Annotated in this window: 55 protein-coding genes (1 of these 55 only partly in view); 28 read left to right on the forward strand and 27 right to left on the reverse strand. The window is 69.5% G+C overall.

Annotated elements, in window-relative coordinates; translation table 11 throughout:
• The 6 genes from MKK63_RS20700 to MKK63_RS20725 form a co-directional block, all read left to right on the forward strand.
• Positions 1–1,114, forward strand: a 1,114-nt coding sequence (locus tag MKK63_RS20700; protein ID WP_279574781.1) for a DNA translocase FtsK, incomplete at its 5' end; no start/stop codon positions are given.
• 247 nt (positions 1,115–1,361) lie between these two features.
• Positions 1,362–1,856, forward strand: coding sequence for an Hsp20 family protein (locus tag MKK63_RS20705; protein WP_244005123.1), 495 nt, complete (start codon positions 1,362–1,364; stop codon positions 1,854–1,856).
• A 132-nt stretch (positions 1,857–1,988) separates the two neighbouring features.
• Entirely contained in the window at positions 1,989–2,537 is a 549-nt protein-coding gene (locus tag MKK63_RS20710) for an Hsp20/alpha crystallin family protein (protein WP_244005125.1), read from the forward strand.
• Between the two features lie 156 nt (positions 2,538–2,693).
• Positions 2,694–3,143 (forward strand): hypothetical protein, encoded by a 450-nt coding sequence (locus MKK63_RS20715; protein ID WP_244005127.1) that lies wholly within the window; start codon positions 2,694–2,696, stop codon positions 3,141–3,143.
• On the forward strand, positions 3,140–3,484 hold the full coding sequence (locus MKK63_RS20720) for a hypothetical protein (protein WP_244005129.1): 345 nt from the start codon (positions 3,140–3,142) through the stop codon (positions 3,482–3,484). Before MKK63_RS20715 ends, MKK63_RS20720 begins: the two co-directional genes overlap by 4 nt.
• A gap of 145 nt (positions 3,485–3,629) precedes the next feature.
• Positions 3,630–4,253 carry an NADH dehydrogenase ubiquinone Fe-S protein 4 gene (locus MKK63_RS20725; protein WP_244005131.1) on the forward strand — a complete coding sequence of 208 codons (624 nt, stop codon included), beginning with the start codon at positions 3,630–3,632 and terminating at the stop codon, positions 4,251–4,253.
• 281 nt (positions 4,254–4,534) lie between these two features.
• Here the strand turns inward: MKK63_RS20725 and MKK63_RS20730 are convergent, their stop codons facing one another.
• From MKK63_RS20730 to MKK63_RS20740, 3 genes are all read right to left on the reverse strand, one after another.
• A complete protein-coding gene (locus MKK63_RS20730) occupies positions 4,535–5,575 on the reverse strand; it encodes an aldose epimerase family protein (RefSeq protein WP_244005134.1) in 1,041 nt (346 codons plus the stop codon).
• 3 nt (positions 5,576–5,578) lie between these two features.
• A complete protein-coding gene (locus tag MKK63_RS20735) occupies positions 5,579–6,865 on the reverse strand; it encodes a nuclease (RefSeq protein WP_244005136.1) in 1,287 nt (428 codons plus the stop codon).
• A gap of 131 nt (positions 6,866–6,996) precedes the next feature.
• Positions 6,997–7,911, reverse strand: coding sequence for a hypothetical protein (locus tag MKK63_RS20740; protein ID WP_244005138.1), 915 nt, complete (start codon positions 7,909–7,911; stop codon positions 6,997–6,999).
• A 296-nt stretch (positions 7,912–8,207) separates the two neighbouring features.
• Between MKK63_RS20740 and MKK63_RS20745 the strand changes: the two genes are divergently transcribed.
• Genes MKK63_RS20745 through MKK63_RS20755 form a run of 3 tightly spaced genes read left to right on the forward strand, consistent with a single transcriptional unit; the run spans position 8,208 to position 10,716 of the window.
• Positions 8,208–9,161: a lipid kinase gene (locus MKK63_RS20745; protein ID WP_244005140.1), complete on the forward strand. Its 954-nt coding sequence runs from the start codon at positions 8,208–8,210 to the stop codon at positions 9,159–9,161.
• Entirely contained in the window at positions 9,158–9,916 is a 759-nt protein-coding gene (locus tag MKK63_RS20750) for a TerC family protein (protein WP_244005142.1), read from the forward strand. Before MKK63_RS20745 ends, MKK63_RS20750 begins: the two co-directional genes overlap by 4 nt.
• Positions 9,916–10,716 carry an ABC transporter substrate-binding protein gene (locus MKK63_RS20755; RefSeq protein ID WP_244005144.1) on the forward strand — a complete coding sequence of 267 codons (801 nt, stop codon included), beginning with the start codon at positions 9,916–9,918 and terminating at the stop codon, positions 10,714–10,716. The genes MKK63_RS20750 and MKK63_RS20755 overlap by 1 nt, the downstream gene beginning before the upstream one ends.
• 6 nt (positions 10,717–10,722) lie before the next feature.
• Here the strand turns inward: MKK63_RS20755 and MKK63_RS20760 are convergent, their stop codons facing one another.
• The 3 genes from MKK63_RS20760 to leuS are packed head-to-tail and all read right to left on the reverse strand — an operon-like array spanning position 10,723 to position 13,777.
• Positions 10,723–10,920, reverse strand: a complete 198-nt coding sequence (locus tag MKK63_RS20760; protein WP_244005146.1) for a DUF2283 domain-containing protein — start codon at positions 10,918–10,920, stop codon at positions 10,723–10,725.
• Positions 10,892–11,173, reverse strand: coding sequence for a DUF4258 domain-containing protein (locus MKK63_RS20765; protein WP_244005148.1), 282 nt, complete (start codon positions 11,171–11,173; stop codon positions 10,892–10,894). The genes MKK63_RS20760 and MKK63_RS20765 overlap by 29 nt, the downstream gene beginning before the upstream one ends.
• 18 nt (positions 11,174–11,191) lie before the next feature.
• The gene (gene leuS, locus MKK63_RS20770) at positions 11,192–13,777 is read right to left on the reverse strand and encodes a leucine--tRNA ligase (RefSeq protein ID WP_244005150.1); all 2,586 of its coding nucleotides are present in this window, start codon (positions 13,775–13,777) and stop codon (positions 11,192–11,194) included.
• A gap of 175 nt (positions 13,778–13,952) precedes the next feature.
• Here leuS and MKK63_RS20775 point away from each other — a divergent pair, with 175 nt between their 5' ends.
• Positions 13,953–14,705 (forward strand): YggS family pyridoxal phosphate-dependent enzyme, encoded by a 753-nt coding sequence (locus MKK63_RS20775; RefSeq protein ID WP_244005152.1) that lies wholly within the window; start codon positions 13,953–13,955, stop codon positions 14,703–14,705.
• Positions 14,706–14,867: 162 nt separating this feature from the next.
• Here MKK63_RS20775 and MKK63_RS20780 read toward each other — a convergent pair whose 3' ends face one another.
• From MKK63_RS20780 to MKK63_RS20795, 4 genes are all read right to left on the reverse strand, one after another.
• Positions 14,868–15,815 carry a UDP-glucuronic acid decarboxylase family protein gene (locus MKK63_RS20780; protein ID WP_244005154.1) on the reverse strand — a complete coding sequence of 316 codons (948 nt, stop codon included), beginning with the start codon at positions 15,813–15,815 and terminating at the stop codon, positions 14,868–14,870.
• 67 nt (positions 15,816–15,882) lie between these two features.
• Positions 15,883–17,211: a UDP-glucose dehydrogenase family protein gene (locus MKK63_RS20785; RefSeq protein WP_244005156.1), complete on the reverse strand. Its 1,329-nt coding sequence runs from the start codon at positions 17,209–17,211 to the stop codon at positions 15,883–15,885.
• A 156-nt stretch (positions 17,212–17,367) separates the two neighbouring features.
• The gene (locus MKK63_RS20790; RefSeq protein ID WP_244005158.1) at positions 17,368–18,333 is read right to left on the reverse strand and encodes a glycosyltransferase family 8 protein; all 966 of its coding nucleotides are present in this window, start codon (positions 18,331–18,333) and stop codon (positions 17,368–17,370) included.
• Between the two features lie 335 nt (positions 18,334–18,668).
• Positions 18,669–19,238 (reverse strand): L,D-transpeptidase, encoded by a 570-nt coding sequence (locus MKK63_RS20795; protein WP_244005160.1) that lies wholly within the window; start codon positions 19,236–19,238, stop codon positions 18,669–18,671.
• A gap of 448 nt (positions 19,239–19,686) precedes the next feature.
• Here MKK63_RS20795 and MKK63_RS20800 point away from each other — a divergent pair, with 448 nt between their 5' ends.
• From MKK63_RS20800 to MKK63_RS20815, 4 genes are all read left to right on the forward strand, one after another.
• Entirely contained in the window at positions 19,687–20,373 is a 687-nt protein-coding gene (locus tag MKK63_RS20800) for a response regulator transcription factor (protein ID WP_244005162.1), read from the forward strand.
• A gap of 64 nt (positions 20,374–20,437) precedes the next feature.
• A complete protein-coding gene (locus MKK63_RS20805; protein WP_244005165.1) occupies positions 20,438–20,929 on the forward strand; it encodes a cyclic nucleotide-binding domain-containing protein in 492 nt (163 codons plus the stop codon).
• A 36-nt stretch (positions 20,930–20,965) separates the two neighbouring features.
• The gene (dapD, locus tag MKK63_RS20810) at positions 20,966–21,841 is read left to right on the forward strand and encodes a 2,3,4,5-tetrahydropyridine-2,6-dicarboxylate N-succinyltransferase (RefSeq protein ID WP_244005166.1); all 876 of its coding nucleotides are present in this window, start codon (positions 20,966–20,968) and stop codon (positions 21,839–21,841) included.
• 78 nt (positions 21,842–21,919) lie between these two features.
• Complete coding sequence (locus tag MKK63_RS20815; protein WP_244005168.1) at positions 21,920–22,774, forward strand: alpha/beta fold hydrolase; 855 nt, start codon at positions 21,920–21,922, stop codon at positions 22,772–22,774.
• 65 nt (positions 22,775–22,839) lie between these two features.
• On the opposite strand, the gene MKK63_RS20820 is transcribed toward MKK63_RS20815, so the two are convergent.
• Both MKK63_RS20820 and MKK63_RS20825 read right to left on the reverse strand, forming a co-directional pair.
• On the reverse strand, positions 22,840–23,304 hold the full coding sequence (locus MKK63_RS20820; protein WP_244005170.1) for a hypothetical protein: 465 nt from the start codon (positions 23,302–23,304) through the stop codon (positions 22,840–22,842).
• The gene (locus MKK63_RS20825) at positions 23,301–23,864 is read right to left on the reverse strand and encodes a hypothetical protein (protein ID WP_244005172.1); all 564 of its coding nucleotides are present in this window, start codon (positions 23,862–23,864) and stop codon (positions 23,301–23,303) included. Before MKK63_RS20825 ends, MKK63_RS20820 begins: the two co-directional genes overlap by 4 nt.
• 177 nt (positions 23,865–24,041) lie before the next feature.
• Here MKK63_RS20825 and MKK63_RS20830 point away from each other — a divergent pair, with 177 nt between their 5' ends.
• The 5 genes from MKK63_RS20830 to holA all read left to right on the forward strand — a co-directional run bounded on the left by MKK63_RS20830 (position 24,042) and on the right by holA (position 30,087).
• Positions 24,042–24,962, forward strand: coding sequence for an acid phosphatase (locus MKK63_RS20830; RefSeq protein WP_244005174.1), 921 nt, complete (start codon positions 24,042–24,044; stop codon positions 24,960–24,962).
• A gap of 130 nt (positions 24,963–25,092) precedes the next feature.
• The gene (locus MKK63_RS20835; RefSeq protein WP_244005176.1) at positions 25,093–27,309 is read left to right on the forward strand and encodes a TonB-dependent siderophore receptor; all 2,217 of its coding nucleotides are present in this window, start codon (positions 25,093–25,095) and stop codon (positions 27,307–27,309) included.
• Positions 27,310–27,416: 107 nt separating this feature from the next.
• Complete coding sequence (locus MKK63_RS20840) at positions 27,417–28,385, forward strand: AEC family transporter (protein WP_244005179.1); 969 nt, start codon at positions 27,417–27,419, stop codon at positions 28,383–28,385.
• A 119-nt stretch (positions 28,386–28,504) separates the two neighbouring features.
• Positions 28,505–29,050: an LPS assembly lipoprotein LptE gene (lptE, locus tag MKK63_RS20845; protein WP_244005226.1), complete on the forward strand. Its 546-nt coding sequence runs from the start codon at positions 28,505–28,507 to the stop codon at positions 29,048–29,050.
• Between the two features lie 5 nt (positions 29,051–29,055).
• On the forward strand, positions 29,056–30,087 hold the full coding sequence (gene holA / locus MKK63_RS20850; protein ID WP_244005181.1) for a DNA polymerase III subunit delta: 1,032 nt from the start codon (positions 29,056–29,058) through the stop codon (positions 30,085–30,087).
• A gap of 135 nt (positions 30,088–30,222) precedes the next feature.
• On the opposite strand, the gene MKK63_RS20855 is transcribed toward holA, so the two are convergent.
• The 4 genes from MKK63_RS20855 to mnmG all read right to left on the reverse strand — a co-directional run bounded on the left by MKK63_RS20855 (position 30,223) and on the right by mnmG (position 34,566).
• Complete coding sequence (locus tag MKK63_RS20855) at positions 30,223–31,122, reverse strand: ParB/RepB/Spo0J family partition protein (RefSeq protein ID WP_244005182.1); 900 nt, start codon at positions 31,120–31,122, stop codon at positions 30,223–30,225.
• 62 nt (positions 31,123–31,184) lie between these two features.
• The gene (locus tag MKK63_RS20860) at positions 31,185–32,042 is read right to left on the reverse strand and encodes a ParA family protein (RefSeq protein ID WP_276081665.1); all 858 of its coding nucleotides are present in this window, start codon (positions 32,040–32,042) and stop codon (positions 31,185–31,187) included.
• Positions 32,039–32,677 (reverse strand): 16S rRNA (guanine(527)-N(7))-methyltransferase RsmG, encoded by a 639-nt coding sequence (rsmG, locus tag MKK63_RS20865; RefSeq protein ID WP_244005184.1) that lies wholly within the window; start codon positions 32,675–32,677, stop codon positions 32,039–32,041. The genes MKK63_RS20860 and rsmG overlap by 4 nt, the downstream gene beginning before the upstream one ends.
• Positions 32,674–34,566: a tRNA uridine-5-carboxymethylaminomethyl(34) synthesis enzyme MnmG gene (gene mnmG, locus MKK63_RS20870; RefSeq protein WP_244005186.1), complete on the reverse strand. Its 1,893-nt coding sequence runs from the start codon at positions 34,564–34,566 to the stop codon at positions 32,674–32,676. Before mnmG ends, rsmG begins: the two co-directional genes overlap by 4 nt.
• 388 nt (positions 34,567–34,954) lie before the next feature.
• On the opposite strand from mnmG, the gene MKK63_RS20875 reads away from it, so the two are divergent.
• Positions 34,955–35,104, forward strand: a complete 150-nt coding sequence (locus MKK63_RS20875) for a hypothetical protein (protein WP_244005188.1) — start codon at positions 34,955–34,957, stop codon at positions 35,102–35,104.
• A gap of 153 nt (positions 35,105–35,257) precedes the next feature.
• Here the strand turns inward: MKK63_RS20875 and MKK63_RS20880 are convergent, their stop codons facing one another.
• Positions 35,258–35,479 carry a heavy-metal-associated domain-containing protein gene (locus MKK63_RS20880; RefSeq protein WP_244005190.1) on the reverse strand — a complete coding sequence of 74 codons (222 nt, stop codon included), beginning with the start codon at positions 35,477–35,479 and terminating at the stop codon, positions 35,258–35,260.
• Between the two features lie 64 nt (positions 35,480–35,543).
• Positions 35,544–36,416 carry a MipA/OmpV family protein gene (locus tag MKK63_RS20885; protein ID WP_244005192.1) on the reverse strand — a complete coding sequence of 291 codons (873 nt, stop codon included), beginning with the start codon at positions 36,414–36,416 and terminating at the stop codon, positions 35,544–35,546.
• A gap of 287 nt (positions 36,417–36,703) precedes the next feature.
• Here MKK63_RS20885 and MKK63_RS20890 point away from each other — a divergent pair, with 287 nt between their 5' ends.
• Complete coding sequence (locus MKK63_RS20890; protein WP_244005194.1) at positions 36,704–38,164, forward strand: EAL domain-containing protein; 1,461 nt, start codon at positions 36,704–36,706, stop codon at positions 38,162–38,164.
• A 181-nt stretch (positions 38,165–38,345) separates the two neighbouring features.
• On the opposite strand, the gene MKK63_RS20895 is transcribed toward MKK63_RS20890, so the two are convergent.
• The 5 genes from MKK63_RS20895 to bla form a co-directional block, all read right to left on the reverse strand.
• Entirely contained in the window at positions 38,346–39,629 is a 1,284-nt protein-coding gene (locus tag MKK63_RS20895) for an OprO/OprP family phosphate-selective porin (RefSeq protein WP_244005195.1), read from the reverse strand.
• A gap of 259 nt (positions 39,630–39,888) precedes the next feature.
• Positions 39,889–40,737 (reverse strand): pantoate--beta-alanine ligase, encoded by an 849-nt coding sequence (gene panC / locus MKK63_RS20900; protein WP_244005197.1) that lies wholly within the window; start codon positions 40,735–40,737, stop codon positions 39,889–39,891.
• A 160-nt stretch (positions 40,738–40,897) separates the two neighbouring features.
• On the reverse strand, positions 40,898–41,257 hold the full coding sequence (locus tag MKK63_RS20905; RefSeq protein ID WP_244005200.1) for a hypothetical protein: 360 nt from the start codon (positions 41,255–41,257) through the stop codon (positions 40,898–40,900).
• Positions 41,258–41,331: 74 nt separating this feature from the next.
• A complete protein-coding gene (locus MKK63_RS20910; RefSeq protein ID WP_244005202.1) occupies positions 41,332–41,820 on the reverse strand; it encodes an aminoacyl-tRNA deacylase in 489 nt (162 codons plus the stop codon).
• 21 nt (positions 41,821–41,841) lie between these two features.
• Positions 41,842–42,711, reverse strand: a complete 870-nt coding sequence (gene bla, locus MKK63_RS20915; protein ID WP_244005204.1) for a class A beta-lactamase — start codon at positions 42,709–42,711, stop codon at positions 41,842–41,844.
• Positions 42,712–42,852: 141 nt separating this feature from the next.
• Here bla and mnmE point away from each other — a divergent pair, with 141 nt between their 5' ends.
• Positions 42,853–44,178, forward strand: coding sequence for a tRNA uridine-5-carboxymethylaminomethyl(34) synthesis GTPase MnmE (gene mnmE / locus MKK63_RS20920; RefSeq protein WP_244005206.1), 1,326 nt, complete (start codon positions 42,853–42,855; stop codon positions 44,176–44,178).
• 14 nt (positions 44,179–44,192) lie between these two features.
• On the opposite strand, the gene MKK63_RS20925 is transcribed toward mnmE, so the two are convergent.
• A complete protein-coding gene (locus MKK63_RS20925; protein ID WP_244005208.1) occupies positions 44,193–44,672 on the reverse strand; it encodes a hypothetical protein in 480 nt (159 codons plus the stop codon).
• Between the two features lie 84 nt (positions 44,673–44,756).
• Complete coding sequence (locus MKK63_RS20930; protein WP_244005211.1) at positions 44,757–46,379, reverse strand: ABC-F family ATP-binding cassette domain-containing protein; 1,623 nt, start codon at positions 46,377–46,379, stop codon at positions 44,757–44,759.
• Positions 46,380–46,564: 185 nt separating this feature from the next.
• Here MKK63_RS20930 and MKK63_RS20935 point away from each other — a divergent pair, with 185 nt between their 5' ends.
• Positions 46,565–46,828 (forward strand): hypothetical protein, encoded by a 264-nt coding sequence (locus MKK63_RS20935; protein ID WP_244005213.1) that lies wholly within the window; start codon positions 46,565–46,567, stop codon positions 46,826–46,828.
• A 114-nt stretch (positions 46,829–46,942) separates the two neighbouring features.
• On the opposite strand, the gene MKK63_RS20940 is transcribed toward MKK63_RS20935, so the two are convergent.
• The gene (locus MKK63_RS20940) at positions 46,943–47,857 is read right to left on the reverse strand and encodes a neutral zinc metallopeptidase (RefSeq protein ID WP_243922977.1); all 915 of its coding nucleotides are present in this window, start codon (positions 47,855–47,857) and stop codon (positions 46,943–46,945) included.
• A 143-nt stretch (positions 47,858–48,000) separates the two neighbouring features.
• Positions 48,001–48,882, reverse strand: a complete 882-nt coding sequence (locus tag MKK63_RS20945; protein WP_244005215.1) for a uracil-DNA glycosylase family protein — start codon at positions 48,880–48,882, stop codon at positions 48,001–48,003.
• Positions 48,883–49,147: 265 nt separating this feature from the next.
• Between MKK63_RS20945 and MKK63_RS20950 the strand changes: the two genes are divergently transcribed.
• From MKK63_RS20950 to MKK63_RS20970, 5 genes are all read left to right on the forward strand, one after another.
• Complete coding sequence (locus tag MKK63_RS20950; protein ID WP_244005216.1) at positions 49,148–50,821, forward strand: electron transfer flavoprotein-ubiquinone oxidoreductase; 1,674 nt, start codon at positions 49,148–49,150, stop codon at positions 50,819–50,821.
• 182 nt (positions 50,822–51,003) lie between these two features.
• Complete coding sequence (locus MKK63_RS20955) at positions 51,004–51,465, forward strand: hypothetical protein (RefSeq protein WP_244005218.1); 462 nt, start codon at positions 51,004–51,006, stop codon at positions 51,463–51,465.
• Entirely contained in the window at positions 51,462–51,845 is a 384-nt protein-coding gene (locus MKK63_RS20960; RefSeq protein ID WP_244005220.1) for a hypothetical protein, read from the forward strand. The genes MKK63_RS20955 and MKK63_RS20960 overlap by 4 nt, the downstream gene beginning before the upstream one ends.
• 140 nt (positions 51,846–51,985) lie before the next feature.
• Positions 51,986–53,854, forward strand: coding sequence for a tetratricopeptide repeat protein (locus MKK63_RS20965; RefSeq protein ID WP_244005222.1), 1,869 nt, complete (start codon positions 51,986–51,988; stop codon positions 53,852–53,854).
• 348 nt (positions 53,855–54,202) lie between these two features.
• Positions 54,203–55,473 carry the 5' portion of a formate--tetrahydrofolate ligase gene (locus tag MKK63_RS20970; RefSeq protein WP_244005224.1) on the forward strand. It continues 403 nt past the right edge of the window, so only the first 1,271 of its 1,674 coding nucleotides appear in the window; its start codon is at positions 54,203–54,205; the stop codon falls past the right edge of the window.

The raw sequence follows: 55,473 nt of genomic DNA on the forward strand, positions 1-55,473 counted from the left end.
CATGCCGCACCTGCTGGTGGCCGGTACCACCGGCTCGGGCAAGTCGGTGGCGATCAACACCATGATCCTGTCGCTGCTCTACCGGCTGAAGCCGGAGGAGTGCCGCCTGATCATGGTCGATCCCAAGATGCTGGAACTGTCCGTGTACGACGGCATCCCGCACCTGCTCTCCCCGGTCGTGATCGACCCCAAGAAGGCGGTGATCGCCCTCAAATGGGCCGTGCGCGAGATGGAGGAGCGCTACAAGAAGATGTCCAAGATCGCCGTCCGGAACATCGACGGCTACAACGCCCGCATGAAGGAGGCCCGCGAGAAGGGCGAGACCATCACGCGCACGATCCAGACGGGCTTCGACCGCCATACCGGCGAGGCGGTGTTCGTGGACGAGGCGATGGACCTGTCGCCGCTGCCCTACATCGTGATCGTGGTCGACGAGATGGCCGACCTGATGATGGTGGCCGGCAAGGACATCGAGGGCGCGATCCAGCGTCTGGCCCAAATGGCACGCGCGGCCGGCATCCACCTGATCATGGCGACGCAGCGCCCGTCGGTGGACGTGATCACCGGCACGATCAAAGCGAACTTCCCGACCCGGATCAGCTTCCAGGTGACCAGCAAGATCGACTCGCGCACGATCCTGGGCGAGATGGGCGCCGAGCAGTTGCTCGGTCAGGGCGACATGCTGTTCATGGCCGGCGGCGGGCGCACGACCCGGGTGCACGGGCCGTTCTGCTCGGACAGCGAGGTCGAGACCGTCGTGGCGCATCTCAAGCGCCAGGGCCGCCCGAGCTATCTCGACGCCATCACGGCCGATGACGAGGAGGGTGCCCCGGAGAAGGGCGCGAAGGGCAAGGCCGGCGCGGCGGAGTTGGAACTCGACGGCGCGGTGTTCGACCAGGGCTCCTTCGGCGAGACCGGCGGCGACCTCTACGACCAGGCCGTGCAGGTGGTGTTGCGCGACCAGAAGGCCTCAACCAGCTACATCCAGCGCCGCCTGCAGATCGGCTACAACCGCGCCGCCTCGCTGATGGAGCGGATGGAGGTCGAAGGCATCGTCGGCCCGGCCAACCATGCCGGCAAGCGCGAGATCCTGGTGGAGGACGCGGTCGGCTGAGGATCGTGGGGCGAGGCTTCGCGTCGGCAGCTCCCCCTCCCCCTTTGCGGGGGAGGGAGCCACGGGGGACCAATCGCCCCCCTCGAACACCCCGCGGCGAAAACACAAAAATACTCGTCCTCTTGAGGAACCCGCGCGCAGCTCACACGTTACGCGCGTGCGAGGCCTGGAAACGGGCTCGCGGGAGGGCGCCGGACCCGGTGTCTGGCGTCGCTTGTAGTCACGTTGCTCACAGGAGGATGTGGTTATGAGGACTTACGACGTTTCGCCCCTGTTCCGGTCGTCCATCGGGTTCGACCGCCTGTTCGAGTTGCTCAACCAAGCCGAGCGCGTCGAACCGTCCACGGCTTGGCCGCCCTACAACATCGAGAAGGTCGCCGAGGATCAGTACCGCATCACCATGGCGGTGGCAGGCTTCACGGCCGACGAAATCGCGCTGACCCAGCAGGACACCACGCTCCTCGTCGCCGGCCAGAAGGCCGCTCAGGAGGGCGAGACGCAGTATCTGCACCGCGGCATCGCGGCCCGAACCTTCCGGCAGACGTTCAATCTCGCCGAGCACGTGAAGGTGGTCGACGCGAGCCTGGAGAACGGCCTGCTCACCGTCGCGCTGAAGCGCGAGGTGCCGGAGGCCCTGAAGCCGCGCCGCATCGCCATCGGCGGCGTCACGGCGACGGCCGGCCAGGACAACGCGCCGGCGCCGGCGCAGATCAGCCGCGGGCGCGAGGCCCAGGCAGCCTGATCCCGCGTCCGCCGGCCCGGGCCCCTCCGGGGCCGGACGGACGTCCCCGGACGCAGAACGACACTCTCTTGCGGATCCCCGGACCCGGGGCCCGCTCCCGCAACTGGCAACATCTGCGATGGAGAGAGCATCATGAGCGTGAGAGATCTGATTCCCTGGAACCGCAGCACCGGCACCCCTGCCCCGGCCCGCCTGCCGAGCGAGCCGACGAGCCCGTTCCTGACGCTGCACCGCGAGGTGAACCGCCTGTTTGACGACGTGTTCAACGGGTTCGGCGTGCCAAGCCTGGTGAACTCAAGTCTGGCGAACTCAAGTCTGGCGGGCCGGAGCTTCGGCTGGCCGAACGTCGAGGTGGCGGAGGCGGACGGCGCCCTGCGCGTTTCCGCCGAGTTGCCCGGGCTCGACGAGACGGATGTCGAACTCCTGGTCGAGGATGGCGTGCTCACCCTGAAGAGCGAGAAGCGCGCCGAGACCACCGACACGGAGCGCGGCTATTCCGAGCGGAGCTACGGCCGCTTCGAGCGGTCGATCGCGCTGCCCTTCGCGGTGCAGGAGGACAAGGCCGAGGCGACCTTCCGCAACGGCGTCCTCAGCGTGACGCTGCCGCGCTCGGCCGAGGCGCCGGAGCGTCGGCGCCGCATCGTGATCAACGGCGGTGGCGCTTCGGCAGCCAAGCACTGACAGGCGCCGCGTTGGTCGAGACCGAACGCATGACGCAGCGGCCGGCGCGTCCCCCAAGGGGGCACCTGAAGGGGGCACCTGAAGGGGGTACCTGAAGGGGGCGTGCCGGCCCATTCCAGCCTTTGCCCGCACGTGGCGGGTTCCGAGGAGGGTTCCATGCAGCAGATCGAGATCCATCCCATCCAGGCCGGCCCGGCCAGGGACGGTATCGAACGTCTGGGCCCGGTGGCGGCGGCCAATCTGCGTCCGCCGGCCGTCGACCCGTTCGAGGCCTTCGTGGCGCCGGGCGACGTCTTCCGGCAGCCCCGCGAGGTGCTGACCTATCCGGGCCTGTCGGGCGCCGAGAAGCGGGCGATCCTGGCCTCCTGGGCCTCCGACGCCCGGGCGGTCGAGTCCAACCCGACCCTGCGCTGCCTGCCGGGCTGCCGGGCCGAGCCCGTCCCGATCGACGAGATTCTGGAAGCGCTCCAGGCCCTCGACGAGGGGTCCCCCGCGCCGGCTGCGTCGCGCCGACCGCTCTTCCCGGCAGCCTTCACCCGGCGCTGGGACGGAGGCCGGAGCGCGCCCGGATCCGCCCTGAACGGAACCGGGAGGGCCGTTCCATGACGACGTTCCACCTGAACAATCCGCATCGCGACCTCTGGCGCCGGCGGCGGCACCGCGCCCGCGACCAAGCGGGCGTGACCGATGAATCCATCCTGGTCAGCTGGCTGCTGACCGCCGTGATGTGCCTCGCTCTGGCGGCGCCCTGCCCGCCCGCGGCCCTGCCCTGGGTGGCGGCCGGGCTGCTGAGCCTGTTGGGCTTCACGTGGCTCGGCCTCGCCTTGACCCGGGGCGTCCCGCCGGGCGCGTCCCCCACCTTGACGACCTGGGACGCCGCGTTGCTGTCCTTCGCGGCGAGCTTCGGCGTCCAGACGGCCGCGCGGCTCGGACTCCTTGGAGCCTGACGCGTATGACGGACCCACGCGCCGCATCCCGGAGGATGCACCGGCTCCGGGATGCGATGGGATCGGAGCTCCCCGCGGCGTTCCGGTCCCGATTTCCGGTCAAGATGCCAAGAGTCAAGATGCCAAGACATGTCGGGAGGTCACCATGGAGGAACGAACGATCGGAAGCGGCCACAACGACCCGCCCGTGGCTGTGCCGCCGGGTTGGCTCGCCAGCCGCACGGCCCGCATCCGGCGCCGCGAGCGGCCGGTCGACACCGCGGACCGGGCCCGGGCGGGAACGTGGCTCCTCACCGTCGAGCGCGAAACGCCACCCGAGATCGCGCCCCTGATGGGCTGGACGGCCGGTGACGATCCCCTCGCCACGCGGGTCCAGCTCAGCTTCCCCACCCGGGCGCAGGCGATCGCCTATGCCGAGCGCCAGGGGCTGGCCTACGCGGTCGAGCCCGAGACCGGCGTCACCGGGCCCACGCCGGTCGCGCCGACGATCCCGTCCTGGCGGCCTGGCCCACGGCCGCGGCCTCCACACCCACCTGTTCGACGCGCCGCGGAGCGCCGCCGGGCCGCACCGGAGCTTCCGGATCTGGAGCGGGCGCTGATCAACCCGGCGGCGGTGTTCGCCACGCCCACGCAGGTGCTCGACCATCCCCGGCTGCTGCCCGGCTGCAAACGGGAGATCTTGCGGCGCTGGGCCTGGGATGAGTACCTGAAGGAGGTGGCGGCCGCCGAAGGCAGGCCGAGGGCGAGCCGTCGCAGCTCGACGCCGTGAAGGCCGCCCTCCTGGCGCTCGGCGAGACTTGGCATCCCCACCCGGCCGCGCCGGCCGCCGCAATGCCCGTGTCAGGGGACTTCGCGCGCGCCGCATGAGGCCGACACACGTCGGGAGTTGAAGCCCGCGACACTCCTCTCATCCTCGGCGGCCGCCTCATCGCGCTCCCGACAAGAGGTGTGGCGCCCCTCCCTCTCCCCGCAGGCGGGGCGAGGGGGAAACTGCGTCCAAGCCTCGGCGCAGCCGGCCACGTGAGAAGCCGCAAGCCTGCGCGGTGTCGCCTACACCACCGAGAACCGGAACTCGGTGGCGGCGGCAAACGTCTCGCCGGGCCGCAGCACCGCCGAGGGGAAGTTCGGGTGGTTCGGGGCGTCGGGGAAGCCTTGCGTCTCGAAGCAGACCCCGTCGCCGGAGCGGTAGATCCGCCCGGACGGCCCGATCAGCGTGCCGTCGAGGTTGTTGCCGCTGTAGAGCTGCAGTGCCGGTTGCGTGGTCCAGACATCGAGCCGACGCCCGCTGACGGGATCGATGCAGGTCGCAGCCGGCCGAAGGGTGCCGGCGGAGCCGCGCAGCGCGAAGGTGTGGTCGTAGCCCTTGGCGTAGGCGAGCTGCGGATCCCCGGTCCGGATCCGCTCCTCAAGGGTCCGCGGGGCGCGGAAATCGAACGGCGTCCCGGAGACCGATTGGAGGATGCCGGTCGGGATCTGGGTCGAATCCGTCGGCGCGAAGGCATCGGCCTCGACCTGCACGCGATGGCCGAGGACGCCGCTGGCCCCCTCCCCGGCGAGGTTGAAGTAGCTGTGGTTGGTAAGGTTCAGGATCGTGGGCCGGTCGGTCACGGCGGTGGTGTCGATGCGCAGCACCCCGTCCGCCGGCAGGCTGTAGGTGACGTGGACGTCGAGATTGCCCGGAAATCCCTCCTCCCCATCCGGCGAGCGGCGGCTCAGGACGAGGCGCGTCGCGTCGGAACCTTCCACCCGCCACAGGCGCTTGCCGAAGTTCTGCGGGCCGCCGTGCAGGGTGTTGGGCCCCTCGTTCACCGGCAACTGGTAGCTGTGTCCGTCGAGGCTGAAGCGCCCGCGCGCGATGCGGTTGGCGTAGCGGCCGACGATCGCGCCGAAGCTCGGGCTCACGGTCTCGTAGCCCGCCAGGGTGTCGAGGCCGAGAACGACGTTGGCGGTGCGGCCGTCCCGGTCGGGCACCGTGATCGCCGTGACGGCGGCGCCGAACGCGATGACGGCCACACTGATCGAGTCCCGGCTCAGGCTATGGCGGGTGACCGGGCGGCCATCCGCGGTGTCACCGAAATGCTCGGCCGGCACGCCCTAGCGCTTCCACACGCCGAGCCGCTCGCTCCGAGCGTGATCCTCGGCCGCGACCAGTTCGGGACTCGCCTCCGGTGAGGCGCGGCCGCCGCCGTTGAACAGCACCACCTCGGAGATGTCGCGCCCGTCCACGAGGCAGTTCATGGTGGCGCTGCCGGGGGCAGGCTGGCAGGTCACTTGCCGGCTGCCGATGTAGCGGGCCAGCTCCTCCGCCTGTCCGCCCCGCACCCACTCGACGCCGAACAGGTGCATCACCTTGCCGCCGACCTTGAGGGTCGCGGTGTCGATCACTTGCGCCTGTCCCGCGATGGCGTTCGGCGGCAACGGCGTGTCGGGCTCGGCATCGCCCGCGGTTTCGGGGGGCGGGGTGACCGTATCGGGAGTGGCGGACGGCGCACTCGGGGTGTTGCCACTCTGGGCCGCACTGTTCGGGGCCGTGCCGTTCGGGGCCGTACTGTTCGGAGCCTCCCCAGGGGACGCCGCCGGAGCGGCGGGGCGTGGCGCGATCGGCCCACTTCTCTCCAGGACGAGACCGGCGGCGATCACCGCCACCAGCGTGCCGGCGACCGCACCGAGAAGCAGGCGGCGCTGCCGGTGGGTCCCGTCGTCCACGCCGCCGAAGCCGAACCGGTCGCGCAGACGATCCCGGCCGTCGCGGAGCGTCTCGCCGAACCGGCCGGGCCCGCTGTTCCAGGCCGCCGCCGGATCCGTCCCCGCGGCTGCTTCGCCCGCCCCCTCGGCCGGACTTGCGAGCCGGCCGCGCAGGCGCGTCCGCAGGGTCGCGAACCGGCCGGCGGCGTTCTGGGCCAGGACGCGGCCCTGCTCGGAGGAGCGCTCCGCCAGGGAGCGGGCTCGTTCGGACTGCACCCCGACGAAGCGTGCAGTGGCGGCCTTCATCTCGTAGGCGCCGGTCAGCAGGGCCGAATCCCGGGGCTCCTCGATGGCGGGCGCGGCCGGTTCGATCTCCTCCGGCTCGGGGGGGAGGAACAGGGCGGGGTGGCGGGTGCGAAGTTCCGCGACGAGATCCGCCAGGGTCATCGGTGCGTCGGACCCGTCCCGGTGGCGCACGGCGCCGTGCCGGTCGAGCACCCGGATGCCGGTCCCGGCCTCATCGGGGATACAGGCGGCCTCGGCCAGGAGTTCGAGAGTCCGCACCGCCACGGGGCGTGGGCGGGCGCGGGCAACCGCGTCCCGGATCGCCGCGCGCAGGGCATGGCGGCTGGGACCGTCGAGGGCCGGACGGGCCGGTTCCGCCTCCTGTTGCTCCACCAGAGTCGACGACGTCATTCACCCGATCCCGGCACCACCCCGGCGCGGCCCGAAATCGATCGGCCGGGCCCGCGCGGGAGCGCCTTACAAAACATCGCATCGCCGGGATTCGTCCCCTCGGCCATCCGTCGCACGCGGCGACAGGCTCCTTACGCCTTGCCGGGCGAGGCGGCCAGGGTCCCGGCCTGGATGCTCCGCCGCAGGACACGGCCGGTCTCGCCCAGAATGTAGGGCCGCGCGCCGGCAAAGCCCACCTCCAGGATCAGCTCGGCCTCGCCGATGGAGACGGCGCCGCGCCCCGGATTGGCGGTACGGAACTCGACCAGCGTGCGGATCGTGCAGGTTTCGGCGTCGCAGGCGGTGCGCATGGCTCGCGGCTCGTAGCGCCGCTCGGGCCAGCGCTGAACGAAGCTGCGCTTCTCGGCGACGAGCCCCGCCGTGGTGACCGGGCGGCCGTAGAAGCGCACGCGCGACGCGTAGTACCGGGTCGCCGCGCCCACCATGGTGTCGTCGGACCCCGAGACGGTGGCGAGGTAGCTCGCCGTCAGCGCCCGGGCGGCGGCGACGCGCTCGGCCGACACGCCCGGCGCCGGGCCGATCGCGGCCGGCGTCTCGGCGAGGCGGTGCGGACGATAAGTCTCCTGACGCGCTTCCTGGCGCGCGTCGTAGTGTTCCCGGCGGCGCAGGCTCTCCCGGACCGGTGGACGCTCCAGGGCAGCCGCCCGCTTCGGGCCCGGCGCCCGCGTCGCCGCAGCCTTCGGCAGGGCATCCTCGCCGGGTTCCGGCTTGGCGGCCTGACGGACCGGTGCGGCGTCGCGCGGCGTCTCGGGCTGGGCCTTCGCGACATTCGTCTCCAGGTTCTTGGGCACCGCCGGATTCATCGACTCCCTCGTGGCGCCAGCGGCCGGCGCGGCGGCCCGCGGCGGGGGGTCGACCCAGCCCCCCTGGCTCGCCGCGCCCTGCTGCTGGGCCGCGGCCGTGCCCGCGAGGGCGAGCGGCAGGAGCATGCCGAGGACGAGCGATTGGGTGCGTGCCTGGAGTCGGGCGGGGCGGGTGGCGGACATCGGTGCCTTCCTGGCGGCCGGGGCGGACAGTGACGAGAACGCGCCCGCGGGGGTGGGGAGTTCCACGCAGGTCTCGGGCGCGATTGACATCCTGCCTGATCGTACGGCGGCGGGCAGCCTTGGATTGCGGGGATGATGGGGTTGCGTTCGTCCGTTTGGGTACCAAGTCGGGGACAGTCTTGGCTTTGGCCGTTCCCGGTCTCCGTTCCGTCCGCTTTCCCGCCGCTGCGCATCGAGGTTCCCGTGGCCCGACCTGACGCCAAGGCCTGCCCGACCCCACGATCCGGGAGTCCCCGATGAGTGCCGCGCCGCGCCGGGCCTTGCTGATCTGCAACGCCAAGGCCCGCAACGGTGGGTTCGACCTGGACGAGGTCCGCCGGATCCTGCGCGCGGGTGGGATCGAGCCGGTGGAGCCGCCGCCGGACGCCGATTGCCGCGCCGAGATCCGCAAACAAGCCGGGTCGGTCGATCTCGTGATCCTCGGGGGCGGCGACGGCACCATGAACTTCGCCGCCCCGGCCCTGGTGAAGGCCGGCCTGCCGCTTGCGATCCTGCCGCTCGGCACGGCCAACGACCTCGCTCGCTCCCTCAACCTGCCGCCCGATCCCCTGGAAGCCGCCCGCTTGATCCCGACCGCGGAGGCGCGGCCCGTCGATCTCGGCTGGGTCAACGGCCACTATTATTTCAACGTGGCGAGCATCGGCTTCTCGGCGGAGCTCGCGGGTGAGCTGACGGCGGAGTCGAAGAAGACCTTCGGCGTGCTGGGCTACGCGGTGGCGGCGATCCGGGTGCTGCGCCGGGTCCGGCCCTTCACGGTGACCATCGAGCACGATGGCACGGTCGAGACGATCACCACCATCCAGGTTTCGGTCGGCAACGGCCGGCACTACGGCGGCGGCATGACGGTCGCGGAGAGCGCCGCGGTGGATGACGGCAAGCTCGATTTCTACAGCCTTGAGATCGACCATTGGTGGCGGCTGATCGCGCTGCTGCCTGCGCTCCGGCGGGGCACCCACGGCCGGGCGGCCGACGTGCGGGCCTTCCACGCCCAGGAGATCCGGATCACGACCCGCCGGCCCCGGCCGGTGAACACCGATGGCGAGCTGACCACGCACACCCCGGCCCATTTCAAGGTTGTCCCGAAGATCCTGCGGGTCTTCTCCCCCGAGCCCGTGCGCGGTCCCGCCCCCTTCGATCTCGCCACCCTCGGCAACCGCCTGTTCCCGACCAGCGAGGCCCCTCACCCGTGACCGGCCTGATCCACCTTGCCAGCCAGCCCGCCGTCTGGGCCGCGCTCGCCACCCTCGTGGTGATGGAGGTGGTGCTCGGCATCGACAACCTGATCTTCATATCGATCCTGACCAACAAGCTGCCGGCCGAGCAGCAGACCCGGGCCCGGCGGATCGGCATCGGGCTGGCCCTGATCCTGCGCCTGGGATTGCTGGGAACGGTGGCGTTCATCGTGCACCTGACCGAGCCGGTTTTCTCGGTGTTCGGCCAGGACTTCTCCTGGCGCGACCTGATCCTGATCGGCGGCGGCCTGTTCCTGCTCTGGAAGGCCACCAAGGAGATCCACCACTCTGTGGACCCGGAGCCGAATTCGGAAGAATCCGGCGGCAGCCTGGGCTTCAGCGCGGCGATCGGCCAGATCCTGCTGCTCGACCTCGTGTTCTCGATCGACTCGATCATCACGGCGGTCGGCATGACCGAGCACGTGCCGGTGATGATGGTGGCGGTGATCGTCGCCGTCGCGGTGATGCTGCTCGCCGCTGAGCCGCTTTCGGCCTTCATCGCCCGCAACCCCACCGTGGTGATGCTGGCGCTCGGCTTCCTGATCATGATCGGCATGGTGCTGATCGCCGAAGGGTTCGGGGCGCACGTGCCGAAGGGCTACATCTACACCGCCATGGCGTTCTCGGCGGGCGTGGAGGGCCTCAACATGCTGGCCCGGCGGCGACGGCGTGGCGCCAAGGCTGCCCTGCCCGGTCGGGTCGAGCGAGCCTGATGCGGATCCTCGCGGCGCTCGGCCTGCTTCTCGTTCCGGTCCTCGCCTGCGCGGAGACGAAGCCCATGACGCTCGAGCCTATGACGCCCGATCCCGCCATCCTGCACGACCTCGCCCCCACCGGCACGCTCCGGGCGGCGATCAACCTCGGCAACCCGGTGCTGGCGCAGGCCGGACCGGACGGGCCCGCGGGGGTGTCGGTGGATCTCGCCCGGGCGCTCGCGGCGCGGCTCGGCGTCACGGTGACATTCGTGACCTTCCCGGGGGCGGGGGCGGTCTCGGGCTCGGCGGGGTCGGGCACCTGGGACATCTGCTTCCTGGCGATCGACCCGAAGCGGGCCGAGGGCATCGCCTTCACGGCGCCCTACGTGCTGATCGCCGGCAGCTACCTCGTGCCGGACTCCTCCCCGATCCGGACCCAGGAGGCGGTCGACCGCGACGGCGTGCGGGTCTCGGTGGGCCGCGGCAGCGCCTACGACCTGTTCCTGAGCCGGAGCCTGACCCACGCGACCCTGGTGCGGGCCCCGACATCGGCCGAGGCGGTCACGGCCTTCGCGCGGGATGGGCTGGAGGTGGCGGCCGGGGTGGCGCAGCCGCTGGCCGCCTACGCGGCGGCGCATCCGGAGGTGCGGTTGCTGCCGGGGCACTTCATGGAGATCCCGCAGGCGATGGGCCTGCCGGTCGGACGCCCGGCGGGGGCGGCCTACCTCGCCAACTTCATCGCGTGGGCGAAGCGGGAGGGGCTCGTGCGTCGCGGCCTGGAAGCCAGCGGGCAGGATCCGGGGCTGGCGGCGCCTTGACCGGCCTTACGCCGCACTGAGATGCACGAGATCCACGCCGGCCGAGAGACGCGCCTTGGTATCCAGGATCTCAATGGCGACGACGCGACCCTCCGCATCGAAATCGAAGATGATGCCGGGGCGCACCTCCTCACTCTCGCTGACCGATGTATCGGCCAGGCGCAGGTAGAGGGCGTCAGCCTCCGGATCGTATCTGACTTTCATGTCTGCGCCTCCGGCCACGATCGAGGAAAAGCGTGATGATGCGGTAAGTCAACGCCGGCTCCTCGACATAAACCACGCGCAGGATACGACCGCCGAATTCCGGCACTGCGCAATAGGCCCGCACGCGTTCGGGATACTGCGGATCCGGCTCGGTCGCCTCCGGGGCCAGGACGGTGCGCTCGACGAGCGCACGGTCGATCCCACGGTCAGCCATGTTGTTCATCGCGTGGCGCGTATAGACGAAGGCCGGCATCGGCGGTTGCCGGACGCCTCACACCACCAGATTCACAATCCGCCCCGGCACCACGATCACCTTGCGGGGCGCCCGCCCCTCCAGGATCGTCTGGACCGCCGCCAGCGCCAGGGTCGCGGCTTCCACCGCGTTCGCGTCGGCGTCCCGCTTCACGGTGACGTCCGCGCGCTTCTTGCCGTTGATCTGGACCGGCAGGGTGATCTCGTCCTCGACGAGGAGCCCGGCCTCGGTCTCCGGCCAGGACGCCTGCGCGACGAGCCCGGAGCGTCCGAGCACCGTCCAGCACTCCTCCGCCAGATGCGGCATCATCGGGGCGATCAGCTGGACCAGGATCCCGGCCGCCTCCTTGGCAACAGCCGGCGTGACCGGGCCGCGCAACCCGTCCTCCAGGGCGTTGGCCAGCGTGTAGATGTGGGCCACGCAGCGGTTGAAGCGCAGCCGCTCGATATCGTCCTGCACCGATGCCAAAGCCCGGTGGGCGGCCTTGCGCAGGGGTAGGTCCGCGTCGCCGTCGCCGGTCGCCGCGCGCGCGGCGTTCACGAGCCGCCAGACCTTCTGGACGAACCGGGCCGCGCCCTGCACGCCCTCCTCGGTCCAGATCACGTCGCGCTCGGGCGGCGAGTCGGACAGCATGAACCAGCGCGCCGTGTCGGCCCCGTAGCTCGCGATGATGTCGTCGGGATCGACCACGTTCTTCTTGGACTTCGACATCTTCTCGATCGGGCCGATCGCGATCGGCGCCTGAGTTTTCACGTGAAACGCGCGGCGCTCCCCCTCCTCCGTGGAGAAGCGGATCTCGGCCGGGGGCACCCAGGCGCCGGCCGCATCCTTGTAGGTCTCGTGCACCACCATGCCCTGCGTGAACAGGCCGGCGAAGGGTTCGGCGACGCCCGCCCAACCGGTCTCGCGCATCGCCCGCATGAAGAACCGGGCGTAGAGCAGGTGCAGGATCGCGTGCTCGATGCCGCCGATATACTGGTCCACCGCCAGCCAACGATCGACCACGGCGCGGTCCGTGGGGGCGTCGGTGAGCCAGGGGGCGGTGAAGCGGGCGTAGTACCAGGACGAATCGACGAACGTGTCCATCGTGTCGGTCTCGCGCCGGGCCGGCGCGCCGCAATGCGGGCAGGGGACGTTCCGCCACGCGGTGTCGCGCTCCAGCGGGTTGCCGGGCTGGTCGAACGACACCTCCTCGGGCAGCTTGACCGGCAGGTCGGCCACCGGCACGGGGACCGGCCCGCAGGATTCGCAGTGGATGATCGGGATCGGGCAGCCCCAGTAGCGCTGGCGCGAGACACCCCAGTCGCGCAGGCGGAACTGTACCTTGCGGGTGGCGACCCCCTCCCCTTCGAGGCGCCGGGCCACCGCCTCGAACGCCGCGTCGGTGCTCAGCCCGTCGAGGAAGCGCGAATTGATCATCCGCCCGTCCTCGACATAGGCGGTGTCGGTGATCACGAAGCTCGCCGGGTCCTGCCCCTCCGGACAGACCACCGGCGTGTTGCCGAGCCGGTACTTGTTCGCGAAATCGAGGTCGCGCTGGTCGTGCGCCGGGCAGCCGAACACGGCGCCGGTGCCGTATTCCATCAGCACGAAGTTCGCCACGTAGACCGGCAGCGCCCAGGACGGGTCGAGGGGATGGCGCACGGTCAGGCCGGTGTCGAAGCCGTGCTTCTCGGCGGTGTCGATCGCGGCCTGCGCGGTGCCGGTGCGGCGGCACTCCTCGATGAAGGCCTGGAGCTCAGGCTTATCGGCGGCGAGCGCGGCGGCGATCGGATGATCGGCGGCGATCGCCAGGAATTTTGCGCCGAACAGCGTGTCGGGCCGGGTCGTGTAGACGGTCACCGATTCGGGCACGCCGGCCGGTGGATGGGCCAGGGCGAACCGGACCTCCAGCCCCTCCGAGCGGCCGATCCAGTTCTTCTGCATCAGCCGGACTTTCTCCGGCCAGCGGTCCAGACCATCGAGGGCGGTCAGCAGATCCTCGGCGAAGTCGGTGATCTTGAAGAACCATTGGGTCAGCTCGCGCTGCTCGACCAGCGCGCCCGAGCGCCAGCCGCGCCCGTCGATCACCTGCTCGTTGGCCAGCACCGTGTGGTCCACCGGGTCCCAGTTCACCTTGGCGGTGCGGCGGGTGACGAGGCCCTTGTCGAGAAAGTCCAGGAACATGCGCTGCTGGTGCTTATAGTAGTCGGGATCGCATGTCGCGATCTCCCGGCTCCAGTCGAGCGACAGGCCCATGGCCTTCAGCTGGTCGCGCATCGACGCGATGTTGGCGTAGGTCCAGTCCCGCGGGTTGACCTTGCGCTCCATGGCGGCGTTCTCGGCCGGCAATCCGAAGGCGTCCCAACCCATCGGGTGCAGCACGTTGAAGCCGCGGGCGCGCTTGTAGCGCGCCACCACGTCGCCCATCGCGTAGTTGCGGACGTGGCCCATGTGGATCCGCCCCGACGGGTAGGGGAACATCTCCAGCACGTAGTATTTCGGGCGGCTGTCGGCATTGTCGGTCTCGAACAGGCGCCGCTCGGCCCAGGCCTCCTGCCAGCGCGGCTCGGCATCCTTGGCGTTGTAGCGCTCGACGGGTTGGGGAACGGCGGTGCTGGTCATGGATCCGGCGGGGTCAGGGGCTCGTCGGTCGTTTTGCGGAATGACGACGGCACGGTCGCGCCGCGATAGCATATCTGCGCGGGAGCCGGTCAACGCAGCGTGCGATTCGGGCTTGCGCGGGGCGCGCGAGCGCATAGGTCGGAACCGGCGCCCGGCAGCGACAGGACAGTCAGGTATGGACGACGCGATCACCGATTCGAACTCCCCGGCGGCGGACGGGATGGGGCACCCGACCGCGAAGCTGCCGGTCGGACAGGCCGACGTCGCCGCCGGGCTCGCCGAGGTGCGGGCGGCGATCGCCCGGGCGGCCGAGGATTCGGAGCGTGACCCGTCCGAGGTTCAGCTGGTCGCCGTCTCCAAGACCGTGCCGGCCGAAGGCATCCTGCCGGCGCTCGAGGCGGGGCAGCGGGTGTTCGGCGAGAACTACGTGCAGGAGTCGACGGCGAAGTGGCCGGACCTGCGCGCCCGCTACCCGGATGTGGAACTGCACCTCGTCGGGCCGCTACAATCCAACAAGGCCCGGGAGGCGGTGGCGCTGTTCGACGTGATCCACGCCCTGGACCGGCCGTCGCTGGCCGCCGCGCTCGCCAAGGAGATCGCCCGGTCGGGCCGGACTCCGAAGCTGCTGATCCAGGTCAACACCGGCGCGGAACCCCAGAAGGGCGGCGTGTTGCCGGACCAGCTGGCCACCCTGCTCGCCGAGTGCCGCGACACGCACGGGCTGGCGATCCAGGGGTTGATGTGCATCCCCCCCGCGGAGGATCCGCCCTCGGCGCATTTCGCCCTGCTAGCCCGGCTGGCTCAGGAGCACGACCTGCCGATCCTCTCCATGGGCATGAGCGCCGACTTTCCGGCGGCGATCCAGCTCGGCGCCACCCATGTCCGGGTCGGGACAGCCATCTTCGGGGCACGCAAGCCGAAAACGTAGCGACGCCTGGCTCATGTCCCGGTTTCGAAAGCTCGAGACCTTTCGCGGGTCCAGGGCAGAGCCCTGGTGCCGGGCTTCGCCCGTATCTCGGGGGGCTCTGCCCCCGAACCCCTGCCCAAGGGCTCGCCCTTGGGGAACCCGCTATTTGCCGTCCGACACGACCTAAAGCGTCGCGCGGAAATACGCGATCGTCCGCTCCAACCCCTCGCGGAGTTGCACGGTCGGCTCCCAATCCAGAATGGCCTTCGCCTTCCCGATATCGGGCCGACGCTGCCGCGGGTCGTCCGGCGGCAGGGGACGGTGGGTGATCCGCGAGCGCGAATCCGTTAGCTCGATCACCATGTGGGCGAGGTCCCGGATCGTGAACTCGTTCGGATTGCCGATGTTGATCGGTCCGGTCACCTCAGGCCCGCTGTCCATCAGGCGGACGAAGCCCTCGATCAGGTCGCTCACGTAGCAGAACGAGCGCGTCTGCTCCCCGTCGCCGTAAAGCGTGATCTCGTCGCCCCGGAGCGCCTGCATGATCAGGTTCGAGACGACGCGGCCGTCGTTCGGGTGCATGCGCGGGCCGTAGGTGTTGAAGATGCGCACGACCTTGATCGGCAGATTGTGCTGGCGCCGGTAGTCGAAGAACAGGGTCTCGGCACAGCGCTTGCCCTCGTCGTAGCAGGAGCGGAAGCCGATCGGGTTGACGTGGCCGACGTATTCTTCGACCTGCGGATGCACTTCCGGGTCGCCGTAGACCTCCGACGTGGAGGCCTGGAACACCTTGATCCGCAGGCGCTTGGCCAAGCCCAGCATGTTGATCGCGCCGATGACGCTCGTCTTCGTCGTCTGGACCGGATCGAACTGGTAATGCACCGGCGAGGCCGGGCAGGCGAGATTGTAGATCTCATCGACTTCGACGTAGAGCGGGAATGTCACGTCGTGACGCAGGATCTCGAAGCGCGGATTGCCCAGCAGATGCGCGATATTGCGCCGCGTGCCGGTGTAGAAGTTGTCGACGCACAGGACTTCATGTCCGTCGTTGAGCAGACGCTCGCAGAGATGCGAACCGAGGAAACCGGCACCGCCCGTCACCAGGATCTTCTTCGTATCGTCGTAGCGCACGCTCGAACCCTCCTTCCACCCAACGCTCCGGGCCCCGCCCGGGTGCGGCCGCCGCTACGCCGATCCCTCACGCGTCGAGGGCGGGCCCGTCCCCGCGCCGACCGACGCTCGTGTAGGAAAATCCGTGACGGCGGGCCGTTTCCGGTTCGTAGATATTGCGCAGATCGATCAAGACCGGTGTTGCCATGATCGCCCGCAGCCGGGCGAGGTCGAGGGCGCGGAAAGCGTTCCACTCGGTCACGATCACCACCGCGTCGGCCCCCTCCGCGCAGGCATAGGCGTCGTCGGCGAAGTCCACGCCGGGCATCAGCGGGCGGGCCTGCTCCAGGCCCTCGGGATCGTAGGCGCGGACACGGCAGCCCGCATCCTGCAGACCGGTGGCGATCGCCAGGGACGGGGCCTCGCGCATGTCGTCGGTGTCCGGCTTGAAGGTGAGGCCGAGCATGGCCACCGTCTTGCCCCGCACCGATCCGCCGCAGGCCCGGATCACCTTGCGGGCCATCGCGCGCTTGCGGCTGTCGTTGACCGCCACGACGGTCTCGACGATCCGCAACGGCACCTCGTGGTCCTGCGCGGTCTTCACCAGCGCCAGGGTGTCCTTCGGGAAGCAGGATCCCCCGTAGCCCGGACCTGCATGGAGGAATTTCGGCCCGATCCGTCCGTCGAGGCCGATCCCGCGCGCCACGGCCTGAACGTCCGCGCCGACGACCTCGCACAGTTCGGCAATTTCGTTGATGAACGTGATCTTGGTCGCCAGGAACGCGTTGGCGGCGTATTTCGTGAGTTCGGCCGTCCGCCGGCCCATCACGAGGATCGGGGCCGCGTTGAGATACAGGGGGCGATAGATCTCGCGCATCACCGCCTCGGCGCGCGGATCGTCCACGCCGATGACGATCCGATCGGGCCGCTTGAAGTCGGAGATCGCGGCGCCTTCCCGGAGGAATTCCGGGTTCGAGACGACCGAGACATCCGCCTCGGGGGCGACCTCACGCACGATCCGCTCGACCACGTCGCCCTCCCCCACCGGAACGGTCGACTTGGTCACAATGACCGTGAAACCCCTGACGGACCGGGCGATTTCCTGCGCAGCCTCGCGGACATAGGTCATGTCAGCAAAGCCGTCCCCGCGGCGCGACGGCGTACCGACCGCGATGAAGACGGCCTCCGCCTGGGCGACCGCGGGGCCGAGATCCGTCACGAAGGCCAGCCGGCCTTGGGCGACGTTGTCGGCGACGAGGTCGCCGAGGCCCGGCTCGTAGATCGGCATCCGCCCCGCATTCAAGGCCGCAATCTTCGCGGGATCCTTGTCGATGCAGACGACCGAATGGCCGAAATCCGCCAGGCAGACCCCGGTGACCAGCCCGACATAGCCCGATCCGACCACGGCCAGACGCATACGTTCCTCCTCGGACCCCGGTCCGCAAGATCAGATCGTTTCCGCATTGGGGGCGATGCCGTTCCATCGAGAGCGCGCTCCGACGAAGCGGACACCGGTTCGGTGCACGAGAGCGCGTCAAAACACGGCTCTCGGAGGAGTACAGGACGATCCCGTTCAGATGATCGTATCCAACTCCTGCACGATCCTCCTGCGGCGAGAATAGACATTGTCCCAGATATACGGCTCGACGATACTCTTGTACCGGGTCTGGAGGATGTATTTGACCTTCTTCAGACCTTTGAGAGGCTGGGTCTTCTGATTGGTGTTCGGAAAGGACTTCGCAAACTCGGTATAGACCTGAAAGTATGCGTCTCCCCAGGGGGCGAAAGGGCCGTGCCAGGGGCGTGGGTTCGAGCAGAAATGCAGCAGGTTGGCGGGCACCTCTCGAAAATGGCTATAGTTCATGAGGAAGGTGGGGAAATTCCACTTCATGGACATCAAATTCTTGTTGCCAGACAATATAATATTCAGAGCGTCCTGATCAAAAAAAGTGAAAGCATTCTTATTCCGGGCGAGCAGATTTTTGATCTCCGATCGCAAGTCACCGATGATACTCCTCTTGAGTTTCATGACGCCCGAATTGAAATACCGCTCGTGTTTATCTTCACCGATATTTAGAGATCGGAAATATTGTTTGATGCGCTTCGCCATCCGAGTGTTGTCGTTGACGATCAAGGTCATGGCATCGCGGGCCGCCACGAAATCGTGGTGTGCTAGGCCGGGCGCGAACAGGCCCTCGAGGGAGTTGGGCACCTGTGTATCGCCGTCGATATACACCAGGTTCCTGTATTGTGCCGGAAGCGCTTTGTCGAGAAACAGCCGCGCGTAGGCGAGAGGGACGCCCTCAAGTTCAGATTGGGGCATCAGGATGAATTTGATCCCGGAGGCCTCGGAAAGTGTCGCCGCTAGCCTTGTGTTGTCATTCGGCTCATCGAAACACACGATGGCGACATCGGCGCGCGCATGCGGCGTGTTTTTTCTGACCTGCAGGGCACTCAATGTTGCAGGAAACAAATAATTCGAATCGACAGCATAGCAAACGCAATTTTCCTGCATTGCCGCCTCGGCTGATGAACTCAATTATTGGTCAATAATGGCTTATCATGCAGCATTGACGAAATCAAATTAAATATTGAGAATTTTTATAGATACGAATTCTTGCCGCTTCCGAAATACAACTAGGTTCATTACTAAATATTTCAAAAATCAAAGAGCCCTGCCGTAGAGCAAAAAGTCGATTTTTTGATCCTTGGCCAAAATCAATCTCAATAAAAGTGAATTCATATTTACGATGATTTTTCTATGATGAAGACGGCTCTACACAGCTGTTTTAACGATTCGAAATCAGAATTCATGAAATGCGGATGTCTTTTCGAACCCCGTGTTCACGCGCGTGTGAACACGGGGAGGCGCCTTCACCCGATCCGCAGGTAGGTCCGCGGCCCGAGCCGCCGCAGCAGCCGCAACAGATCGGCCCGGGCGAGTGCGACGCAGCCCTCCGTGGGGCGGTAGCCATCCCGGGCGAGGTGCAGGAAGATCGCAGACCCCCGCCCCCTGCGGATCGGCCCGCGATTGTAGTCGAGGTCGATCACCACGTCGTAGAGCCCGTCGTCCCGCCACATCGATTCGGCGCTGACGCCCGGGGCCGGCAGGCGGATCGGGCGGTTGTAGCGGCGGTCCCGGATTTCGTCGCACCAGCCGTCGCCGGGCCGGGTCGCCCGGAGCGGCAGGGTCGTGCGTGGGCGAAGCCCGAGATGGTCGGGGCGGTAGGCACCGCCGCGCACCCGGAACCGTCCGCGGGGCGAGCCGCCATCACCCTCGCGCTTGTCGACGACGATGCCGCCGGCGCCGAGCGCACAGGGAATCACCATGGGTCCGACCAAGAGCTGGCCCCGGGACCGGTTGCCGATCACCGCGCGCACGCGGATCTCGCGCACCGTCACGGGGACGCCGTCCTCGGCCCGTCCGCCCGGCCGTCGCCGCATATCCGCCCTCCACCAAGCCGCCCTCCACCAAGCCGCCCTGCCCCAAGCCGCCCTGCCCCAAGCCGGCTGGCCGGCCTCGATCGGCGCGCCTTATGCCCGATATTCGCGCCCGGACGGATGAAAATTGCGCACAAGGCAATTTCCGGCCACAAAGTGTGCTCTATCCTTGCTCGCAACCCGGGACGTCAGCCGGGACTTCGGAGGAGACCGGTCCCGCGCCAGCGCGGGCGGGGCACCTTCGGAGTCCGGCACGGCGGCCCGGCCACCGCAGCAGACCCGCTCGCCGGGGCGTCCTCCGCCTCGACGGCGCAATGATGCGGACACGAAAGCCTCCGCAGAATCGCTGCGATCGCGTATCGCCACGATCCTGCCGAGAACCGCTAGTCTTGCGTGCTGCCCCCGGGAGGATCGCCCTCCCCAACCGGCGGCCTGTCCTGGGACCCGGACGATGTCGAATGCCTACCGCCTGCTGATCTGCGACGATGACGCGATCCTGCGCGACACCCTAACCGAACAGCTCGATCTCTGCGACGAGTTCACGGTCTTCACCGAGGCGAATGCCGCGGACGCGATCCGGCGGACCGCCACGGAGCGCATCGACCTCGCCGTGATGGATGTCGGCCTGCCCGATCTCGACGGGCGTGAGGCCGTGCGCCGGATGCGCACCGGCGGCTTCCGCGGACCGGTGATCATGCTCACCGCCCAGGATTCCGAGGCCGATCACGTCGAGGGGCTGGAGGCCGGCGCCAACGACTACGTCACCAAGCCGTTCAAGTTCGGCATCCTGCTGGCCCGGATCCGTGCCCACCTGCGCAGCCACGAGGCCTCCGAGGACGCGGTGTTCCAGATCGGCCCCTACACGTTCCGGCCCGGCGCCAAGCTGCTGGTCGGCGAGCGCGGCTCGAAGCTCAAGCTCACCGAGAAGGAGACCGCGATCCTGCGCTTCCTCTATCGGGCGGGCCGGGCCGTGGTGAACCGCGACACGTTGCTGGCAGAGGTCTGGGGCTACAACGCCCACGTCACCACCCACACGCTGGAGACGCATATCTACCGGCTGCGCCAGAAGATCGAGCCCAACCCGGCCACCGCCGCGATCTTGGTGACGGAGGGCGGTGGATACAAGTTGCTGCCCTGACGAAAAGACGTTTACCGTATATGCGACCAATCGGTACGCGTATGCGCAGGGTGGTGAGGCGTTCTTGGGGCTCGACGACGATATCGCGATCCTCGCCGGTGCGCCGCTGTTCGGCTTCCTCGATCGGGATGCCCTGCGCCTGCTGACCTTCGCGGCCGAGCGCCGCGATCTCGCGGATGGCGACCTGCTGTTTGCCCGCGGCGACCCGGCCGATGGCGGCTTCGTGGTGATGTCGGGCACGATCCGGCTCGAGCCCCGGGACGCCCGCGCCGAGCCGGTCCGGGCCGGCCGCTCCGCGCTGATCGGGCAGCTCGCCCTGTTCGTGCGCGGGACGCGCCCGACCGTGGCCCGGGCCGAGAGCGCCACCGCGGTCATGCGCATCACCCCGACGCTGATGCGCCGCGTGCTTGAGGAATTTCCGGAGGCCGCGCAGGCCGTCCACGCGACGCTGGCGGACGACCTCGCGGACTTGGCGGCCGACCTCGATCGGGTGCGCGCGCTCCTCGACGTGATCGACGGCATCTCCTCAGGTGACAGCCCCGGTGCCCGCTTGTAAGCACGGACTCCCCGCCACGAGAGTGTTTCGACCTCCATGTCCCAGGCCGGCAAGCCCATTTCTGATCTCGCCCATTCCGATCTCGCCCAGACCATCGAAGCCGCCTGGGAGGACCGCGCCAATATCTCGACCGCCACCAAGGGCGCGGTGCGCGAGGCCGTGGAGGCGGCGCTCGATCTGCTCGATTCCGGCAAGGCCCGGGTCGCCGAGAAGAGCGGCAACCACGATTGGGTGGTCAACCAGTGGCTGAAGAAGGCGGTGCTGCTCTCCTTCCGTCTCAACGACATGGCGACGATCGAGGGCGGCCCCGGCGGCGCGCCCTGGTGGGACAAGGTCGCCTCCAAGTTCGCCGGCTGGGGCGAGGCCGAGTTCCGCGCTGCAGGCTTGCGGGCGGTGCCGGGCTGCTTCGTGCGTCGCGGCTCCTACATCGCGCCCGGCGCCGTGCTGATGCCGAGCTTCGTCAATCTCGGCGCCCATGTCGGCGAGGGCACGATGGTCGACACCTGGGTGACGATCGGCTCCTGCGCGCAGGTGGGGAAGAACTGCCACATCTCCGGCGGCGCCGGCATCGCGGGCGTGCTGGAGCCGCTCCAGGCCAACCCGGTGATCATCGAGGACGATTGCTTCATCGGCGCCCGCGCCGAGGTGGCCGAGGGCGTGATCGTCGGCCAGGGCAGCGTCCTGTCGATGGGCGTCTATATCGGCGCCTCCACCAAGATCGTGGACCGCGCCACCGGTGAGGTGATGTACGGGCGCGTACCGCCCTACTCGGTGGTGGTCTCGGGCACGATGCCCGGCAAGGCCCTGCCGGATGGCTCGCCGGGCCCCGGCCTGTACTGCGCGGTGATCGTCAAGCGCGTCGATGCGGGCACCCGGTCCAAGACCGCCATCAACGAGTTGCTGCGCACCTAAACTGCGCGCCAGGGCTTTGCCCTGGCAACCCACCGAAGGGCGCAGCCCTTTGGGATCCCCGATCGGGTGGATTGCCGGATGGACACGCAGGCGCTGAACCTCACGGTGGTGGGCTGGCCGGTGCCGACGCCCTGCGACGTGATCGGGCAGGGGAAGGCGGCGCTGCTGCTGCCGGCCCTGTCGACCATCTCGGCGCGAGCCGAGATGGAAGGCCTCGCCCGCGCCCTCGGGTCCGACTATCGCTGCCGCATCCCCGACTGGCCGGGCTTCGGCGCCCGGGCGCGGGCGCGGGTGCCCCTGGCTCCCGAAACCTTCCACACCTTCCTGGATGCGCTGCTCGAAGCCGCCCCGGGGCCCTACGCCCTCGGGGTCGCGGCCGGTCACGCCGCCGGCTATCTGGTCGCGACGGCGCGCCGCCATCCGAAAGCCTTCGACCGGCTGGTGCTGGTGGCGCCGACCTGGCGCGGGCCGCTGCCCACCGCGATGCCGGGCCGCGCCCACTGGTTCCCGCGGATCCGCCGGGCCGTGGAGGCGCCGCTCCTCGGCGAGGCACTCTACCGGATCAACATCAGCCCGCCGATCATCGGCCGGATGCTGCGCGCCCACGTCTACGCCGACGCCGCCCGGGTGACCCCGGCCCTGATCCGCGAGAAGCACGCCATCACCCGCCAGCGCAACGGCCGGTTCGGCACCGCCGCCTTCGTCACCGGCGGGCTCGACCCGGTGGGCAGCCGCACGGATTTCCTCGACCTGTTCGCGGGCGATCTGCCGCCGACCCTGGTGCTGCGCTCTGAGGGCGCGCCGCGCCGCTCGGGGGCCGAGATGGACGCGCTGATCGCCTCCGGCCGCGTGACCGGCGCCGCGATCCCCGGGGCGCTCAGCCCGCACGAGGAATACCCGGAGGCGGTCGCGGCCGCGATCCGGGCGGCATGAGGGTTATCGTCGAGGGATTCCAAAGGACGTAAGCCCTTTGGTGGGTCGCCAGGGCAAAGCCCTGGTCATCGGGCTTCGCCCGATGGCAGGGTTCCACCCTGCCCCCGGGGATGCTCGGGCGGCAGCGTGATCACGCCGCGATGATAGGGGAACCGGGCGCGCTGGAGCGGGTCGGGCCCCGTGAAGATCAGCCGCGTCCGGAACGCCACCGGGCTGACGCAGATCAGGTAGCTCCGCAAAGCCCGCTCATCAGGGACGAACAGGGCCTTGGTCAGATAGCGATCCCCGGCGCGGACCCAGCTGGGGATCGGCAAGCCCCAGCGCCGGGCCAGATGCTCCCCGACCCCGCCCAGGAAGGCGTCGGCCTCCGGCAGCCCGATCCGGCCGGGCTCCTCCGCGATGAAGGTCGCCTGCCGGGCCGTGTCGCCATCGGCCGCGTAGAAGGCGTCGAGGAAGTCGCGCAGGTGGTGCTCCCAGTCGCCGTCGTCGTGCGCGCGCGCGACCAATGCGGTGAGGTTATGCGGCCTCACGGGTTCGCCCCCACGACGGTTCGGAAGCGGGCGCGCGCCTCCGGCGGCGGTGCCTCGCCGTAGATCGAGCGGTAGAGATGATCGAGGGTCTCGACATCGCCGATGTTCAGGTGGGCCGCCAAGGCCCGCGCGTCGTTCAGATCCCGGTCGCCGCGGTCGAGGCTTTCGAGCGCATGGAGTTTCATCGCCAGCAGATAGGACGGTGTCGCCAGGACCGTCCGGAGACCGGGTGTGCCGCCCGTCGGATAGGTGCCGGCCAGCGCGAACAGGGACTCGTCCTCGTCGAGGGGCGTGAACATGCCGACCGCATCGTTGAGCCAATCCGGCTCGAAGCCCAACCGCTCGGCGACGCGCTGCACCGAAGGGGCGAGGGCGGCTTCGTCGTAGCCGGCCCGGACCACGGCATCGACATCCTCCGTGGACCGGCGCCACGCGAATTGCAGCATCAGAGCCCCGCCGCCGTAGACGGCGAGTTCGACGAACTGCCCATGATCGGCCAAGTCGGAGCCCAGGGCCTCGAAGGCTTCGAGGAGACGGGCGCGGTCGAGCGGTTGAGCCATCGTGCCGGATACCGGTGTCGTTTCAAGAGGGTTCGCGCCTCCCGGTGCCGGGGTCAACACCGGGACGCCCGCCCTGGACAGGCGCCGGCACCTGTGCAGGGACTGAACCGGCCGGGCGAGCCGTTCGTTTGGCAGCGGGAGCGGCCCGCCGATTCATCCGAGCCCGCCACGGATCCGATGCCCCGCACCTTGACCCTGCCGACCGCCACCCTGTCGCTTCTGGCCCTGCTCGCCGCCGCGATCCCGGCCTGGGCCGAAGAGGCGCCCCGCCCGGCCCCATCGTCTGCCCCATCGTCTGCCCCATCACCTGCGCCTTCGGCTCCGCCCTCCCTCGGCGCCGACACGCTCAAGCCCGGCAAGCCGGCGGTGAAGCCCTACCTCGCCGATACGGCGCTGCCGGACGCGGTCCAGATCCTGCCGCCGCCGCCGGCTCACGACGCGCCCCTCGACAAGGCCGACCGGGCGGCCTTTGCCACCACCCGCGCCCTCAAGGGCAGCCCCCGCTGGGAGATCGCCGCCAACGACGTGGCCGAGGGTGCGGCCGCGGTGCTGGAGAACTTCGCCTGCGTGCTCGGGACGCGGATCGACCAGGCCCGGGTGCCGGCGGTGATCAACCTGCTGGAGCGCACCCGCCTCGACCTCGCCCATGCCACCCGGGCCCCGAAGGTGCATTACCGGCGCCTGCGCCCGTTCGTGGGCAACGAGGCGCCGATCTGTGTGCAGCGGACCGAGAAACTCGCCGACAGCTTCAGCTACCCGTCCGGTCACGCCACCCAGGGCTGGGCCTACGCGCTGATCCTGGCCGCCCTAGTACCCGAGAAGGCGACCGCGATCCTGGTGCGCGGGCGGGCCTACGGCGAGAGCCGCGTCGTGTGCGGCGTGCACTGGCTCAGCGACGTGGTGGCGGGGCGCCTCACCGGCACGTCGGTCTTCGCCGCCTTGATGGGCGATCCGAGCTTTCGGGCCGACATGGAGAAGGCCCGCGCCGAACTCCGCACGGCCATGACGAGTGCCGGGACGGGCGCCGGGGCAGCCCCCGATCAGGCCATCTGCACCCGGGAGACAGATGCTCTACGCGAGCCGCCACTGGAGTTCTAGGCTCGAACGATTCCAGTTTTTAAGTCTTCTAAGTGTGTGATTTACAACACGTATTTGGCTTGATCAACAACCCGTGATCGATCAATCGTGAGCCCAGTGCCGATCCAAAGGCGCTCCAACAGGGTTCTCGATGTCCATGCGTACCGCCCGCCTCGGGCTGCTCCTCGCCTCCACCGCCCTCGCGGGGCCCGCCCTGGCGCAGGACCGGAGCGTGCAGCTCAACGAGATCTCCGTGGAGGCCGTCGGCCCCGGCCCCGCGGTCGCAGCCGGTGCGGGGCTGGGCGGCAACGTGAGCGGCGGCGACGGCGGCACGGCGGCGACCAGCGGCGGGGGCGGAGGCCCGTCCGGCATCACCGGCTACGTCGCCCGGATCAGCCCCACCGCGACCAAGACCAACACGCCGCTGATCGAGACCCCGCAATCGGTCTCGGTCGTCACCCGCGAGCAGCTCAACGACCGCAACGTCCAGAGCTTCAGCGACGCGCTGGCCTACGTGCCGGGGGCGAGCGTCAACGTCTCGGGCTTCGATCCGCGCTTCGATCAGGTCTTCATCCGCGGCTTTGACGTGCTGTCTAACCAGGGCACCTACCGCGACGGCCTGCGCCAGATCGGCAGCGGCTTCATCTTTCCGCGCATCGAGCCCTACGGGCTGGAGGCCGTGACCGTCCTGCGCGGGCCGGCCTCGGGCCTCTACGGGCTGGGTTCACCCGGCGGCATCCTTGACGCGACCTCGAAGCGCCCGGTCTTCGCGCCCTTCGGCGAGGTCTGGTTCCAGAGCGGCAGCTTCGACCGCTTCCAGGGCAACTTCGATATCGGCGGCCCGGTGGAGGGCTCGGATGGCACCATGGCGTACCGGTTGACCGGCGTACGGCGGGAAGCCGGCACCTTCATCGGCCGCGGCACCAACGACGACCAGCTCAACATCGCCCCGGCCTTCACGTGGAAGCCCTCGGCCGACACCACCTTCACCTTCCTGAGCGAGTTCCAGGTCCGGAACACGCCCGCGACCGTGTTCTACTACAACGATCCCGGTTTCCGGGTGACCAAGTACTACAGCGGCGACCCACGCTTCGCGGGTCTCGACCAGACCCAGTACCGGGTCGGCTACGCCTTCGAGCACCGGTTCTCGGAGGATCTGATCTTTCGCCAGAACTTTCGCCACTACGGCGTCTTCCTCAGCGCCAAGTACACCGGGATCGATTCCATCAACGCGGCGCGCACGCTGGGCTCCCGCTCGACCGGCTACATCCGCGAGGGGCTGGTGCAGCAGACGCTGGACAATCAGCTCGAGGCGCACCTCGTCACCGGCCCGGTTACCCACACCCTGGTGGCCGGTGTGGACTACGCCCATTACGGGCTGAGCAACCGCTTTGGGGCCGGCCCGGCGCCCGACCTCGACCTGCTCACCCAGAATTACGGCCGGCAGTTCATCCCGACCCCGACGCTGGGGAGCCCGACCCGGCAGGCGCAGGATCAGATCGGCGTCTACCTGCAGGATCAGGCGCGGTTCGGCGACTTCATCCTGACCCTGAACGGACGCCACGATTGGATCTCCCAGGACAACCGCGCGACGCCGGTCAGCGCGGTCACGCGCCAGGACAACACCGCCTTCACGGGCCGCGTCGGCCTGGGCTACATCCTGGCGCCCGGCCTCGTGCCCTATGCTAGCTACGCTACGACTTTCACGCCGCAGGTGGGCACCGACGTGCGCGGGCAGGCCTTCAAGCCAGCGACCGGCGACCAGATCGAGGCCGGCGTGAAGTACCTGATCCCCGGCACCAACATCCAGACGGCGTTCGCGGGCTTCGACATCGAGCAGTCGAGCATTCTGCGGACCGACCCGACCAACATCGCCTTCCAATCCGCCACCGGCGCCGTGCGCTCCCGTGGCTTCGAGGCCGAGGCGACCGCCAACCTCGCGCCGGGCACGAACCTGACCATCGCGTACACGCACCTCGACTTCCGCTTCGTGAACCAGACCTCGTTCACGGGCGCGACGCAGGACGGGAACCGCGTCTCCGGCATCCCGAGCGACACCTACGCGTCGTTCCTCACCTACGCGTTCCCGACCTCCTCGCCCCTGCGCGGCCTGACGATCGGCGGCGGCATCCGCTACATCGGCACGAGCTTTGCGGATGACGACAACACGGTGCGCAACCCCACCGTGACGCTCTACGACGCGCTCGTCGCCTACGATTTCGCGGCGATCGACCCGAAATACCAGGGCCTGCGCGCGCAGATCAACGCCTACAACGTGTTCGACCGGACCTATAACACCTGTGCATTCGGCAACTGCTACCGCGGTGCCCCCGCCACGGTGATCGGCAGCCTGATCTACCGCTGGTAGCGGGCGGGGCAGGGGACACGGGCATGGCAGGCCCCCGCCCCCGGCACTGGAGATCGGCGCGCATTTCGTCCTAAGGCCGGAGCCTCGTCCTCCGGTCTGGACCCGCCATGCTGTCGACTCTTCCGGTCGTCCTGCCGATCTTCGCGCTCGTCTTCGCCGGGTGGCTCGCCCGGCGGATCGGCGTGCTCGGCGCCGCCGCCACCACGGAACTCAACCGCTTCGTGGTCTTCCTGGCCCTGCCGGCGCTGCTGTTCGACGTCACCGCCCACGCCCATTGGGCCGACCTCTGGAAACCCGGCTTCATCGGCGCCTTCGGGCTGAGCAGCCTCGCGGTCTTCGCCTTCACCGTCCTGATCCGGTGCGGGGCCGGGCGGCCGCTCGCCGATTCCGCCCTGGACGGGCTCAATGCCGGCTACGCCAATACCGGCTTCATGGGCTTTCCCCTGGCGCTCGTGGCCTTCGGGCCGGAGGCGCTCGCCCCCACCACGGTGGCGGTGATCCTGACGGTCTGCGCCGTGTTCGCGGTGGCGATCGTGCTGATCGAGATCGGGCTGCGTCGGGCGGATCCGGGGGGCGGGCAGGGGAGTCCCCGCGTTCCGATCTGGCTGGCGGTCGGCCGCTCCCTGGTGCGCAACCCGCTGCTGGTCGCCCCGGCGCTGGGCGCCCTGGTTCCGAACCTCGGCCTCGCCGTGCCGGCGCCGGTGGAGACGTTCTTGAAACTCCTCGGGGGCGCAGCCTCGCCCTGCGCCCTGGTGGCGCTCGGCCTGTTCCTGGCCCAGAGGCGCCGAAGCCGCGGCGGGGCAGGGCGGGACGGGCATGCGCGGATCGCCGCCTTGCTGGTCGGGCTGAAGCTCGCCGTCCATCCGTTGCTGACCTACGGGCTCGGCCGCACCGTGTTCGACCTGCCGCCGCTCCTGCTGCACACCGCCGTGCTGATGGCGGCGCTGCCCACCGGCACAGGGCCGTTCATGCTGGCGGAGTTCTACCGGCGCGAGGCCGACCTGACCGCCACCGTGGTGCTGGTCTCGACCGTGCTGGCAGTGGCGACGGTCTCCGGCTATCTGGCGACACTCTGAAACCGAGCGACCACGGTCCTGCCGCAGTGGAATCGTAATCCGCGCCGCGTAGCTTGGTGGCGCGGCACGCCGTGTCCGCGCTAGAACGATCCGGCGAAGCGGGGCGGAACGACGGCGTGATGGTGGGTTCGGGTGTATCACTCGCGGGGCGGATCGCCCGCTTGACCTGCGTGGCCGGCTTGGGCTTGAGCCTGTCGGCCTGCTTCCGTCCGCTCTATGGACCGACCGCCTCGGGTGAATCGGTCCCGGCGCTGCTGGCCTCCGTGCAGGTCGACGACGTCGCGATGGCGCAGGGCCAGGAGCGGCTCGGCCACTACCTGCGCAGCGAACTGGTGTTCGACCTCGACGGGTCGGGCCAGCCCGCGACAAAGCGCTACCGGCTCAAGCTCTCGGGTTCCGAGATCGTGCAGACCCCGATCGTGTCCTCGACCACCGGCCGCGCCGAGGCCGGCACCCTGGTGGCCAACATCAAGTACAGCCTGGAGGACATGGCGGGCACCAAGGTCTACAGCGAGGGCGTGGCCACCTCGACCGCGACCTATGACCGCTCGGTCCAGCGCTTCGCCAGCCAGCGGGCGGCGCGCGATGCCGAGATCCGGCTCGCCAGCGTGTTGTCCGACCAGATCAAGAGCCGGCTGGCCGCTGTCCTCTCCACCAAGCCGTAACCGGCATGACAGCCGTCAAGGCCGGTGAGATCGAGGGGCTCCTCCGGCGCGGGCCCGATCCGCGCATCCCGGTGATCCTCGTCTACGGGCCCGATACCGGCCTCGTGACCGAACGTGCCCGCAAGCTCGCCGAGGATTTCGTCCCCGATCCGGCCGATCCCTTCGCGCTGGTGCGGATCGACGGCGATGCGCTGGCCTCCGATCCAGGCCGTCTGTGCGACGAGGCCGGCACGATGGGCCTGTTCGGCGGCCGCCGGTCGATCTGGATCCGGCCGGGGAGCCGCAACTACGCGCCAGCCGTCGAAGCGGTGCTGGGGGCGCCGGTGGCCGAAGCCCGCATCGTCGTGGAGGCGGGCGACCTCGCCAAGAACAATCCGCTGCGCACCCTGTGCGAGCGCTCCCCCCGGGCGCTGGCGATCCCCTGCTACGCGGATGACGAGCGCACGCTGGCCGACCTGATCGACCGGACCCTTCAGGAGCGCGGCCTGCGGATCGACCGGGCCGCCCGGGAGGTCCTGGCCCGCAGCCTCGGCGGCGACCGCCGGGCGAGCCTGATGGAGATCGAGAAGCTCGCCCTCTACGCCGCCGGGGAGGGCACCGTGACGCTGGATCACGTCGAGGCCATCACCAGCGACGTGGCGGCGAGCGTGCTCAACACGCTGATCGACGCCGCCTTCGACGGGCGCCACGCGGCCGTGGAGCGCGATTACCGGCGGTTCCGGCACGAGGGCCTGGATCCGGGCGTGGTGCTGGGCTCGGCCCTGCGGCACGCCCTGACGCTTCTGACGACCCGGCTGGACAACCCCGACAAGACGCCCGCCATGATGGTGGCGACGTGGCGGGGCCTGCATTTCAAACGCAAGGCCAGCCTGGAGGGGCAGCTCGGCACCTGGGGGCCCAGCACCCTGCGTCAGGCCGCAGTGGCCCTGCAGGGGGCGGTCCTCGCCTGCCGGCGGGCCGAGCCTGAGCTGGCGCATGCGCTCGCCTCCGCGGCGCTGCTGCGGGTCGCGGAAGCAGGGGCGCGGCGGCGGCGGTAGACGTCCAGGTTTCAAAAGGCCGAGGCCTTTTGCGGGTGCAGGGCGGAGCCCTGATGGGTTCGGGCGAAGCCCGATGTCGGGGCTCCGCCCCGACACCCCGCCAAAGGGCTCGCCCTTTGGGATCCCCGACTACGCTCAGCCGTCCGAGACCTTGAACCTGTTCAGCAGCGCCTGCAGCTCATCCTGGGTCTCGTAGCGGATCCGGATCTCCCCCGAGGTCTCGTCCTTCGGGCGGTACGACACCTCGACGCCCAGTGCCCGCCGGATCCGCAGCTCCAGATCGCGCACCGGCGCGGCGCGCTCGGCCGAGAGACGCGGGCGGCCGGGGCGGGGGGTCTCGGACGGCGCGGCCTCGGCCTCGGCCGACGCCAGGGCCTCCACCTGCCGCACCGACAGGCCCTCGGCCACGACCCGGCGGGCCAGACCCTCCGGGTCCTTCACCGACAGCAGGGCGCGGGCATGGCCGGCGGTCAGCTCGCCGGCGGAGAGGCGGTCCTGCACGGCGGGCGGCAGGTTGAGCAACCGCAGGGTGTTGGCGAGATGGCTGCGGCTCTTGCCCAGGATCTCCGCAAGATCCCGCTGCGTGTACGAGAAGTCCTGCATCAGGCGCTCGTAGCCCGAGGCCTCCTCGATCGGGTTGAGGTCGCTGCGCTGGACGTTCTCCAGAATGGCGAATTCCAGCGAGGCGCGGTCGTCGATCTCGACCACCACCACCGGCACCTCGTCGAGCCCGGCCCGCTGGGCCGCCCGCCAGCGCCGCTCGCCGGCCACGATCTCGAACGTGCCCGGCACGTCGCCGATCGGGCGGACCACGATCGGCTGGATCAGGCCGCGCTGGGTGATCGAGGTCGCAAGTTCGGCGAGTTCAACCTCACCGAAGCTGCGCCGCGGGTTGCGCGGGTTGGGCCGCAGGAACTCGATGGCAACCTTGCGCTGCCCCTCGATCTTCGCGGGCGTCGGCGCGGCATCGCTGAAATCGCCGATCAGTGCGGCGAGACCGCGCCCCAGCCGGGGTCTTGCCCCCTCCTCCGCCATGCTTGCCACCCGTCTCACGCTCCACACGCACCCCCGGTTTGGTGGGGGCTCTCTCGTCGCCGTCAGGCCGCCGCCGGAACCCGGCCCTCGCGCTGGATCACCTCCGAGGCGAGGCGCAGATAGGCTTGGCTGCCGGCGCATTTCAGGTCGTACAGCAAGGCCGGCTTGCCGTGCGACGGCGCCTCCGAGATCCGCACGTTGCGCGGGATCACGGTCTCGTAGACCTTGTCGCCCATGAAGCCGCGCACATCTGCCACCACCTGGGCGGAGAGGTTGTTGCGCGGGTCGAACATCGTCAGCACGATGCCTTGAATCGTCAACTTCGGATTGAGGGCGCCGCGCACCTGCTCGACAGTCCGCAGCAGCTGGCTCAGGCCCTCAAGGGCGAAGAACTCGCATTGCAGCGGCACCAGCACGGCATCGGCCGCCGCCAGGGCGTTGATGGTCAGCAGGTTGAGGGAGGGCGGGCAGTCGATCAGCACGTAGCTGATCCGGCTCAGGCTCGGCGCCTGGGTCAGGCTCTTGAGCGTGCCGCGTAAGCGATGCGCCCGGTCGGGCAAGGTGGCGAGTTCCAGCTCCAGCCCCAGGAGATCCATGGTCGAGGGCGCGATCGACAGGCGCGGCACCGCCGTGGGGATCACCGCCTGGGCGAGCGACGCCTCGCCGGCCATGACCTCGTAGGTCGAGACCCGCCGGCTCGCCCGGTCGATCCCGAGGCCCGTGGAGGCGTTGCCCTGGGGGTCGAGATCGATCACCAGCACGTCTTCGCCGATCGCCGCGAGCGCGGTACCGAGGTTGATCGCCGTCGTGGTCTTCCCGACGCCGCCCTTCTGGTTGGCAAGCGCCAGGACGCGCAGAGGTCGACGCACGGAAGACTCCATGGACCGGTCGGCGGGCTCGCCGAGGATGGCTTCGCTCATCGATGACTCGGGGCGGCGAGGGCGGTGACGCGCACGATCCGGGCTTCGGAATCGGTCCGGCTCGGCACGAGGTCGTTAACGACTGTCCACTGCGCGGCAGCCTGGGTCAATTCGGCTTGCGCATCCCGGCCCTTCGGAAACAGACCGGTGGTACCCGTTTTCAACAATGGCTCCGTCCAGGCGAGGAGTTGGGACAGGGGCGCGAGGGCCCGGGCGCAGACGATTTCGGTGGTTCCGACATAGTCGCCGATCACCGCCTCGATCCGCGCGTTGCGCACCCGGACCGGAGCCCCGGTGAGACGGGCCGTCTCGGTCAGGAAGGCGCATTTGCGGGCGTTGCTCTCGACAAGATCCACGCGGATCCCGCGCTCCGCCCCCGCGATGGCGAGGATCAGCCCCGGGATGCCGGCGCCGGAGCCGAGATCGATCCAGGTTTTCGCCTCTGGGGCCAGATCGAGGAGCTGGAGCGCGTCGTCGATATGCCGGCTCCAGACCTCCGTCAGGGTGGCGGGGCCGACGAGATTCTTGATCGGCTGCCAGCGGCGGAGCTGCGCCACGTAGATGTCCAGACGCTCGGCTGTTTCACGTGAAACATCGGAGGCGGCGAGGATGCGGGCGCGGTCGGGATCCGTCATGCCGACGGACGACCCAAACCCACCCAATCGCCCCGGCGGGCATGGGCGGCCAGCAGCGTCAGGGCGGCAGGCGTCACGCCCTCGATCCGGGCCGCCTGCCCCAGCGTGCCGGGCCGCACGGTCTCGAGCTTCGTGCGCATCTCGTTGGAGAGTCCGCTGATCGCCGCGTAGTCCAGACTCGCCGGAAGCCGCACCGCCTCGTCCCGGCGGAAGGCGGCGATGTCGGCGTTCTGCCGGTCGAGATAAACCGCGTAGGTCGCGTCGGTCTTCAGACGGTCGGCGACCAGGGGCGGCACCGTGGCGAGGTCCGGCCAGATCCCCGCAAGATCCCGCCATTCGATCTCCGGATAGGCGAGGAGCTGGAAGGCCGTGCGCCGGATCCCGTCGCGGTTCAGGCTGAGGCCGTGGCCGGCGGCTTGGCTCGGCGTCAACGTCAGGGCGTCGAGCCGGGTCCGGGCCGCGTCGAGCGTCTGCTGGGAGGCCGTGAAATGCGCTGCACGCCGGGAGCCGACACAGCCAAGCTCGATTCCGCGGGGCGTCAGACGCGCATCGGCATTGTCGACCCGCAGGGACAGCCGGTACTCCGAGCGCGAGGTGAACATCCGGTAGGGCTCGCTGACCCCGTGGGTCACGAGGTCGTCGATCATGACGCCGAGGTAGGATTCGGCCCGGTCGAAGGTCGCAGCCTCGAGGCCGCCCACGCGGAGCGCGGCGTTCAGGCCGGCCACCAGACCCTGCCCCGCTGCCTCCTCGTAGCCGGTGGTGCCGTTGATCTGACCAGCCAGGAACAGGCCGGGACACCGCTTCACCTGCAGCCCCGTATCGAGTTCGCGGGGATCGACGTAATCGTACTCGATCGCGTAGCCGGGCCGCAGGATCTCGACGCGCTCCAGGCCCGGGATCAGCCGGACGAGGTCATGCTGTACCGCCTCGGGCAGGGCCGTGGAGATGCCGTTCGGGTAGATCGTCGGATCGTCGAGTCCTTCAGGCTCCAGGAAAATCTGGTGGCCCGCGCGGTCACCGAAGCGCACCACCTTGTCCTCGATCGACGGGCAGTAGCGTGGGCCCCGGCTGGCGATGCCGCCGGAATACATCGGCGAGCGGTGCAGGTTGGCGCGGATCAGATCGTGGACGGCCTGCGTCGTCCGGGTGATGCCGCAGCGGATCTGCGGATTGGTGATGCGTTCGGTGAGCGTCGAGAACGGCACAGGATCAGCATCGGCCTCCTGCATCTCCAAGGCGGCCCAGTCGATGGTCCGGCCGTCGAGGCGGGGAGGCGTCCCCGTCTTAAGGCGGCCAAGGCGCAGGCCGAGGCGGTCGAGGGTCTGGGCCAGCCCGATGGCAGGCGCCTCGCCGACCCGGCCGGCCGGGATCTGGCGCTCGCCAATATGGATCAGGCCCCGCAGGAAGGTGCCGGTGGTCAGCACCACCGCGCCGCAGGCGAGGCTGCGCCCGTCCGCCAGGACAAGGCCGCGGATCTGGCCCGCCGCATCCAGGACCAGATCCTCGCAGGCGCCCGCCACCACGGTCAGGCCCGGGGTCTCGGCGATCGCGGCCTGCATGGCGGCGGCATAGAGCTTCCGGTCGGCCTGGGTCCGGGGCCCGCGCACGGCCGGCCCCTTGCGGCGGTTGAGCAGGCGGAACTGGATGCCGGCCGCGTCGGCGACCCGGCCCATCAGCCCGTCGAGGGCGTCGACCTCGCGCACGAGGTGGCCCTTGCCGAGCCCCCCGATGGCGGGGTTGCACGACATCGCGCCGATCGTGGCCGGATCGTGCGTGACCAGGGCGGTGCGCGCCCCGCAGCGCGCCGCGGCGGCCGCCGCCTCGACGCCGGCATGGCCGCCACCGACGACCGCGACGTCGAACCGGTCGAAGGAGGGGAGGGGCATCGAATCTCGAACTGCGTCTGCGGACGTATCGCCGGATCGTCCCAACGGGAACGATGGCGCCGGGCGTGGTGTCATCCGGTCTAAAGGCGGGCGGGCGCAACGGTCAACGGGCCGGCGCCGGGTGGCTCCGGCCCACCCAGGCGCCAAACTCCTCGGTGCGGCGCCCGAATACAGTATTTTTGATACTGGCGGGATGCTCTGAAAATGATCAGTATTGATTTACTTTTCATCGGCCGATGAAGAACTGATGAACGCGTCTTGCCAGCCGGATGTCCGCGTGCAAACCTGCCCTGTCCCCGATTCCTAGCTGGGCGTCGGTGTCCGGCAGGCACCCGGGAGACCTCGCTTCGCAGCGTCGCCGTGGTGACGCGCGGTGGGGGAGACAACGATGTCCTCGCTTACGATCGGTCTTGGCGCTGCCTGCTGCGCGGCCGGTGCCGCCGCCCACTTCCTCGACACCAGCCATCGCAAGGAGGGTGCGTTCGGGCTCGCGGCCTTCGCCCTGCTGTTGACCGGGATGTACCTGAGCCGCGCTTAGCGGTTGATCGCTTCGCAATCCCGGGTTTCAAAAGGGCGTGCCCTTTGGCGGGTGCTCAGGGCGGAGCCCTGAGATCTCCGTCCCTAAGGGGGTTTCCAGGGCTCTGCCCTGGACCCGCGAAAGGTCTCGACCTTTCGAAACCAAGACGGAGGCTCAGCCCGTCATGGCCGTGGCCGTGTAGCCGGCCTTGGTGAGGGCCTCGGCGATCGACAGCGCCTGCGCGTCGGTGCGGATCGCCACCCGTCCCGCCGCCCGGTCCACCTGAACTTCGGCCGCGGGGTCGAGGCGCTTCACCGTGCGGGTCACCGCAGCGGCAAAGCCGTCGCAGGTCATGCCCTCGACCCGCATCAGCAGGTCGGCGTGCGTCGCATCCATGTGAGCCTCCGTGATCCGTATCGCCGGAATGTCGGAGCCCGGAGCGACCGGCGCAAGCGCAGGCTCAGAACAGCGCCGGCATCCGGAACGCGTAATCGATCCGCAGGCCGAACTGGTACTGGTTCGGGTTGCCGAAGGGCCGGCGCACCAGCGGGCTCGCGCCGGAGGCCCCGAGGATGCGGGTGTAGCCGGCAAAGGCCGAGTAGGCCCACGTCTCGCTCTGCGTGTAGGTCACGCCGCCGAGCACGCCGGCCGAGTAGAAGCTGGCCGGATCGTACGGGGTGACACGGCCGTTGAGCGCGGCCTCGACCGGCGACACCCCAAAATACTTCCGGGCGTAGCTGGCATCGCCCATGTTGAAGCGCGGCCCGATCGAAAACAGGAACTCGTCCACCGGGATCAGGTAGTCGGCCGCCAGGGAGCCCACCGTACCGTGATGCCCGTAGACGCCCTGCCGGGCCTCGACTCGGGTGCGGATGAAGGAGACCGGGTAGAACTCGGCGAACACGCCCGGCTCGACCGCGAAGCGCGCGTCACGGAAGCCGAACAGGTGCCGCCTGTCGTCGCCGTAGTAGCGCCCGGGCACGAATCGCGCAGTCGGACCGATCCGGAAGGTCCCGTTGTCGAAGAGCGACAGGCTGAAGCCGTCGTCCGGCGTCGAGAAGCGGCGCGGCTCGCCGACCTTCCGGATGTCGATCGAGGGATAGAACACCGCCGCGTAGTCGCTGGCCCCGGGGTAGCGCGGGATCGCCTGGATCGAGCCGCTCAGGGTCACGATCCACGTGCTGGGATCGACCATGGTGAAGGTCGGCGTCTGCCGCGGAACATCGGCGGCGAGATCGGCCGCGCGGGACGCGGTCGTGCCGCACGCGGCGAGGAGCGCGCCAACGCCGAGAAGGGCGCGGAGTCGGGATTTACGCGGGGGCACAGACGTCATGGCCACGCTTTATGGCGCGTTTTGCTGACCTGTGCATTTGCAAGGCGCGCAACCCATCCCGGATCGCCACGCAATCAGGCGCGCCGTGACGATTCCGCAACGTTCCAGCGGGCGCGGGCGTCACACCCCACGGAATTAACAGGCTTCCGATCGATGGGCGCCGGCCCACGGCCTTGCCGCGCCGGTCCCTCCGGGCCATTGATCGACGGATTCGATTCGCGCCCGGCGGGGCTTCGCCTGGGACCTTCCCCGGCGACCGGTGCGCGAATCCGGCAGGTGTTCAGACGATGGTCCCGGTCCTCGGCCGGTACGCGGGGCTGTTGACGGCTACCCTTCTCGGGCTCGTCGTGTTCGGGCCGCTCGCCGTGTTCCTGCCGCTCTGGAGTGCCCTGACGCTCGGCGCCGTGTCGGCCGCGGCGTCCGGCCTCGCCCTCACCCGCATCAAGGCCCTGACGGCACGCTGCGAGAAACTGTCGGGCGAAGTCGATCTCCTGTCCCGGCGCCTGCTCAAGGTCGAGACCACCGCGGTCAAGCCGGCGCCTGACTCCGGCGAGGCGGCACTGCGGGCCCAGATCGAGGAGCTGACCGTCGAGTTCGGCCTCCTCTCGGGCATCGTGCGCGACCTCACCACGGTGGTCAGCACGCAGGACGTCGAGATCGCGGGTCTCAATGCCCGGCCCGCACCGGCGCCTCCTGCGCCACCCCTTCCCGCGCCGGCTCCGCGGGAGCCCATCCCCGCGGCCGCTCCGCCCCCCGCGGCCGCTCCGCCCCAGGCGGTGGCCACAGCACGGCGGCCAGCGGTCTTCGAGCCGCCTGCCGTCCAGCCGCCTGCTCCCGAACCGCCGGCCTCGGTTCAGGTCCCGCCGCGACCGATCCCGCCCCGTCCGATCCCGCCCCGGCCGGTGCGGGACCCGGCGAGCGAGGCCGAGATCATCCGGGCCTTCGAGCAGGACGGGTTGGAAATCCACCTGCAGCCGGTGGTCAGTCTGCCCCAGCGCAAGGTCGTGGCCTACGAGGCGCTGGCGCGCCTGCGGATCGGCGATCCAGGCGCCGCGGCTCCGGCCGAGCCGGAGACCTTCCTGCCGGTGCTGGAGCGCTATGGCCGCACCACCGAACTCGACCGCCGCATGCTGCAGCGGGCCGCCCTGGTGGTGCGGCACCTCGCCCGCCGCGGCAGCGACACCCTGCTGACCTACGCGCTTTCGCCGCTCTCGCTGTTCGAGCCCGGCCTGCTGCGCGAACTGGGCCGCGCGGTGGCGGAGGATCCGTCCCTGGCCGGTCTGGTGATCGCCCTGCCGCAGGCGAGCTGGCGGGGCCTCGATGCCGGCCAGCGCGGCCTCCTGATGCCGCTCCGCGGACGGATCGGCTTCAGCCTCGACCGGCCGGACGACCTGCGCTTCGACGCGGTGGATCTCGCCGCCCTCGGCATCGGCCAGGTCCGGGTGCCGGCCGCGATGCTGCTGCGGCCGCAGGCGATTCCGGGCAGCCTGTCGGACCTCGCGGTCGAGGATACGGGGCCGGCCCTGGCGCGGGTCGGGATCCGTCTCGTCGCCACGGGCATCACCGACGAGGCCGACATCCCCGACCTGATCGACCTCGACGTGCCCTTCGCGCAGGGTACGGCCTTCGCGGCGCCGCGCCCGGTGCGGACCGAGGTCCTGACCGCGCCACCCGAGACCCCGGAGCCGCCCACCGAGCCAGGCCCCGAGCGCCGGCCCTTCCGCTCGGTCCTGCGCCGGGCCGTCTGAGCGCGTTCTCCATCGCAACGTCAGGGTTTCGAAAGGGCAAGCCCTTTCGCGGCACCAGGGCAGAGCCCTGGTGCCGGACGTGGTCTGGTGCCGGACTTGGTCCGGTGCCGGGCGAAGCCCGAGCGTCAGGGGCTCCGCGCCCGAACCCCGCCAAAGGGCGGAGCCCTTTGGAAACCTGGACTTACCACGAGATCTGCAGGCGCCCGACCACGGTGTCGACCGAGAACGGCGCGCGCCCGAACGTGTCCGCCTTGGCCTCGCCCGGTCGCACGCGTCCGCGGACGTAGTTGGCGATCAGACGGAGATTGGGCTCGGGATACCAGCTCAGGCCGAGGGTCACGTCCTGCTCCAGCCCGCCCCGGAAGCCCCGGGCGTCGAAGTCGATGGCACTGTAGCGCGCCGCCAGCTCAAACACGCCGATCCCGCCCCGGGAGACCCGCTGGCCGTCCGCCACGGTGACACCCTTGAAGGTCGCGTAGGTGGTGCCCCCCTGGGGCGTGAGCGCGTAGCCGCGCCCCTCGCCGTTCAGCACCCAGGCGGCCTCCACGTAGCCACCCTGGAAGCCAAGACCAGCGGCGGGCCTCCCGGGGCCGCTGAACGGCTGAAGCTCCGCCCGGATGTACTCGGCCTGGAGCAGGACCGGGCCCCGGCGATAGGCGAACTCGGCCCCCGACCGGGTGACACGCGCGGCATCCGGAAGGTCACCGGTATCCACCAGCTGGCGCTCGAACAGGGCCGCGCCCGCCGGGGCCGAGAAGCCGAAGGCGCCGTCGCTCCGGGACCGGCTGCGGTAGCTCGCCGCCAGCCCGAGATGCAGGGTCTCGCGCTCCTCCAGGATCGGCGCGTAAGTGGCGCGGGCCGCCACCGCCACCCCGTCGCCGGAGATGCCATTGCTGGCGGCGTTGCCGAACACGCCGGCCACCGCGGTCCAGGCCTGCCCGTTCCGCCCGACCGCGACGCCGAACCGGCGCTCCGGCACCAGGGCGTTGGCCCCGGAGCGCTCGACGAACAGGGTGTCGTTGTTGCTCTGCAGCCATTCCAGGCTGAGCGGCACCTTCATGTTGCCGAGCGTTACGATCGTGTCCGGCAGCCCCTTCCAGGCCACGAAGGCGTCGTTGATCGGCACCACCGGGTCGCTGAAATCGTACTGGAAGGCGATCACCCAATCCCGGCCGATCGTGAGCGTCGGCTCGATCCACGAACGGCGCACCACGAAATTGTCGGGGAAGGCCTCGGGCCCCTCGGGCCGGCTGAAGCGCGCCCCACCGGCATCGAGATGGAGCCGTCCGCCGATCTGCAGGGTGATGTCCGGCTCGGGAAAGGTGAGGCTCAGGCCCTTCTCGTCGTAGCGCAGGCGCTCGCCGTAGGGTCCCGCCATGCCCTCGATGGCATCACCGGCGCAGGCAGGGGCCGCGCAGGCAAGGGTGGTGGCCAGGAAGGTCGAGGCCGGGCGTGCTCTGATCACGCCACGAGCAGAGAGCAGGTCAGCTTGGCGCCGCCAATATCATGGGGTTGGATGGCGCGAGAAATCCAACCGGGGTGTCTCGGCGGCCACGGGGTGCGGCGGCGGAGCTCATCTTGGCCGAGCAGCGAAACCCGGTCGACTCTAAAGGAATCATCCGTTTGACGGGTGCTTAGGGCAGAGCCCCGAGAGGGTTTTCTGGGCTCCGCCCTGGACTCGCAAAAGGTCTCGACCTTTCGAAACCATGACGCGATGACGAGGCTCAGACCGCGAGATTATCGATCAGCCGCGTCCGTCCCAGGTAGGCCGCCGCGAGGACGCGGGCCGGCCCCTCGACCCGCTCGACCGGCACCAGGGTCCGGGCATCGCAGATTGTGAGATACTGGACCCGGAAGCCTGCTACCTCCAGGGCCGCCCGTCCGGCGGCGATCCGCCCGGCGACCCCGGTGCCGTTGCGGGAGGCGAAGGCGATGTCGGACAGCACGGCGTGGAGTTTCGGGGCGATGGCGCGCTCCTCGGGCGACAGGTAGCGGTTGCGCGACGACAGGGCGAGGCCGTCGGGCTCACGCAGGGTCGGGACGCCACGGATCTTGACCCCCATGTCCAGATCGGACACCGCCTGCTGGATCACCCGGAGCTGCTGAAAATCCTTCTCGCCGAACAGGGCCGTGTCGGGCCGGACCTGATTCAGAAGCTTGGTCACCACCGTGGCGACCCCGGCGAAGTGGCCGGGCCGGAACGGGCCGCACAGCCCCTCGGACAGACCCGCGACCTCGATCCGCGTGGCGAAGCCCGGCGGGTACATGGTCTCGACCGCGGGCGTCCAGGCCGCGTCGGCCCCCGCCTCGCCCAGCAGGGCGAGATCGGCCTCGAGGTCGCGCGGATAGCGCGAGAAATCCTCGCTGGGGCCGAACTGGGTCGGATTCACGAAGATGCTGACCACCGCGCGGTCACCGGCCCGCCGGGCCTCCGCCACCAGGGCGAGGTGTCCCCGGTGCAGGGCACCCATGGTCGGGACCAGGACGATCCGCTCGCCCGCCGCACGCCATCGGGCCACGCACTGGCGCAGGGCTGCCGGATCGCTGAAGCGCTGGGGAACCGAATCGGGCACGGCACGGGCTCCAGAGGGGCGGGACCGCCCGTCTCAGAAGGTTTCGCAAGAGTGGCCGCCGGTCTTGCGATGAAAACCTGCGACCGGCCAAGGACCTGAGCGGAAGATGCGTCGGCGTGCCAACGCAGCTCTGCTTAGAGCATGATGTCGGGGAGGGGAATTAGCGACAGTAGGGCAGCAGGGAGCGGCCGAAGGGATCATCGACGCCGAGCGGTGGCGTGAACCCGTAATAGCTCGGATGGGCCAGCCCATATTCGGAGCCGACATAGCTCGGATCGTCCGGGGCGTTGGTGGGGACAGGCGCCCGCCGCGGCGTGCAGCCGACCGGCACCGCACGGGTGCGCAGGGCATAAACCGGCGGACGGTCGATCCCATCGCTGCGTGGGAAGAAGCGGAGGCGGGCGGTGACCTCCGCCGCCCCGTAGGCGCCTCGGACGTCGAGATCCGCGGCTGCGCCGGGGCCGGCGAGCAACAAGGCGAATCCAAGCGCCATCGTCCCCCTGCGCCCGATCATCCGCATTCAATCCCCAACGCCATCGCGAGCCGGCAGCGTGGTGAAGCAAGGTAAACGGTCGATTACCCGATGGGCAGACATCAGGTCAGCGGCACGACCAGCGCCTGCAGCACCACGACGAGATCCCCCTCGGTCAGCCGGATCTGCAGGCCCCGTCCGCCCCCGTTGACGTGGATCTCGGCACCCGGATCCCCGAGGGAACCGGAATCGATCGCGGTCGGGAATGCGCGCTTCTGGCCGAGCGGGCTGATGCCACCGACATGATACCCGGTCAGCCGCTCGGCATCAGCGGGCTTGAGCATCCCGGCGACCTTGCCCGAGAAAGCGGTCGCCACCCGCTTCATCGAGACCTCCCGGTCGGAGGCAACCAGCAGGCAGACCGGGCGCCGATCGACCGCTGCCATCAGGGTCTTCAGCACGCGGCCGGGCGGGACGCCCAGCGCTTCCGCGGCCTGGAGGCCGATGCGCGTTGCATCGGGATCGTAGTCGTAGGCGTGGAGGCTGTAGCGCAGGCCGGCCTTATCGAGGGCCTGGGTCGCCCGGGTGGTCTTCGGGGCTGATTTGGCCATGACGGTTTCGTGGACTTGGCCTCACGCGGCGACGATCCGCGCAGCGATGAGCTGGCCGATCTCGGCATGGACCGAATCGACCGCTTCGGCGGGCAGGGTGGAGCCGGTGATGTACACGGCCACGGTCACGGGCGCACGGCCCGGCGGCCGCAGGATCGCCACGTCGTTGAACGTGCCGTTGTCGCCGGTGCCGGTCTTGTCGCCGACAGTCCAGTCCTTCGGCAGCCCCGCCCGGAGCCGCTTGAACCCGGTCTGGCTTCCGACCAACCAGTCCTCCAGCCGGGCGCGCCACGGCGGCGCCAGGACGGTGCCGAGGAGGATCCGGCCGAGGGTCGCGCGCATCGCCTCCGGTGTGGTGGTGTCGCGGGGATCGCCGGGGATCGCGGTGTTCAGCGTCGGCTCGTCGCGATCGAGACGGGTGACGGGGTCGCCGGTGTTCCGCAGCCAAGCGGTCAGGCCCTCCGGCCCACCGAGGCGTGCGAGGAGCAGGTTGGCCGCCGTGTTGTCGCTCCACTCGAGCGCGGCGGCGCAGAGTTCGGCCACCGAGAGCTGGCCGGCGCCGCCCTGCGTCTCCAGGGCCTTCCGGGTCACGGGCGCGTAGCTCAGGAGAGCGTCCGCCCGATACGACACCGGCGCATCGAGTTGCTCGGATCCGGCATCGATTCGTGCCAGCACCGCAGCCGCGGCCAGGACCTTGAAGGTGCTGCACATCGGGAAACGCGCGTCCGCCCGGTGTTGGAGTAGGATGCGGTCCGCCGATCCGGCCGCGACGCCGATCCTGCCGCCCATACGCCGCTCAAGCGCTTCAAGGTCCGGTTCGGCCGCCGCCATCGCGGGCTGCATCGGCAGGAGCAGCGACGCGGCGAGCAAGGTGCGGCGTGTGGGATGCATCCTGGCCTCCATCGCGGTTCGACGGGTCTGCATGAAGCGGGATCGGCCCAGCCACCGGATGGGGTATAGGGTCTTGGGCTGTTTCACGTGAAACACGCACGGATGACATGAAGAAGGCGAAGCTTGCGCGTCGCGGCTGCCATGACCGAAACCGAAACGCTCTTCGCCCCGGCCAGCGGCTTCGGCCGGGCGGCCGTCGCAGTGATCCGCCTCAGCGGACCAGGGGCTCGAACCGTGCTCACCGATCTGTGCGGAGCCTTGCCGGCGCCACGCAGGCTCTCGCTGCGGACGCTCCGGAATCCCGATGACGGGACTGAGCTCGACCGGGCACTCGTGGTCTGGCTCCCGGGCCCGAACACCTACAGCGGCGACGACATGGCCGAGTTGCACCTCCATGGCGGGCCAGCGGTGCGAATGGGCGTGCTCGCCGTCCTGGCCCGGATGCCGGGATGCCGTGCAGCCGGGCCGGGCGCCTTCACGCGACGCGCGGTCCTCAACGGCCGGATGGATCTGGCCGAGGCCGAAGCCGTCGCCGACCTGATCGACGCGGAAACCGAGGGCCAGAGGCGGCAGGCCCTGCGCCAGCTCGACGGGGCCCTCAGCCGACAGGTCGCGGCGTGGCGCGCCGAGGCGATCGATTGCCTCGCCGCCGCCGAGGCGGCCCTGGATTTCGCCGACGAGGGCGACGTGGACGAGGCCGGGCTCGATGCCACGCTGCTCGGTCGGGCCACCACCCTGCGCGACCAGATCGCCGCAATCCTGCGGGACGGGCACCGGGGCGAGCGGCTGCGGGACGGGTTCACCGTGGTGCTGGCGGGTGCGCCCAATGCCGGGAAGTCGACGTTGCTCAACGCCCTGAGCCGGCGGGACGTCGCGATCGTGTCGGACACGCCCGGCACGACGCGCGACGCGATCGAGGTGCGGCTGGATCTGGCCGGCCTGCCGGTGCTGCTGGTGGATACCGCGGGTTTGCGCGAGACGGCCGAACCCGTCGAGGCCGAGGGGATCCGGCGGACCCGCGCGCGGATCGAGACCGCCGATCTCGTGCTGGCCCTCGTACCGCCCGGCGGAACGGAACCTGACCTCGCTGACACCACCGATCAGGTCCTGACGGTGCACACCAAGACCGATCTATTAGCCGGCTTTCAAACTCCGCGATCGGACGGCGTTCTGTGGGTTTCCGCCCAGACGGGTGATGGGCTCGATACCCTCCTCGACGCCATCCAGGCGCAGGCCGAGGCCGGCTTGGGGCAGGGCGACGCGCTGATCACCCGGGCGCGCCATCGGGCCGCCTTTGAAGCCTGTACAGCCCATCTCGATCGCCTGATCGCTGGGCCCGACGGCCAGCCGGAACTCGTCGCCGAGGATCTCCGCCTCGCCGTCCGGGCGCTGGGCGAGGTCGCCGGCCATGTCGGGGTCGAGGATGTGCTCGACCGATTATTTGCCGGCTTTTGTATCGGCAAATAGCGGTTGCGTCGCGACTAGCTCGGGATGCGCAGGATCCGCGGACGCCAGATCCCGAGGGCGACGTTGGCAGCCGAGATCGCGAGCAGGACCCACAGCGTCCCACGCTCGCCGGGGAGCGAGACCGCCAAAGCCGCCGGATCGAGCAGGCCGGCCAGCGCCCGTGCGCTCTGTGCGGCCTCCTGCTTCATCGGACCCTGAACGTAGACCAGCCCGCCCTCGAACATCAGGACGCCGGTGGCGAGCTTCAGCCACGCCCAGCCTGCGTTGAGGTAGGCCCGGTTCACCGCCATGGCGATCAGGCCCGACATCAGCGTCACGGCGAGCGAGGGCAGGAACACCCAGGTGGCGACTGCGCCCATCGCGCCGCGCATCGCCGCGTAGCCGGGCAGGGCGCTCGGAGGTGGGGTCAGCGCCAGCATGACCACCAGGGACGCCAGCGCCCCGAGCAGCCCGGCCGAGCCCATCGTGTGGAGGAACTTGAGAAGGCGTCGCACGGCGTCCCGGATCCGGCCGTTTCGCGAAAGCCTAACCGGGGTTGTCCCGCGACGTAAGCGGCGCAGCCGTCGCAGGCTGGCCCATCAGCTCCGCAGGCCCGGCGCCTCCTGGCCGGTGCGGGCCACGTACTCGGTGTAGCCGCCGCCATACTGGTGGATGCCCTCCGGCGTCACCTCCAGCACCCGGTTCGACAGCGCCGCCAGGAAGTGCCGGTCGTGGGAGACGAACAGCATCGTCCCCTCGTAATTGCCGAGCGCCGTGATCAGCATCTCCTTGGTGCCCATGTCGAGGTGGTTGGTCGGCTCGTCGAGCACCAGAAAATTCGGCGGGTCGTAGAGCATCAGCGCCATGACCAGCCGGGCCTTCTCGCCGCCCGACAGCACCCGGCAGCGCTTCTCGACATCGTCGCCCGAGAAGCCGAAGCAGCCGGCGAGCGCCCGCAGCGAGCCCTGGCCGGCCTGCGGAAAGGCCTCCTCCAAGGTCTCGAACACGGTGCGGTCGCCGTCGAGGAGGTCCATGGCGTGCTGGGCGAAGTAGCCGAGCTTGACGCTGCCGCCGATCGTGACCGCCCCGTCGTCGGGCGCGGTGGTGCCGGTCACGAGCTTCAGGAGCGTCGACTTGCCGGCGCCGTTGATGCCCATCACGCACCAGCGCTCGCGGCGGCGCACCGAGAAGTCGAGCCCCTCGTAGATGGTGCGGCTGCCGTAGCGCTTATGCACCCCTTTGAGCATCACGACGTCGTCGCCCGAGCGGGGCGCCGGCTGGAACTCGAACGCCACCGATTGCCGCCGCCGGGGCGGCTCGACCCGCTCGATCTTGTCGAGCTTCTTCACCCGGCTCTGCACCTGAGCGGCGTGGGAGGCCCGGGCCTTGAAGCGCTCGATGAAGGCGATCTCCTTGGCGAGCATCGCCTGCTGGCGCTCGAACTGCGCCTGCTGCTGCGCCTCGTTGAGCTTCCGCTGACCCTCGTAGAACGCGTAATCGCCCGAGAAGGTGGTGAGCGCGCCGCCGTCGATCTCGATCAGCTTGTTGACGATGCGGTTCATGAACTCGCGGTCGTGCGAGGTCATCAGCAGAGCGCCGTCATAGGCTTTGAGGAACGATTCGAGCCAGATCAGGCTCTCGAGGTCGAGGTGGTTCGACGGCTCGTCGAGCAGCATCACGTCCGGGCGCATCAGCAGGATGCGGGCGAGCGCCACGCGCATCTTCCAGCCGCCCGAGAGGGCGCCGACATCGCCGTCCATCATCTCCTGGTTGAAGCTCAGGCCGTCCAGCACCTCCCGGGCCCGGCCCTCCAGGGCGTAGCCGTCGAGTTCCTCGAACCGGGCCTGGACCTCGCCGTAGCGCTCGACCAGGGCGTCCATCTCGTCGGCCCGGTCCGGATCGGCCAAAGCCGCGCCGATCTCGGCCAGCTCGGCCGCGACCGTGCTCACCGGCCCGGCCCCGTCCATCACCTCGGTGACGACGCTGCGGCCGGACATCTCGCCGACATCCTGGCTGAAATACCCGATCGTGATGCCCCGGTCGGCCGAGACCTGGCCTTCGTCGGGCTGCTCCTCGCCGATGATCATCCGGAACAGGGTGGTCTTGCCCGCCCCGTTCGGCCCGACGAGCCCGACCTTCTCGCCGCGCTGCAGGGCGGCCGAGGCCTCGATGAACACGAGCTGCCGCCCGTTCTGCTTGGTGATCTTGTCCAGGCGTATCATGGCGGTGGGCGCTGTCCGGCGGAATGCCCTGGCGCTTACGGCATCCGCCTGGGCTGCGCAAAGCGTGATGTCGCAGTGCGGGATAACGCTTGCACCCCATGCAGACCTGGGCGCATGCCGGGACCCGGAACCAGGCTCGACCGTTGCCCTGTGCAACAGTTGCCACGGGCAACATGAGGAACGCGATGCTGTTCGGTTGGTGGAAGACGGGCATGGACATGGCCATGCTGGGCCTGGAGGCGCAGGGGGTGATCGCTCAGCGCATGGTGATGTTCGCCCTCGGCGGTCCGGCCGCCCAAGCCGAGGCGCAACTGATGGTAACCGAGAAGGTCATGGCCGCCGGCGAGGCCGCCATGATGCTCGCCACAGGGGCCTCGAACGGCAAGGTGATCCGCAGCTACCGGCGGAAGGTCCAGGCCAATGCAAGGCGACTGAGCCGACCAGCCTAACCCGAAGCCCACATCGTCATCGCGAGCGCAGCGACGCGACCCAGGGCAGCGCGACATCCGTAAGCGTGGCGCCACTCTGGATTGCTTCGCTGTGCTCGCAAAGACGAAGCAACCTCAGTTCCCCGCCGTCCGGAACGTGTCGCACGCCTTGGTCTGGCCGCTCTTGTAGCCGGCGGTGAACCAGCGCTGGCGCTGGGCCGAGGAGCCGTGGGTGAAGGAATCCGGCACCACGTAACCCTGCGAGCGCCGCTGCAGCGCGTCGTCGCCGATCTGCGCGGCGGCGTTCAGGGCCTCGTCAATATCGCCCTGATCCAGTTCGGCGTACTTGTCGTTCGAGTTCTTGGCCCAGACGCCGGCGAGGCAATCGGCCATCAGCTCGATCCGCACCGAGAGGGCATTCGCCTCGGTCTTGCTCGACGCCTGCTGCTGGCGCGCCTGAACCTTACCCAGGATGCCCAGCACGTCCTGCACGTGGTGGCCGACCTCGTGGGCGATCACGTACGCGTAGGCGAAATCACCCTTCACGCCGAACTTCGTGGCCATCTCCTTGAAGAAGCCGGTGTCGAGATAGACCTTCTTGTCGAGCGGGCAGTAGAACGGGCCCATCGCGGCCTGGGCCGAGCCGCAGCCCGAGCGGGTACCGCCGGTGTAGAGCACCAGGGTCGTCGGGGTGTATTGCTTGCCGGTCTGCTGCGGCAGGATCTGGCTCCACACGTCCTCGGTGTTGCCCAGGATCTTTGACGCGAAGCGGCCGCTCTCGTCGGTGGGCGCCTGGCGCCGCTTGGCCTGCGTCTGCGGATCGGCCGGCTGCTCCTGCTGGCTGTGACCGCCGCCGATCCGCTCGGCGCCGCCGATCAGGATCGCCGGGTTGATCCCCGTGAAGTAGCTGACGATCAGCAGCACCACGATGGTGCCGATCCCGAGCCCGCCGGCACCGCCGCCGGGGAAGCCCATGCCGCCACCGCCGCCACCGCCTTCGCCCCGGCGATCCTCGACGTTGTCGGAGCTGCGTAGATCGTCCCAGCGCATGGTCGGGTCCCGCTATCGGTGCTGCGCCGGCCGCCGCGGGCGGGACGCAAGGTGTCGTGCGTCGTCCTGGCCGGACGGCGGCGAACCGCCGGCGGGAACGAAGCTCTAATGGCGGGAGGGGAGAGCCGGTTCCGCTTCCGCGGTCAAGCTGTCCCGTCGATGAGCGCGCGCAGGGCGCGGAAGTCCCGCCACGCCAACCGCTTCTGCACCGGCTGGCGCAGCAGGAAGGCCGGATGGAGCGTGGCGAGCAGCTTCACCTCGCGATTCGGCAACGTGTACGGGAACAGCCGGCCGCGGGTGCGGAGGATGCCGTCCTTGGAACCGGTGAGCGTCTGGGTCGCGGGCGCGCCCAGGCAGACGATGATATCGGGATCGACCAGCTCGATCTGCCGCTCCACGAAGGGCCGGCACACCGCGACCTCCTGGGGGGTCGGGTTCCGGTTGCCCGGGGGCCGCCAGGGCACGATGTTGCCGATATAGGTGCTGGTCCGGTCGAGGCCGACCGCCTTCATCATCTTGTCGAGGAGCTGGCCCGAGCGACCCATGAACGGCTTGCCGATCCGGTCCTCGTCGGCCCCCGGCGCCTCACCGAGAAACATCACCCGCGCCTCCGGATTGCCGTCGCCGAAGACGAGGTTCTTGGCGGTGAAGCGCAGCGGGCAGGCATCGAAATCCGCCAGGATCCGCTCCAACTCCTCCAGCGACTTGGCTTGGCGCGCCCGGGTGCGGGCGTCGCTCGCGGCCTCGTCGGGCTGGGCGCTGGCGGCCCGACCGAAGGTGCGCGGCGCCACGACGGGCGCCGGGGCGCCGGGGGGTGGCACGAGGCTGTTGGCCACCGCGACGACCGGCGGCTCCACAGCCCGGGCCGTCGCGACCCTGCGCGGGGCGCGCAGGGTCGGTGCGGGCGAGTCCGGCTCGCCGAAGCGGTCGTGCGGCTGCTCGTCGAGCGCCGCGTCGGCCCCGGCCTCCACGTGGAAGTCGAGATAGGCGATCAGGTCGGCTTGCGCGTCGGAGGGGCTCGGCATGGTCCAACCATGTGGGGTCACGGCGGCCTGTGGACAACTTTTGAAACGGGCCGGCCGTCAAGGACTTGCGTGACCGAAGGGCGCAGGGCCGGCGTCCCCGGACACGAATCGTCCAATCCGTCCCCTCCGGTGCGGCAAAGGGAACTTTGCCTTGAGCGTGAGCGTCGGCAACTTGCCTTTCTAGCTTGGAATCGCTTGAGACGGCAGAAGGAACGCCGGCCCGGCGATGAATCGGGTCCTGAAACAAAGAAAAGGAGAGGCGAGGATGGCGCTGCCCGAACGCGAGAGCATGGATTTCGACGTGGTCGTGGTCGGCGCCGGCCCGGCCGGGCTCGCCACCGCGATCCGCCTGAAGCAGCGCGCCGCCGAGATCGGCCAGGAGATCTCCGTCGTTGTCGTCGAGAAGGGCTCGGAGGTCGGCGCCCACATCCTGTCCGGGGCGGTGATCGATCCGATCGGCCTCGACCGGCTGCTGCCCGAGTGGCGCCAGGATCCGGAGCGTCCGCTCAAGACGGAGGTCCAGCGCGACGAGTTCATGATGCTGACCAAGAACAGCGGCATCACCCTGCCGAACGTGTTCTTCCCCAAGCTCATGTCGAACCACGGCAACTTCGTCGGCTCGCTCTCGAACACGTGCAAGTATCTGGGCGCCCAGGCCGAGGCGCTCGGGGTCGAGATCTATCCCGGCTTCCCGGCCTCCGAGGTGCTGTTCGACGAGGCCGGCGCCGTGGCGGGCATCGCCACGGGCGATCTCGGCATCGGTAAGTCGGGCGAGCCACGCGACGACTACACAAGCGGCATGGAATTGCGCGGCAAGTACACGGTGTTCGGCGAGGGCGCCCGGGGCAACCTCACCAAGGGGCTGATCCAGCGCTTCTCGCTCAACCGGTACAGCGATCATTTCAAGTACGGGCTCGGCGTGAAGGAGCTCTGGCAGCTCGCCCCCGGCAAGTTCGAGCCGGGGCTGGTGCAGCACACGATGGGCTGGCCGCTGCCCAACAAGGCCGGCGGCGGCTCCTGGCTCTACCATTTCGACGACCATCTGCTCTCGGTCGGCTTCGTCACGCACCTGAACTACGAGAACCCGACCCTGTCGCCGTTCGAGGAGTTCCAACGCTTCAAGACCCACCCGATGATCGCCGAGACGTTCGAGGGCGCCAAGCGCATCGGCTACGGGGCGCGGGCCATCATGGAGGGCGGCTGGCAGTCCGTGCCCAAGCTCGTCTTCCCCGGCGGCTGCCTGGTCGGCTGCTCGGCGGGCTTCGTGAACGTGCCGCGGATCAAGGGCTCGCACAACGCGATCCTGTCCGGCATGCAGGCGGCCGACGCCATCGCGGATGCACTCAAGGCCGGCCGCGCGGGCGACGAGGTCACCGCCTACGAGGCCGGCTGGCGCGACAGCCCGATCGGGCAGGACCTGAAGGCCGTTCGCAACGTCAAGCCGCTCTGGTCCAAGTACGGCACGCTGGTCGGCGTCGGGCTCGGCGGCCTCGACATGTGGGCGACCACGATCCTCGGCGCCTCGCCGTTCGGCACGCTCAAGCACGGCAAGCCGGATCACGCCTGCCTCAAGCCGCTCTCCGAGGTGACGCCGATCACCTACCCGAAGCCCGACGGCAAGCTGACCTTCGACCGGCTCTCCTCGGTCTACCTGTCGAACACCAACCACGAGGAGGACCAGCCGCCCCACCTCAAGGTCCGCGATCTGGAGCTGCAGAAGCGCTCCGAGCACGATGTCTACGGTGGCCCCTCGTCCCGCTACTGCCCGGCGGGCGTCTACGAGTGGGTGGCGGATGCCGCCGCGAGCGACGGTGTGCGCTACCAGATCAACGCGCAGAACTGCGTCCACTGCAAGACCTGCGATATCAAGGACCCGAACCAGAACATCGACTGGGTGACGCCGGAGGGGCCGGGCGGGCCGAATTATCCGAACATGTGAGGGAGCCTGATACGAAGCTGATCGATGATCTCCGCTTGGAAACCTGGCGGCCGGCACTAAGCAGGTTTCGCAAAAGTGGCCACCGGTTTTGCGACCAAAACCTGCGATGAAACAAAGATCTAAGCCGATGAAGCGTTGGCTTGCCAACGCAAATCCGCTTAGGATCGGTGCCAGGGGTTAGAATGGCGGAAGTCTTCGTCTCGGAGCAGATCGGTGCACACGTCGTCGTGTTCTCGCACGACCATTGTCCACCCCATATCAGCGCCCTTCAGCGCCGTGAGGCCTGGACGGCACGCATCAGGTTCTCGTTCGTTACCGACGTGGTAGCACTCTGGGATGTCGAGCCGCTCCGCAATGCACCGCGCCGGCGCGCATTGGGACTGCTTCTCGATGAGGTGCAGGATCGCCTCGCGGCCTGCCGGCGGTGTTGGTGGTCCGTCCAAGGCACCACCTGCCTCGAAGGGCGGCTGGCGATGGCACAAGATCGCGAGGAATCTGGATCCCTCACGCTCCTGTCGCGCCGCCGCGGAAAGGCTCGTCAGGTGCGCACGGCCTCCTACGAACCGGACAGCGAAGATCTGAGACTCGTCTTCGGCGACAGCTCAAAGATGGCGATCAAGGCCGGAACAGGGACAGAGGCATGACGCGCCACGTCGTTTCAGAAGCGGACCTTGAGCATGCGCTCGAGCAGGGACGCGTGTGCTCCGCGCGCGCGTTCCGAGCCAGTGCAGTCAGCTACTGGCCCGATCACGATGCCATCGCGATCTTGACAGAGCGGCACGGCGGATTTCTGATCCCCCGCGCGCTGATCGAACCCTTGCGTGAGGTCGACATCCCCGCTTTGTCACGCCTCGAACTCTGGCCGGGGGGCGCCGCCTTCGAGATCGCGGATCTTGACATTCATGTGAGCGTGCACGGACTTCTGACGGCCGCACTGCCGGCCATGATCCCGTCCGAGGTTCTATCGAGCCTGCTCGGGGCGCGCGGCAGCCGTCGCAGGAAACCGGCACCCGAGGCCGCCTAATCCGGGCCCCCCCGCGCCATCCTTTCGCCTTGCGGGGCTGGCGGGATGGGTTCAGTGTCCCCGGCGATTTTTCGGGGATAACCCGCCATTCTCGCGCCCGGCCCCTTGGCGGCCCGGCGCCCAGGAGCCGCGACCGGTTCATGATGACATCCCGCGCCCGCCGGAGCGTCTCGGCGCTCGCCCTGCTGCTGGCCGCAGGTCTGCCGCAGACCGTGCTTGCCGCGCAGCCGAAGGAATCGACCCCGATCCTCGACTACGAACCCGCGGATTCGCTGGAGGGCAACTTCCTCTCCGCCTACATCGCGGGCGCCGCCCGGGACACGACGGCGGCCGCGACCTTCTACCGCGAGGCCGTGAAGGCCGACCCGCGCAACGCCGAACTCGTCGAGCGCGCCTTCATCTCGCTCTTGGCCGACGGCGCCCTGCCGGACGCGTTCCGGGCGGCCGAGAAGCTGATCGCCCGCGATCCGACCAACGGGCTCGCCAACCTCTCGTTGGGGGTGCGCCAGATCAAGGCCGGCCAGTGGGCCGCCGCCCGCCAGAATTTTTCGCGCAGCGGCCGCGGGGCCGCCACGGACCTGACGGCGACACTGCTCACCGCCTGGTCGTATGCCGGCGCGGGTGACGGCAAGAAGGCGCTGGAGACGGTCAACAAGCTTCGGGGCGAGCGCTACTACAACACCTTCCGCGACTACCATGCCGGCCTGATCGCCTCGGTGACCGGCGACAATGCCGAGGCCGAGCGGCGCCTCAAGGCCGCCTACGAGGCCGACCGCAACACCCTGCGCATCGTCGACGCCTATGCCCGGATCGAGGCGAGCCTCGGCCGCACCGATCTGGCGATCCAGGCCTATTCGGACTTCGACCAGCTCTCGCCGCGCCACCCGCTGGTGCGCGACGCCCTCGACAAGCTCAAGGAGGGCAAGCCGCTGACGCGGCTGATCACCACCGCCCAGGAAGGCGCCGCCGAGGTGCTGTACGGGCTGGGCTCGGCGGGCTCGACGCAGGGCGACGAATTGCCCGCCGTGATCTACCTGCGGCTCGCCCTCTACCTCGCCCCCGACCACGCGCTCGCGCGGCTGACGCTGGCCGACACGCTCGACCGGATGAAGCAGCCCGAGCGCGCCAACGAGGCCTACGCGCAGATCCCCGCGACCTCCCCGCTCAAGCTCAACGCCGACATCCAGGTCGGCCTGAACCTGGAGCAGATGGGCAAGGGCGACGAGGCGCTGGAGCACCTCGACGCCACCATGAAGGCGCATCCCGACGACATCGACGTGATCACCGCGCTCGGCAACGTCCAGCGCGCGCGCAAGAAGTACGAGGAGGCGGCCGCCACCTACACCCGCGCCATCGACCTGATCGGCAACCGGCCGCAATCGAACTACTGGACGACCTACTATTTCCGCGGCACCGCCTACGAGCGGGCCAAGCAATGGCCGAAGGCCGAAGCCGACTTGAAGAAAGCCCTCGCCCTGGTCCCGCCCAACCAGCCGGCCGCCAAGGCGCAGGTGATGAACTACCTCGGCTATTCCTGGGTCGATCAGAACACCAATATCGACGAGGCGTTTAAGCTGTTGCAGCAGGCGGTCGAGGCCAGCCCGCGGGACGGCATGATCGTCGACAGCCTCGGCTGGGCCTATTACCGCCTCGGCCGCTGGGACGATGCGGTGCGCGAGCTGGAGAAGGCGGTCGAGCTGAAGCCGGGCGACCCGACCATCAACGACCACCTGGGCGACGCCTACTGGCGCGCGGGCCGGCGGCTGGAGGGCAAGTTCCAGTGGCAGCACGCCAAGGACCTCAACCCCGAGCCGGACGACCTCACGCAGATCAACGCGAAGCTGAAGGACGGCTTGCCCGAGATCGAGAAGCCGACCGCCACGGCCGAGACCGTGCCGGCCCCGGTTGCCGCCCCGCACAACGCCGAAAACCCGGAACTGCCCAAGGGGGCTCCGCAGCCGCACGAGGCGCCGGGCGCCGCCGACAAGGCCAAGAAGTCGGGGGGCTGAGCGGACTTCCACCGGAGCCCGTCATCGCGAGCGCAGCGAAGCGACCCAGGGCGGCGCGACGTCCGGCAGCGTGGCGCTGCTGGATTGCTTCGCTCCGCGCGCAAGGACGACGGCGGATCGGGGCTTCCGGTCCGAAGTCTTGCGGGGTCGCACGCCGAGCGCGGGGGGGATCCCCGCCGGATCGACAAGACTATTTTGTCCACGACCTCATAAAAATCGACGCGCATTTCCCGCCCGTTTGACGCACACTGCGCAGCCGTTCGCGGGCGGCTGCCCGCATGAGCGGACATCCGCACGGCAAGAGCCGGCGGTCGGGCGCCGTGCCCGAGATTCAGGGAGGGAACGCCCATGCCGTCAGACATCGAGATCGCCCGCGCCGCGACCCTGAAGCCGATCGCGCAGGTCGCGGAGAAGCTCGGCATCCCGGATGACGCGCTCCACAATTACGGCAAGCACATCGCCAAGATCGATCACGGCTACATCGCCGGGCTGGAGAGCCGGAAATCCGGCAAGCTCGTGCTGGTCACCGCGATCTCGCCGACGCCCGCGGGCGAGGGCAAGACCACCACCACGGTGGGCCTGGGCGACGCCCTGAACCGCATCGGTGCCAAGACCATGATCTGCCTGCGCGAGCCGTCCCTCGGGCCGTGCTTCGGCATGAAGGGCGGGGCGGCCGGCGGCGGCAAGGCCCAGGTCGTGCCGATGGAGCAGATCAACCTGCACTTCACCGGCGACTTCCACGCCATCACGGCGGCCCACAGCCTCGCGGCCGCGCTGATCGACAACCACGTCTATTGGGCGAACGAGCTCAACATCGACGTGCGCCGCATCCACTGGCGCCGCGTGGTCGACATGAACGACCGGGCGCTCCGCCAGATCACCCAGTCGCTCGGCGGTGTCGCCAACGGTTTTCCGCGGGAGGACGGGTTCGACATCACGGTGGCCTCCGAGGTGATGGCGGTGTTCTGCCTGGCGCGTGACCTCGCCGATCTGGAGGAGCGCCTGGGCCGGATCGTCATCGCCGAGACCCGGGATCGCAAGCTCGTCACCCTCAAGGACGTGAAGGCCACCGGCGCCATGACGGTGCTGCTGAAGGACGCCCTGCAGCCGAACCTCGTGCAGACGCTCGAGGGCAACCCGGCGCTGATCCATGGCGGCCCCTTCGCCAACATCGCGCATGGCTGCAACTCGGTGATCGCCACCCGGGCCGGCCTGCGGCTCGCCGACTACACGGTGACGGAAGCCGGCTTCGGCGCCGATCTGGGTGCTGAGAAGTTCCTGGACATCAAGTGCCGGCAGGCGGGGCTGACCCCGTCGGCGGTCGTGGTGGTGGCGACCGTCCGCGCCCTCAAGATGCATGGCGGCGTCGACAAGAAGAACCTTGGGGCGGAAAACATCGACGCCCTGGAGAAGGGCTTTGCGAATCTCGCCCGGCACGTCACCAACCTGCGCGGCTTCGGCCTGCCGGTAGTGGTCGGCGTCAACCACTTCTACGCCGACACCGACGCCGAGCACGCCAAGCTCAAGGCGCTGTGCCGCGAGCGGCTCGATGTCGAGGCGATCACCTGCCGCCACTGGGCGGAGGGCGGGGCCGGTGCCGAGGAACTCGCCCACGCCGT

Source organism: Methylobacterium sp. J-088, assembly GCF_022829295.1.
GTDB lineage: Bacteria > Pseudomonadota > Alphaproteobacteria > Rhizobiales > Beijerinckiaceae > Methylobacterium.

Coding starts and splice junctions, on each gene's coding strand:
- rsmG (WP_244005184.1), bottom strand. CDS start 32,677: ATGACGGATCCCGACCGCGCCCGCATCCTCGCCGCCTCCGATGTTTCA.
- MKK63_RS20720 (WP_244005129.1), top strand. CDS start 3,140: ATGACGACGTTCCACCTGAACAATCCGCATCGCGACCTCTGGCGCCGG.
- lptE (WP_244005226.1), top strand. CDS start 28,505: ATGGTGGGTTCGGGTGTATCACTCGCGGGGCGGATCGCCCGCTTGACC.
- MKK63_RS20835 (WP_244005176.1), top strand. CDS start 25,093: ATGTCCATGCGTACCGCCCGCCTCGGGCTGCTCCTCGCCTCCACCGCC.
- MKK63_RS20960 (WP_244005220.1), top strand. CDS start 51,462: ATGACGCGCCACGTCGTTTCAGAAGCGGACCTTGAGCATGCGCTCGAG.
- MKK63_RS20840 (WP_244005179.1), top strand. CDS start 27,417: ATGCTGTCGACTCTTCCGGTCGTCCTGCCGATCTTCGCGCTCGTCTTC.
- MKK63_RS20775 (WP_244005152.1), top strand. CDS start 13,953: ATGGACGACGCGATCACCGATTCGAACTCCCCGGCGGCGGACGGGATG.
- mnmE (WP_244005206.1), top strand. CDS start 42,853: ATGACCGAAACCGAAACGCTCTTCGCCCCGGCCAGCGGCTTCGGCCGG.
- MKK63_RS20755 (WP_244005144.1), top strand. CDS start 9,916: ATGCGGATCCTCGCGGCGCTCGGCCTGCTTCTCGTTCCGGTCCTCGCC.
- MKK63_RS20890 (WP_244005194.1), top strand. CDS start 36,704: ATGGTCCCGGTCCTCGGCCGGTACGCGGGGCTGTTGACGGCTACCCTT.
- leuS (WP_244005150.1), bottom strand. CDS start 13,777: ATGACCAGCACCGCCGTTCCCCAACCCGTCGAGCGCTACAACGCCAAG.
- holA (WP_244005181.1), top strand. CDS start 29,056: ATGACAGCCGTCAAGGCCGGTGAGATCGAGGGGCTCCTCCGGCGCGGG.
- MKK63_RS20795 (WP_244005160.1), bottom strand. CDS start 19,238: ATGCGGCGACGGCCGGGCGGACGGGCCGAGGACGGCGTCCCCGTGACG.
- MKK63_RS20965 (WP_244005222.1), top strand. CDS start 51,986: ATGATGACATCCCGCGCCCGCCGGAGCGTCTCGGCGCTCGCCCTGCTG.
- MKK63_RS20715 (WP_244005127.1), top strand. CDS start 2,694: ATGCAGCAGATCGAGATCCATCCCATCCAGGCCGGCCCGGCCAGGGAC.
- MKK63_RS20880 (WP_244005190.1), bottom strand. CDS start 35,479: ATGGATGCGACGCACGCCGACCTGCTGATGCGGGTCGAGGGCATGACC.
- MKK63_RS20830 (WP_244005174.1), top strand. CDS start 24,042: ATGCCCCGCACCTTGACCCTGCCGACCGCCACCCTGTCGCTTCTGGCC.
- MKK63_RS20940 (WP_243922977.1), bottom strand. CDS start 47,857: ATGCGCTGGGACGATCTACGCAGCTCCGACAACGTCGAGGATCGCCGG.
- MKK63_RS20725 (WP_244005131.1), top strand. CDS start 3,630: ATGGAGGAACGAACGATCGGAAGCGGCCACAACGACCCGCCCGTGGCT.
- bla (WP_244005204.1), bottom strand. CDS start 42,711: ATGCATCCCACACGCCGCACCTTGCTCGCCGCGTCGCTGCTCCTGCCG.
- MKK63_RS20800 (WP_244005162.1), top strand. CDS start 19,687: ATGTCGAATGCCTACCGCCTGCTGATCTGCGACGATGACGCGATCCTG.
- mnmG (WP_244005186.1), bottom strand. CDS start 34,566: ATGCCCCTCCCCTCCTTCGACCGGTTCGACGTCGCGGTCGTCGGTGGC.
- MKK63_RS20705 (WP_244005123.1), top strand. CDS start 1,362: ATGAGGACTTACGACGTTTCGCCCCTGTTCCGGTCGTCCATCGGGTTC.
- MKK63_RS20945 (WP_244005215.1), bottom strand. CDS start 48,882: ATGCCGAGCCCCTCCGACGCGCAAGCCGACCTGATCGCCTATCTCGAC.
- MKK63_RS20735 (WP_244005136.1), bottom strand. CDS start 6,865: ATGACGTCGTCGACTCTGGTGGAGCAACAGGAGGCGGAACCGGCCCGT.
- MKK63_RS20910 (WP_244005202.1), bottom strand. CDS start 41,820: ATGGCCAAATCAGCCCCGAAGACCACCCGGGCGACCCAGGCCCTCGAT.
- MKK63_RS20760 (WP_244005146.1), bottom strand. CDS start 10,920: ATGAAAGTCAGATACGATCCGGAGGCTGACGCCCTCTACCTGCGCCTG.
- MKK63_RS20860 (WP_276081665.1), bottom strand. CDS start 32,042: ATGAGCGAAGCCATCCTCGGCGAGCCCGCCGACCGGTCCATGGAGTCT.
- MKK63_RS20785 (WP_244005156.1), bottom strand. CDS start 17,211: ATGCGTCTGGCCGTGGTCGGATCGGGCTATGTCGGGCTGGTCACCGGG.
- MKK63_RS20825 (WP_244005172.1), bottom strand. CDS start 23,864: ATGGCTCAACCGCTCGACCGCGCCCGTCTCCTCGAAGCCTTCGAGGCC.
- MKK63_RS20885 (WP_244005192.1), bottom strand. CDS start 36,416: ATGACGTCTGTGCCCCCGCGTAAATCCCGACTCCGCGCCCTTCTCGGC.
- MKK63_RS20740 (WP_244005138.1), bottom strand. CDS start 7,911: ATGTCCGCCACCCGCCCCGCCCGACTCCAGGCACGCACCCAATCGCTC.
- MKK63_RS20745 (WP_244005140.1), top strand. CDS start 8,208: ATGAGTGCCGCGCCGCGCCGGGCCTTGCTGATCTGCAACGCCAAGGCC.
- MKK63_RS20905 (WP_244005200.1), bottom strand. CDS start 41,257: ATGCGGATGATCGGGCGCAGGGGGACGATGGCGCTTGGATTCGCCTTG.
- dapD (WP_244005166.1), top strand. CDS start 20,966: ATGTCCCAGGCCGGCAAGCCCATTTCTGATCTCGCCCATTCCGATCTC.
- MKK63_RS20875 (WP_244005188.1), top strand. CDS start 34,955: ATGTCCTCGCTTACGATCGGTCTTGGCGCTGCCTGCTGCGCGGCCGGT.
- MKK63_RS20765 (WP_244005148.1), bottom strand. CDS start 11,173: ATGCCGGCCTTCGTCTATACGCGCCACGCGATGAACAACATGGCTGAC.
- MKK63_RS20955 (WP_244005218.1), top strand. CDS start 51,004: ATGGCGGAAGTCTTCGTCTCGGAGCAGATCGGTGCACACGTCGTCGTG.
- MKK63_RS20815 (WP_244005168.1), top strand. CDS start 21,920: ATGGACACGCAGGCGCTGAACCTCACGGTGGTGGGCTGGCCGGTGCCG.
- MKK63_RS20950 (WP_244005216.1), top strand. CDS start 49,148: ATGGCGCTGCCCGAACGCGAGAGCATGGATTTCGACGTGGTCGTGGTC.
- MKK63_RS20710 (WP_244005125.1), top strand. CDS start 1,989: ATGAGCGTGAGAGATCTGATTCCCTGGAACCGCAGCACCGGCACCCCT.
- MKK63_RS20935 (WP_244005213.1), top strand. CDS start 46,565: ATGCTGTTCGGTTGGTGGAAGACGGGCATGGACATGGCCATGCTGGGC.
- MKK63_RS20855 (WP_244005182.1), bottom strand. CDS start 31,122: ATGGCGGAGGAGGGGGCAAGACCCCGGCTGGGGCGCGGTCTCGCCGCA.
- MKK63_RS20930 (WP_244005211.1), bottom strand. CDS start 46,379: ATGATACGCCTGGACAAGATCACCAAGCAGAACGGGCGGCAGCTCGTG.